General features: G+C 61.2%; 53 protein-coding genes (2 of these 53 only partly in view). 31 read left to right on the top strand and 22 right to left on the bottom strand.

The features are described from left to right. Window positions 1–1,426, top strand: partial view of a rhodanese-related sulfurtransferase gene (locus M5B97_RS06600; RefSeq protein ID WP_248731047.1) — the 3' portion only. Its footprint begins 158 nt before the window's first position; only the last 1,426 of its 1,584 coding nucleotides appear in the window; its start codon lies beyond the left edge, outside the window; its stop codon occupies window positions 1,424–1,426. An 8-nt stretch (window positions 1,427–1,434) separates the two neighbouring features. On the opposite strand, the gene M5B97_RS06595 is transcribed toward M5B97_RS06600, so the two are convergent. After that, window positions 1,435–1,812, bottom strand: coding sequence for a cytochrome c (locus M5B97_RS06595; RefSeq protein WP_248731046.1), 378 nt, complete (start codon window positions 1,810–1,812; stop codon window positions 1,435–1,437). A 274-nt stretch (window positions 1,813–2,086) separates the two neighbouring features. Between M5B97_RS06595 and M5B97_RS06590 the strand changes: the two genes are divergently transcribed. From M5B97_RS06590 to M5B97_RS06575, 4 genes are read left to right on the top strand one after another with little or no spacing between them, the layout of a single operon-like run. Then, the gene (locus M5B97_RS06590; RefSeq protein WP_248731045.1) at window positions 2,087–3,061 is read left to right on the top strand and encodes an ABC transporter substrate-binding protein; all 975 of its coding nucleotides are present in this window, start codon (window positions 2,087–2,089) and stop codon (window positions 3,059–3,061) included. Between the two features lie 14 nt (window positions 3,062–3,075). Next, on the top strand, window positions 3,076–4,431 hold the full coding sequence (locus M5B97_RS06585; RefSeq protein WP_123718086.1) for an LLM class flavin-dependent oxidoreductase: 1,356 nt from the start codon (window positions 3,076–3,078) through the stop codon (window positions 4,429–4,431). Window positions 4,432–4,485: 54 nt separating this feature from the next. Then, window positions 4,486–5,664, top strand: coding sequence for an acyl-CoA dehydrogenase family protein (locus M5B97_RS06580; protein ID WP_248731044.1), 1,179 nt, complete (start codon window positions 4,486–4,488; stop codon window positions 5,662–5,664). Then, the gene (locus M5B97_RS06575; protein ID WP_248731043.1) at window positions 5,661–6,605 is read left to right on the top strand and encodes a D-isomer specific 2-hydroxyacid dehydrogenase family protein; all 945 of its coding nucleotides are present in this window, start codon (window positions 5,661–5,663) and stop codon (window positions 6,603–6,605) included. Before M5B97_RS06580 ends, M5B97_RS06575 begins: the two co-directional genes overlap by 4 nt. On the opposite strand, the gene M5B97_RS06570 is transcribed toward M5B97_RS06575, so the two are convergent. From M5B97_RS06570 to M5B97_RS06555, 4 genes are all read right to left on the bottom strand, one after another. Further along, window positions 6,602–7,489, bottom strand: coding sequence for a LysR family transcriptional regulator (locus M5B97_RS06570; RefSeq protein WP_123718084.1), 888 nt, complete (start codon window positions 7,487–7,489; stop codon window positions 6,602–6,604). The genes M5B97_RS06575 and M5B97_RS06570 overlap by 4 nt on opposite strands. Before the next feature lie 738 nt (window positions 7,490–8,227). Next, window positions 8,228–8,845: an isochorismate family cysteine hydrolase YcaC gene (ycaC, locus tag M5B97_RS06565; protein ID WP_134659618.1), complete on the bottom strand. Its 618-nt coding sequence runs from the start codon at window positions 8,843–8,845 to the stop codon at window positions 8,228–8,230. Between the two features lie 29 nt (window positions 8,846–8,874). Further along, window positions 8,875–10,713, bottom strand: a complete 1,839-nt coding sequence (locus M5B97_RS06560) for an amidohydrolase (RefSeq protein WP_123718082.1) — start codon at window positions 10,711–10,713, stop codon at window positions 8,875–8,877. Continuing rightward, a complete protein-coding gene (locus tag M5B97_RS06555; RefSeq protein ID WP_123718081.1) occupies window positions 10,710–11,300 on the bottom strand; it encodes an antibiotic biosynthesis monooxygenase in 591 nt (196 codons plus the stop codon). Before M5B97_RS06555 ends, M5B97_RS06560 begins: the two co-directional genes overlap by 4 nt. Before the next feature lie 169 nt (window positions 11,301–11,469). Here M5B97_RS06555 and M5B97_RS06550 point away from each other — a divergent pair, with 169 nt between their 5' ends. The 3 genes from M5B97_RS06550 to M5B97_RS06540 all read left to right on the top strand — a co-directional run bounded on the left by M5B97_RS06550 (window position 11,470) and on the right by M5B97_RS06540 (window position 13,276). After that, entirely contained in the window at window positions 11,470–11,901 is a 432-nt protein-coding gene (locus M5B97_RS06550) for an AraC family transcriptional regulator (protein WP_248731042.1), read from the top strand. 82 nt (window positions 11,902–11,983) lie between these two features. Further along, window positions 11,984–12,706: a pirin family protein gene (locus M5B97_RS06545; protein WP_123718079.1), complete on the top strand. Its 723-nt coding sequence runs from the start codon at window positions 11,984–11,986 to the stop codon at window positions 12,704–12,706. Window positions 12,707–12,850: 144 nt separating this feature from the next. After that, complete coding sequence (locus M5B97_RS06540; protein WP_248731041.1) at window positions 12,851–13,276, top strand: hypothetical protein; 426 nt, start codon at window positions 12,851–12,853, stop codon at window positions 13,274–13,276. 61 nt (window positions 13,277–13,337) lie between these two features. Here M5B97_RS06540 and M5B97_RS06535 read toward each other — a convergent pair whose 3' ends face one another. Continuing rightward, window positions 13,338–14,336, bottom strand: coding sequence for a quinone oxidoreductase (locus M5B97_RS06535; RefSeq protein ID WP_248731040.1), 999 nt, complete (start codon window positions 14,334–14,336; stop codon window positions 13,338–13,340). A 101-nt stretch (window positions 14,337–14,437) separates the two neighbouring features. Here M5B97_RS06535 and M5B97_RS06530 point away from each other — a divergent pair, with 101 nt between their 5' ends. Then, on the top strand, window positions 14,438–15,301 hold the full coding sequence (locus M5B97_RS06530) for a LysR family transcriptional regulator (protein ID WP_248731039.1): 864 nt from the start codon (window positions 14,438–14,440) through the stop codon (window positions 15,299–15,301). A gap of 1 nt (window position 15,302) precedes the next feature. Here the strand turns inward: M5B97_RS06530 and M5B97_RS06525 are convergent, their stop codons facing one another. Then, window positions 15,303–16,262 (bottom strand): helix-turn-helix domain-containing protein, encoded by a 960-nt coding sequence (locus tag M5B97_RS06525; RefSeq protein ID WP_134659606.1) that lies wholly within the window; start codon window positions 16,260–16,262, stop codon window positions 15,303–15,305. Window positions 16,263–16,369: 107 nt separating this feature from the next. On the opposite strand from M5B97_RS06525, the gene M5B97_RS06520 reads away from it, so the two are divergent. Continuing rightward, window positions 16,370–16,912, top strand: coding sequence for a thioesterase family protein (locus M5B97_RS06520; protein ID WP_248731038.1), 543 nt, complete (start codon window positions 16,370–16,372; stop codon window positions 16,910–16,912). Window positions 16,913–16,929: 17 nt separating this feature from the next. Here M5B97_RS06520 and M5B97_RS06515 read toward each other — a convergent pair whose 3' ends face one another. Next, the gene (locus M5B97_RS06515) at window positions 16,930–18,558 is read right to left on the bottom strand and encodes a PvdJ/PvdD/PvdP-like protein (protein ID WP_248731037.1); all 1,629 of its coding nucleotides are present in this window, start codon (window positions 18,556–18,558) and stop codon (window positions 16,930–16,932) included. A gap of 142 nt (window positions 18,559–18,700) precedes the next feature. Between M5B97_RS06515 and pvdM the strand changes: the two genes are divergently transcribed. Genes pvdM through M5B97_RS06500 form a run of 3 tightly spaced genes read left to right on the top strand, consistent with a single transcriptional unit; the run spans window position 18,701 to window position 22,255 of the window. Next, the gene (gene pvdM / locus M5B97_RS06510) at window positions 18,701–20,050 is read left to right on the top strand and encodes a pyoverdine-tailoring dipeptidase-like protein PvdM (RefSeq protein ID WP_123718073.1); all 1,350 of its coding nucleotides are present in this window, start codon (window positions 18,701–18,703) and stop codon (window positions 20,048–20,050) included. Window positions 20,051–20,069: 19 nt separating this feature from the next. Then, the gene (locus M5B97_RS06505) at window positions 20,070–21,350 is read left to right on the top strand and encodes an aminotransferase class V-fold PLP-dependent enzyme (protein ID WP_248731036.1); all 1,281 of its coding nucleotides are present in this window, start codon (window positions 20,070–20,072) and stop codon (window positions 21,348–21,350) included. A gap of 32 nt (window positions 21,351–21,382) precedes the next feature. After that, complete coding sequence (locus tag M5B97_RS06500) at window positions 21,383–22,255, top strand: formylglycine-generating enzyme family protein (RefSeq protein ID WP_248731035.1); 873 nt, start codon at window positions 21,383–21,385, stop codon at window positions 22,253–22,255. Between the two features lie 131 nt (window positions 22,256–22,386). On the opposite strand, the gene M5B97_RS06495 is transcribed toward M5B97_RS06500, so the two are convergent. After that, complete coding sequence (locus M5B97_RS06495; RefSeq protein WP_248731034.1) at window positions 22,387–23,214, bottom strand: N(5)-hydroxyornithine transformylase PvdF; 828 nt, start codon at window positions 23,212–23,214, stop codon at window positions 22,387–22,389. A gap of 199 nt (window positions 23,215–23,413) precedes the next feature. Between M5B97_RS06495 and M5B97_RS06490 the strand changes: the two genes are divergently transcribed. Together M5B97_RS06490 and M5B97_RS06485 are read left to right on the top strand one after the other, a co-directional pair. Next, entirely contained in the window at window positions 23,414–25,066 is a 1,653-nt protein-coding gene (locus M5B97_RS06490; protein WP_248731033.1) for a cyclic peptide export ABC transporter, read from the top strand. 109 nt (window positions 25,067–25,175) lie between these two features. Continuing rightward, entirely contained in the window at window positions 25,176–27,617 is a 2,442-nt protein-coding gene (locus tag M5B97_RS06485; protein WP_248731032.1) for a TonB-dependent siderophore receptor, read from the top strand. Between the two features lie 335 nt (window positions 27,618–27,952). Here the strand turns inward: M5B97_RS06485 and M5B97_RS06480 are convergent, their stop codons facing one another. Beyond that, window positions 27,953–28,441, bottom strand: a complete 489-nt coding sequence (locus M5B97_RS06480; protein ID WP_003176896.1) for an Lrp/AsnC ligand binding domain-containing protein — start codon at window positions 28,439–28,441, stop codon at window positions 27,953–27,955. A gap of 155 nt (window positions 28,442–28,596) precedes the next feature. Here M5B97_RS06480 and dadA point away from each other — a divergent pair, with 155 nt between their 5' ends. From dadA to M5B97_RS06450, 6 genes are all read left to right on the top strand, one after another. Next, window positions 28,597–29,898, top strand: coding sequence for a D-amino acid dehydrogenase (gene dadA / locus M5B97_RS06475; RefSeq protein ID WP_123716534.1), 1,302 nt, complete (start codon window positions 28,597–28,599; stop codon window positions 29,896–29,898). Next, on the top strand, window positions 29,870–30,223 hold the full coding sequence (locus tag M5B97_RS06470; protein ID WP_123716533.1) for a RidA family protein: 354 nt from the start codon (window positions 29,870–29,872) through the stop codon (window positions 30,221–30,223). The genes dadA and M5B97_RS06470 overlap by 29 nt, the downstream gene beginning before the upstream one ends. 77 nt (window positions 30,224–30,300) lie before the next feature. Beyond that, on the top strand, window positions 30,301–31,374 hold the full coding sequence (gene alr, locus M5B97_RS06465) for an alanine racemase (RefSeq protein ID WP_248731031.1): 1,074 nt from the start codon (window positions 30,301–30,303) through the stop codon (window positions 31,372–31,374). Between the two features lie 115 nt (window positions 31,375–31,489). Continuing rightward, complete coding sequence (locus tag M5B97_RS06460) at window positions 31,490–32,038, top strand: cupin domain-containing protein (protein WP_003176893.1); 549 nt, start codon at window positions 31,490–31,492, stop codon at window positions 32,036–32,038. 169 nt (window positions 32,039–32,207) lie between these two features. Then, a complete protein-coding gene (locus M5B97_RS06455; protein ID WP_177421592.1) occupies window positions 32,208–32,672 on the top strand; it encodes a c-type cytochrome in 465 nt (154 codons plus the stop codon). 136 nt (window positions 32,673–32,808) lie between these two features. After that, the gene (locus M5B97_RS06450; RefSeq protein WP_248731030.1) at window positions 32,809–34,731 is read left to right on the top strand and encodes an acetyl-CoA hydrolase/transferase C-terminal domain-containing protein; all 1,923 of its coding nucleotides are present in this window, start codon (window positions 32,809–32,811) and stop codon (window positions 34,729–34,731) included. Window positions 34,732–34,813: 82 nt separating this feature from the next. On the opposite strand, the gene M5B97_RS06445 is transcribed toward M5B97_RS06450, so the two are convergent. Next, window positions 34,814–35,386, bottom strand: a complete 573-nt coding sequence (locus M5B97_RS06445; protein ID WP_123716530.1) for a xanthine phosphoribosyltransferase — start codon at window positions 35,384–35,386, stop codon at window positions 34,814–34,816. 58 nt (window positions 35,387–35,444) lie between these two features. Further along, window positions 35,445–37,454, bottom strand: coding sequence for a DNA helicase Rep (rep, locus tag M5B97_RS06440; RefSeq protein ID WP_248731029.1), 2,010 nt, complete (start codon window positions 37,452–37,454; stop codon window positions 35,445–35,447). A 257-nt stretch (window positions 37,455–37,711) separates the two neighbouring features. Here rep and M5B97_RS06435 point away from each other — a divergent pair, with 257 nt between their 5' ends. After that, window positions 37,712–39,376: a bifunctional diguanylate cyclase/phosphodiesterase gene (locus M5B97_RS06435; protein ID WP_248731028.1), complete on the top strand. Its 1,665-nt coding sequence runs from the start codon at window positions 37,712–37,714 to the stop codon at window positions 39,374–39,376. A 13-nt stretch (window positions 39,377–39,389) separates the two neighbouring features. Here M5B97_RS06435 and M5B97_RS06430 read toward each other — a convergent pair whose 3' ends face one another. After that, complete coding sequence (locus M5B97_RS06430; protein WP_248731027.1) at window positions 39,390–40,793, bottom strand: NorM family multidrug efflux MATE transporter; 1,404 nt, start codon at window positions 40,791–40,793, stop codon at window positions 39,390–39,392. Window positions 40,794–40,945: 152 nt separating this feature from the next. Here M5B97_RS06430 and M5B97_RS06425 point away from each other — a divergent pair, with 152 nt between their 5' ends. Together M5B97_RS06425 and M5B97_RS06420 are read left to right on the top strand one after the other, a co-directional pair. Beyond that, window positions 40,946–41,866: a LysR substrate-binding domain-containing protein gene (locus M5B97_RS06425; RefSeq protein ID WP_123716527.1), complete on the top strand. Its 921-nt coding sequence runs from the start codon at window positions 40,946–40,948 to the stop codon at window positions 41,864–41,866. Between the two features lie 167 nt (window positions 41,867–42,033). Then, window positions 42,034–44,010: a methyl-accepting chemotaxis protein gene (locus M5B97_RS06420; protein WP_248731026.1), complete on the top strand. Its 1,977-nt coding sequence runs from the start codon at window positions 42,034–42,036 to the stop codon at window positions 44,008–44,010. 148 nt (window positions 44,011–44,158) lie between these two features. On the opposite strand, the gene M5B97_RS06415 is transcribed toward M5B97_RS06420, so the two are convergent. Both M5B97_RS06415 and M5B97_RS06410 read right to left on the bottom strand, forming a co-directional pair. Beyond that, complete coding sequence (locus M5B97_RS06415) at window positions 44,159–45,670, bottom strand: YifB family Mg chelatase-like AAA ATPase (protein ID WP_134659399.1); 1,512 nt, start codon at window positions 45,668–45,670, stop codon at window positions 44,159–44,161. A 379-nt stretch (window positions 45,671–46,049) separates the two neighbouring features. Further along, complete coding sequence (locus M5B97_RS06410; protein WP_248731025.1) at window positions 46,050–46,310, bottom strand: accessory factor UbiK family protein; 261 nt, start codon at window positions 46,308–46,310, stop codon at window positions 46,050–46,052. A 422-nt stretch (window positions 46,311–46,732) separates the two neighbouring features. Here M5B97_RS06410 and glnK point away from each other — a divergent pair, with 422 nt between their 5' ends. From glnK to sutA, 4 genes are all read left to right on the top strand, one after another. Then, the gene (glnK, locus tag M5B97_RS06405) at window positions 46,733–47,071 is read left to right on the top strand and encodes a P-II family nitrogen regulator (RefSeq protein WP_002555808.1); all 339 of its coding nucleotides are present in this window, start codon (window positions 46,733–46,735) and stop codon (window positions 47,069–47,071) included. A 35-nt stretch (window positions 47,072–47,106) separates the two neighbouring features. Further along, window positions 47,107–48,447 (top strand): ammonium transporter, encoded by a 1,341-nt coding sequence (locus M5B97_RS06400; RefSeq protein WP_248731024.1) that lies wholly within the window; start codon window positions 47,107–47,109, stop codon window positions 48,445–48,447. Between the two features lie 211 nt (window positions 48,448–48,658). Next, window positions 48,659–49,084, top strand: coding sequence for a secondary thiamine-phosphate synthase enzyme YjbQ (locus tag M5B97_RS06395; RefSeq protein WP_123716521.1), 426 nt, complete (start codon window positions 48,659–48,661; stop codon window positions 49,082–49,084). Between the two features lie 103 nt (window positions 49,085–49,187). Beyond that, window positions 49,188–49,514, top strand: a complete 327-nt coding sequence (gene sutA, locus M5B97_RS06390; protein ID WP_123716520.1) for a transcriptional regulator SutA — start codon at window positions 49,188–49,190, stop codon at window positions 49,512–49,514. A 57-nt stretch (window positions 49,515–49,571) separates the two neighbouring features. Here sutA and M5B97_RS06385 read toward each other — a convergent pair whose 3' ends face one another. The 6 genes from M5B97_RS06385 to M5B97_RS06360 are packed head-to-tail and all read right to left on the bottom strand — an operon-like array spanning window position 49,572 to window position 54,148. Next, complete coding sequence (locus tag M5B97_RS06385; RefSeq protein ID WP_248731023.1) at window positions 49,572–50,267, bottom strand: HAD-IA family hydrolase; 696 nt, start codon at window positions 50,265–50,267, stop codon at window positions 49,572–49,574. Further along, on the bottom strand, window positions 50,264–51,163 hold the full coding sequence (xerC, locus tag M5B97_RS06380) for a tyrosine recombinase XerC (RefSeq protein ID WP_123716518.1): 900 nt from the start codon (window positions 51,161–51,163) through the stop codon (window positions 50,264–50,266). The genes M5B97_RS06385 and xerC overlap by 4 nt, the downstream gene beginning before the upstream one ends. Before the next feature lie 2 nt (window positions 51,164–51,165). Beyond that, entirely contained in the window at window positions 51,166–51,882 is a 717-nt protein-coding gene (locus tag M5B97_RS06375) for a DUF484 family protein (protein ID WP_134659394.1), read from the bottom strand. 13 nt (window positions 51,883–51,895) lie between these two features. After that, window positions 51,896–52,726: a diaminopimelate epimerase gene (gene dapF / locus M5B97_RS06370; RefSeq protein WP_134659392.1), complete on the bottom strand. Its 831-nt coding sequence runs from the start codon at window positions 52,724–52,726 to the stop codon at window positions 51,896–51,898. Window positions 52,727–52,729: 3 nt separating this feature from the next. Then, window positions 52,730–53,977 (bottom strand): diaminopimelate decarboxylase, encoded by a 1,248-nt coding sequence (lysA, locus tag M5B97_RS06365; RefSeq protein ID WP_123716514.1) that lies wholly within the window; start codon window positions 53,975–53,977, stop codon window positions 52,730–52,732. 9 nt (window positions 53,978–53,986) lie between these two features. Beyond that, window positions 53,987–54,148, bottom strand: a complete 162-nt coding sequence (locus tag M5B97_RS06360) for a lipoprotein (RefSeq protein WP_123716513.1) — start codon at window positions 54,146–54,148, stop codon at window positions 53,987–53,989. 238 nt (window positions 54,149–54,386) lie between these two features. Here M5B97_RS06360 and cyaY point away from each other — a divergent pair, with 238 nt between their 5' ends. The 3 genes from cyaY (at window position 54,387) to rnk (ending at window position 55,484) form a co-directional block, all read left to right on the top strand. Beyond that, window positions 54,387–54,719 carry an iron donor protein CyaY gene (cyaY, locus tag M5B97_RS06355; RefSeq protein ID WP_123716512.1) on the top strand — a complete coding sequence of 111 codons (333 nt, stop codon included), beginning with the start codon at window positions 54,387–54,389 and terminating at the stop codon, window positions 54,717–54,719. A gap of 2 nt (window positions 54,720–54,721) precedes the next feature. Beyond that, window positions 54,722–54,940: a DUF1289 domain-containing protein gene (locus tag M5B97_RS06350; RefSeq protein ID WP_123716511.1), complete on the top strand. Its 219-nt coding sequence runs from the start codon at window positions 54,722–54,724 to the stop codon at window positions 54,938–54,940. A gap of 130 nt (window positions 54,941–55,070) precedes the next feature. Beyond that, on the top strand, window positions 55,071–55,484 hold the full coding sequence (gene rnk, locus M5B97_RS06345; protein ID WP_123716510.1) for a nucleoside diphosphate kinase regulator: 414 nt from the start codon (window positions 55,071–55,073) through the stop codon (window positions 55,482–55,484). Here the strand turns inward: rnk and M5B97_RS06340 are convergent. After that, a protein-coding gene (locus M5B97_RS06340; protein WP_248731022.1) for a class I adenylate cyclase crosses the window boundary here: on the bottom strand, window positions 55,481–56,052 show its 3' portion. It continues 2,269 nt past the right edge of the window; 572 of the gene's 2,841 nt are visible here — the last part of the coding sequence; its start codon lies off the right edge, out of view — the gene reads right to left on this strand; the stop codon is at window positions 55,481–55,483. The genes rnk and M5B97_RS06340 overlap by 4 nt on opposite strands.

Raw genomic sequence — 56,052 nt, 5'->3', positions numbered from 1 at the left:
GTACGCGCGTATTCCACGGCGCGACACCCCGGTCACCGTCTACGACAACGGCGAAGGCCTGGCTGCCCGCGCCGCCGAGCGCCTGGTCGCGCTGGGCTACACCCGGGTCAGCCTGCTCGACGGCGGCCTCGACGGTTGGCGCCGTGCCGGTGGCGAGCTGTTTATCGATGTGAACGTGCCGAGCAAAGCCTTCGGCGAGCTGGTGGAAAGCCAGCGCCACACGCCGTCCCTGGCCGCCGAAGACGTGCAGGCCCTGCTCGACAGCCAGGCCGATGTGGTGGTGCTCGACGCCCGCCGCTTCGATGAATACCAGACCATGAGCATCCCCACCGGTATCAGCGTGCCCGGCGCCGAGCTGGTGCTGCGTGTCCGTGAATTGGCCCCCGATCCCGCCACCCGCATCATCGTCAACTGTGCCGGGCGCACCCGCAGCATCATCGGCACCCAGTCACTGATCAATGCCGGCGTGGCCAACCCCGTGTCAGCCCTGCGCAATGGCACCATCGGCTGGACCTTGGCCGGGCAGAAGCTTGCCCATGGCCAGTCGCGCCGCTTTGCACCGACCTCGGAAGCACATCGCCACGCAGCGGCCCAGGATGCGCGTCGCGTTGCCGACAAAGCCCGCGTCGGCCGTGCCGGCAAGGCTGACCTGCAGCATTGGCAGCAGGAGCGCACGCGCACCACCTACCTGTTCGATGTGCGTACCCCGGAGGAATTTGAAGTCGGCCATTTGCCGGGCGCGCGCTCTACGCCAGGCGGCCAATTGGTGCAGGAAACCGACCATGTCGCCAGCGTACGCGGGGCTCGGCTGGTGCTGGTGGATGACGATGGGGTGCGCGCCAACATGTCTGCATCCTGGCTCGCTCAACTGGGCTGGGAAGTGCATGTACTGGATGATGCGCAACCTGCAGATTTCAGCGAAAAAGGCGCTTGGGTCGCGCCGGTCCCGGCACCGCCGCAGGCCGAGTTGATCAGCCCCCACACCCTCGCCGACTGGCTGGACCACGGCGACACGGTGGTGCTGGATTTCACCGCCAGCGCCAACTACGTCAAACGCCATATACCCGGTGCATGGTGGGCCCTGCGCGCGCAATTGCCCCAGGCCCTGGCCAAGGTACCGAGTGCCCAACGCTACGTATTGACCTGCGGCAGCAGCCAATTGGCGCGCCTGGCCGTCGCCGAAGTCGAAGCCATCACCGGCAAGCAGGTGTTCCTGTTGCAGGGCGGCACGGCGGGCTGGATCAATGCACAACTGCCGCTGGAAGACGGTGAAACCCGCCTGGCCTCACCGCGCATCGACCGCTACCGCCGACCGTATGAAGGCACCGACAACCCCAGGGAAGCCATGCAGGCGTACCTGGATTGGGAATTCGGCCTGGTGGCGCAGTTGGCTCGCGACGGTACCCATGGGTTCTATGTGATCTGACCCCGATATCACCGAGCTTTTGCAATCACCTCCGTCATGTATTGGTTCAAATCGCGAAAATCCTTCACGCCCCAAGCGAACGGCGCAATCTTTACGCCGTTCTCTCGCAATGTCCTGGGAATCAGGTCGCCATTGGGGCGAAGGATGACCGATGACACGATCACGCCTGGGTAATCACTGAGGCGTTTTTTGAACGCGGCGGTGGTGAGATCGGGCGCGGGCGGGCTGCTTTTGTGGGCCAATGGTCCCGTGCCCTTGATATCGGCTCCATGGCACATGGCGCATCTCTGGAAATAGAGCTGCTTGCCGTTGGCATTCTCCGCAAAGGAGAGTGATGTGTGCACCAGCGCCAAAACGCCCAGCGAAGCGATGAATATCCTGTTCAAGCTTGTCGATGTCCTTGTCGTTGAAGTCCCTGCGGGCCTCGGATTCTCCTTTGCGGCACCTTCGCGTGCAAGGTTTGCCCTCAACCTGCCCACCCTCAATAAATGCATTTATTGAATATTTAAAAACACAATAATCATTTTTTTTAATAATTAACTTATAACCAAAAAGAACTTCACAGCAGGTTTTTATGGGAATAACGTTAAGTCATCACCGACCCCTTCTCCAGGCGGAGGTAGCCAACCCTTATTCTGATTTGCCTGGAGCCTGCATCCCATGGTCCTGACCATTGCCTTCAAACGCCTGCTGCTGGGTGCCGCCTTGACGCTTGGCCTGGCTGGCACCGCTCACGCCGCCGACCTGCAACCGCTGCGCGTCGCCAACCAGAAATCCACGATCAAGGCACTGCTGGAAGCCTCCGGCGAAACGCGCAATGTGCCCTACGCCATCCAATGGTCGGAGTTCCCCTCCGCCTCGCCTTTGGGTGAAGCGCTGAATGCCGGTGCGGTCGATGTCGGCGCCCTCGGCGATGCGCCGTATGTGTTCGCCCTGGGTGCCGGCGCGTCGCTCAAGGTGGTCAGCATCATCCACGCCGAAGGACGTAACACCACCGCCCTGCTGGTACCCAAGGATTCGCCGATCAAGACGGTGGCCGACCTCAAGGGCAAGAAGATCGTCACCGGGCGTGGTTCCATCGGCCATTACCTGGCAATCAAGGCCCTGGCCGGTGCCGGCCTGAGCACCCAGGACGTGCAGTTCATTTTCCTGCTGCCCAGTGAGTCGCGCCTGGTGCTGGATAACGGTACGGTCGATGCCTGGGCCACCTGGGACCCCTACACCACGGTGGTCACCTCCCAAAGCCAGGCACGTGTGCTGGTCAGTGGCAATCAGCTGCTGAGCAACCACCTCTACTTCGCGGCCACCAGCCAGGCCATCGCCGACAAACGCGTGCAACTGGATGACTTTGTCGCTCGCGTCGACCGTGCCTATGCCTGGGCCAACGCGCACCCCAATGAATATGCCGCCGCCCAGGCCAGGATCACCGGCCTGCCGTTGGCCGTGCATGTGGAAGTGGCCAAAGACACGCACCTGAGCCCGGTCGCCATCGACGACTCGGTGGTCAGTGGCCTGCAAGCCACAGCCGACACCTATCAAAAAGAAGGCCTGCTACCCAAACGCATCGACGTGTCCCAGGGTTTCGACAGAAGTTTCAACGCCACGCGTTTCCCCTCATCCCAAGCATCGCGATAAGCCAGGAGCAGCACATGAGCAAGCCAGGTCAATTGAAGCCACGCCATTTGAAGCTGGGCGCCATGGTCCATGGTGTCGGCCACGGCTGGGGTGAATGGCGCCACCCGCAGGCGCAACCCGATGCCAGCACCAATTTCGGCTTCTACAAGCAGCAGACCGCTTTAGCTGAAGGCGCCAAGTTCGACTTTGTGTTCATCGCCGACAGCCTGCACATTCATGCCAAGTCCAGCCCGCATTACCTCAACCGTTTCGAGCCGCTGACCATCCTCTCTGCGCTCGCGGCAGTGACCACCCATATCGGTTTGGTGGCGACGGTGACCGTCAGCTACACCGAGCCCTACCAGGTGGCGCGCCAGTTTGCCTCCCTGGACCACATCAGCGGCGGCCGCGCCGGCTGGAACGTGGTCACTTCGTGGCTCAGCGGCACCGCCGATAACTTCGGCAAAGCCGAGCATCCACCCCATGCCGTGCGCTACCGCATTGCCAAGGAACACCTCAATGTGGTCAAGGGCCTGTGGGACTCCTGGGAAGATGACGCCTTTGCCTATGACAAACAGAGCGGCGAGTTTTTCACCCCAGGCAAGTTGCACGCGCTGAACCACAAGGGCGAGTTTTTCTCGGTCAAAGGTCCGCTGAACATCGCCCGCTCGGATCAGGGCCAACCGGTGATTTTCCAGGCGGGCACGTCGGAAGACGGGCGCAACTTTGCCGCACAGAATGCCGACGCGATTTTTGTGCATGTGGAGAGCATCGAAGAGGGCCTGGCCTACACCCAGGACCTGAAGCGTCGTGCCAAAGGCTTTGGCCGTGACCCGGACAGCCTGTCGATTTTGCCGGGCATCCGCCCGATCGTCGGCCGTGACGCTGCCGAAGTAGAGAGTCGCTATCAGCAGGCCGTCGACCTGGTCACCGTGGAAGACGCCATCGTTGCCCTCGGCCGCCCTTTCAACGACCACGACTTCAGCCAATACCCGCTGGACGCCCCCTTTCCGGAACTCGGCGACCTGGGGTCCAACAGCCAGAAAGGCGGCTCCGATCGGATCAAGCAATTGGCCAGGGACGAGGGCCTGACCCTGCGCGAAGTGGCGCTGCGCTTCTCGCGGCCCAAGCGCGATTTTGTCGGCACCCCGGAACAGGTCGCCGATGCGCTCCAGACCTGGTTCGAGGCCGGCGCCAGCGATGGTTTCATCATCAATTCGGTACTGCCGGACGGCTTGCAGTACTTCACCGAATGGGTCGTGCCGGTGCTGCAACAGCGCGGGTTGTTCCGCACCGAGTACAGCGGCCATACGTTGCGCGACAACCTGGGACTGGAAGTGCCGGCCAACCGTTACAGCGAGGTTGAAGCCCCGTTGAAGGCGCTGGCTTGAACATTCTCCCCTGTGGGAGCAAACCCCCTCCCACATTGACCGAGTACATTGATCATGACGTCATCTCCCCAACCGTCCTTGCGCTCCGTGGAAGTCGCGCAGTTCGGCGCCCAGCTCGAACGCCTCAGCGCCGAGCTGGCCGCCACCGCCCATCTGTTTGATGAAAGCGGCGCCTTCCCCCACGCCAATTTCAAGCGGTTGCATGAGCACGGCCTGATCGCCCTCACCGTGCCCAAAATACTCGGGGGCGGCGGCGCCAGCCTGCCTCAGGCGCGCAAGGCGATCAGCGCGATTGCCAAGGGCGAGCCCTCCACCGCGCTGATTCTGGTGATGCAATACCTGCAACACACCCGCCTGCAAGACAGCAAAACCTGGCCCCAGCACCTGCGCGTGCAAGTGGCCGAAGACGCTGTGCAGAACGGCGCGCTGATCAACGCCCTGCGTGTCGAGCCCGACCTGGGCACGCCGGCCCGTGGCGGCCTGCCGGCCACCACCGCGGTGCGCACCGCTGAAGGCTGGCGCATCAGCGGGCGCAAGATCTATTCCACCGGCAGCCATGGCTTGAGCTGGTTCAGCGTATGGGCGCGCAGTGACGACGCCGACCCGTTGGTAGGCACCTGGCTGGTGTCGAGAAACAGCCCCGGCGTGAGCATCATCGACACATGGGACCATCTGGGCATGCGCGCCACCTGCAGCCATGAAGTGGTGTTCGACAACGTGTTGGTGCCGCTGGACCACGCGGTCAGCGTCAGTCCCTGGAGCGCGCCACAGCCGGAGCTGGATGCCGAAGGCTTCCTGTGGATGGCCGTGCTGCTCTCCTCGGTGTATGACGCCGTAGCCCAAGCCGCACGGGACTGGCTGGTGAGCTGGCTGGAAGAACGCCAGCCGTCCAACCTCGGCGCCGCGTTGGCCACCCTGCCGCGCTTCCAGGAAACCGTCGGGCATATCGACACCCTACTCTTCGCCAACCGCAGCCTGCTGGACGCCGCCGCCGAAGGCCACACCCCGGCCGCCAACGCTGCGCAACTGAAATACCTGGTGACGCACAACGCGATCCGTGCGGTGGAACTGGCCATCGAAGCGTCGGGCAATCCCGGCCTGTCGCGTCACAGCCCGCTGCAGCGGCACTATCGGGACGTACTGTGCAGCCGCGTCCATACCCCGCAGAACGACGCCGTATTGCAAGGTGTCGGTAAAGCCGTCTTCGCCCAACGCCAGAAGGAACGCACATGAGTCAAGTGACTATCGCCAGCCAGCTGGATGAAGACTTCAACGCCGTGATCCGCGAACGCCTGGCGTCTTTGCACCTCGAAGCCGAGGTCATCGGCGTCCCCGTCGGCGTGCCCAGCGACCTGCCGCCCCAGGCCACTGTCCTGCTCCTGCGTCCGATCAACGTACGCGGCTACACTGCGCCGGACACCCCACCGCCCGGCTGGCCTTACGGTGCCCAGTGGGTGCATCTGGTGTCGTCGGGTATCGACTTCTACCCACAGTGGCTGTTCAACGGCCCGCCGGTGACCACCTCACGGGGCAGCGCCGCCGATAACCTCGCCGAGTTCGCCCTGGCGGCGATCTTTGCTGCGGCCAAACAGTTGCCGGACATCTGGGTGAAGGACGCTCAATGGCAGTTCACCGCACTGCGCCCACTCAAGGGCTCCACCCTGGGCATTCTCGGCTTTGGTGCCATTGGCAAAAGCCTAGCGCACAAGGCCCGGGCACTGGGCATCAACGTGGTAGCACTGCGCCAAAGCGCGGCGCCGTTTGAAATTGAAGGCGTGACAGCGGCGAAGGATATCCACGACCTGTTTGCGCGGGCCGACCACCTGGTGCTGGCGGCGCCACTTACCGAGGCGACGCGGCATATCGTCAACGCCGAGGTGCTGGACAGTGCCAAGCCGGGGTTGCACCTGATCAACATCGCACGCGGCGGCTTGCTCGATCAGGAGGCATTACTGCAGGCCCTGGATAACGGCCGGCTCAGCCTGGCGTCCCTCGACGTAACGGAGCCCGAACCGTTGCCGGATGGGCATCCGCTGTACAGCCATCCGCGCGTACGTTTGTCGCCGCATACCTCAGCGATTTCCACCCGCAGCCAACATGAGATTGCCGATGCATTCCTGGCCAATCTGGAGCGTTACCTGGGCAAGCAAACGCTGCACAACCGCGCCAACTAACAACCGCCGGCGAGGCGCTCCCGTAGAAACTCCACCAGCGCCTGCACCGGCCGCGAACTTTGCCGGTGCTGCGGATACACCGCCGACAGGGTCAGGGCATCGGGGGCGTACTCGTCCAGCAACGTCACCAGGCGCCCGTCTTTCAAGGCATCGGCGACGATAAAGGTCGGCAGGTAGGTGACGCCCATGCCGGCGATCGCCGTGTCGCGCAGCAGCTCGCCGTTATTGACGCGCATGCGTCCGCTGACATTCAGCGAGTGCAACTTGCCCTTGGTCTGGAAACGCCATTGCACCTGACGCCCATGGCCGTAGGGCAGGCAGTCGTGGGTGGCCAGGTCTTCGGGCTTGAGCGGCGTACCGCGCAGGGCCAGATAATCGGGACTGGCGCAGTACACGCGCTGGATGCTGGCGATGCGCCGAGCGATCAAGGTGGAGTCTTCCAGCGTGCCGATGCGCAATACGAGGTCATAGCCCTCGCCGATCAGGTCCACGGGACGGTCGCTCAGGTCGACTTCCACCGAGACGTGAGGGTACCGTTTCAGGAACAACGGCAGCAGGCACCCCAGATGCGCCATCGCAAATGACAATGGCGCGCTGAGACGGATGGTGCCGCGCGGTTCGCTGTTCTGGCCGGCAATGCCCTGCTCCACCTGCTCGACTTCGCCCAGTAGGCGCAAGGCCGATTCATAGTAACTCTGGCCCAGTGGCGTAACGTCGAGGCGGCGGGTGGAGCGGTTGAGCAGACGCACGCCCAGGCGGTCTTCGAGCTGGATCAGGCGGCGACTGACAAATTGCTTGGACAGGCCCAATTGCTCGGCGGCAGCGGTGAAACTGCCGGACTCCATGACCTGACAGAACAGGCGCATGTCTTCGAAGGGGTTCATTGTCGCTTCTCGGTGGACGTTTAAACGGTTTTATAACGAGTCTGTCGCAGCACCACAAATAAAATGTGGGAGCAAGGCTAATACCAGTCAGTTAAGGGTGAACGCTGTATGTGTGGCGAGGGAGCTTGCTCCCGTTGCGCCGCGAAGCGGCCCCGCTCTTTGTTTACAAAGCATGGGACTGCTGCGCAGTCCAACGGGAGCAAGCTCCCTCGCCACAGATTACTTTTTAGACTTTCTCCTTCTTGACTGACTGGCATTAGGATCAGTGATCCGGTTTCCTTTCGGCAACCGTCAACTTCGACAACAAGTCCTACTACACCAACGTGGGCTTCTACAACTCGGCCGCCTACGGTGAGCCGCGCAACGTGATGGTCAGCACCCGCAGGGGCTTCTGATGTGAAGTCTTGATCGCCCTGAGTGATCGAACAAACGCCCGATGAGCGCGATGCGTTCATCGGGCGTTTTTTTATGCGCACACAAACACGGCGCAAAAAAACCGGACCAGTGACTAATACCAGTCAGTTAAGGGTGAACGCCGCATCTGTGGCGAGGGAGCTTGCTCCCGTTGGGCCGCGAAGCGGCCCCGCTCTTTGTTTACACAGCATGGGACTGCTGCGCAGTTCAACGGGAGCAAGCTCCCTCGCCACAGGTTACTTTTTAGCCTTTCTCCTTCTTGACTGACTGGCATTAGGGAGCAAGCTCCCTCTCACAGGGTTTATCTATAACGTTCAGAGCAGGTTACTTGGCAGTGAAGGCCGAGTAGCTGTTCATCAGGTTGCGGTAGTTAGGGATGCGCGGCGACAGCAGGTTGGCCAGGCCCTCCATGTCGTTGCGCCAGTCACGCTGCAGCTCGCAGGCCACGGCGAACCAGTTCACCAGTTGGGCACCGGCGGCGGTCATGCGTGCCCAGGCGGCTTGCTGCACGGTTTCGTTGAAGGTGCCGGAGGCGTCGGTGACCACGAACACTTCAAAGCCTTCTTCCAGCGCGCACAGGGTCGGGAACGCTACGCACACGTCCGTCACTACGCCGGCGATGATGATCTGCTTGCGGCCGGTCGCCTTCACTGCCTTGACGAAATCTTCGTTATCCCACGCGTTGATCTGGCCAGGACGGGCGATGTACGGCGCCTCCGGGAACAGCTCTTTCAGTTCAGGAACCAGCGGGCCGTTGGGGCCGCTTTCGAAGCTGGTGGTGAGGATGGTCGGCAGCTTGAAGAACTTCGCCACATCGGCCAGGGCCAATACGTTGTTCTTGAATTCGTTGGGGGAGAAATCCTGCACCAGGGAGATCAGGCCAGTCTGGTGATCGACCAACAGTACAACCGCGTCATCTTTGTTCAAGCGAGGGCTAGCCATGGTTCAACTCCTTACGGGGGTATGGGTAATCAGAATGCAAAGCACGAGCAGCCGAACGCACCCCAGAAACCCTGGAAGTCGCTGACCGGTACGCTGGAAAGCCGTGCTTTTTCGTGGCTGTGGGAATGCACGCCGCAGGGGCCGCTGCATTGGTGTACCTGGGCCTGCAACGGTGAGCTCGGGCGCCAGTGGCCCGGCACCTTGACCACCGGTGACCAGTCCGGCAGCACCGGCACGCGCGGCGGTGCGTAATCTTCGAAATCGCCGGCGCCGTACACCACCTTGCCGCCGACTACGGTGAGCACCGATTCAATCCACTTGATGGCTTCTTCATCGACACTGAAAAAATCTGCAGACAACGCAGCCACGTCCGCCAATTGGCCAACCTTGATCTGCCCCTTCTTGCCTTGCTCGGACGAGAACCAGGCACTGCCATGGGTGAACAGTTCCAACGCGGTAAGACGCGGCAAACCCTCGGCGTGCAGCGCCAGACCACCGACGGTGCGGCCGCTGACCATCCAGTACAACGAGGTCCACGGGTTATAGCTCGACACCCGCGTGGCATCGGTGCCCGCGCCTACCGGTACGCCTTCGGCGAGCATGCGCTGGATCGGCGGCGTGGCTTCGGCAGCCTTGGCGCCGTAGCGCTCGACAAAATATTCGCCCTGGAACGCCATGCGGTCCTGGATCGCAATACCGCCCCCCAAAGCACGCACACGCTCGATGTTCTGCGGCGTGATGGTTTCGGCATGGTCGAAGAACCACGGCAGGCCATTGAACGGAATGTCGCGGTTGACCTTCTCGAAGACGTCGAGCATGCGCGAGATGGACTCGTTATAGGTCGCGTGCAGGCGGAACGGCCAGCGCTGTTCAACCAAGTGGCGCACCACCGGTTCCAGTTCCTGCTCCATGGTCTGGGGCAGGTCCGGGCGCGGCTCGAGGAAGTCTTCGAAATCGGCGGCCGAGAACACCAGCATCTCGCCGGCGCCGTTGTGGCGCAGGTAATCGTCGCCCTGGTGCAGCTTGACGCTGCCGGTCCAGTTCTTGAAGTCGCTGAGTTCTTCCTTGGGCTTCTGGGTGAACAGGTTGTAGGCAATACGCACCGTCAACTGTTCGTCCTTGGCCAACTGCTCGATCACCGCGTAGTCATCGGGGTAGTTCTGGAAACCGCCACCCGCGTCAATGGCACTGGTGAGGCCCAAGCGATTGAGTTCACGCATGAACTGGCGAGTGGAGTTGACCTGGTACTCCAACGGCAGTTTCGGGCCCTTGGCCAGGGTCGAATACAGAATCATCGCGTTGGGCCGGGCCACCAGCATCCCGGTGGGGTTGCCGTTGCTGTCGCGCACAATCTCGCCACCCGGCGGGTTGGGCGTGTCTTTGGTGTAGCCGGCCACGCGCAACGCAGCGCGGTTGAGCAAGGCGCGGTCGTACAGGTGCAGCACGAACACCGGCGTATCCGGCGCGGCCTGGTTGAGTTCGTCCAGGGTGGGCATGCGTTTTTCGGCGAACTGGAATTCGTTCCAGCCACCGACCACACGTACCCATTGCGGCGTGGGGGTGCGGTCGGCCTGGTCCTTGAGCATGCGCAAGGCATCGGCCAGGGACGGCACGCCTTCCCAGCGCAGCTCGAGGTTGTAATTGAGCCCGCCACGGATCAGGTGCAGGTGCGAGTCGTTGAGACCCGGGATCACCGTGCGGCCCTTGAGGTCGATGACCTGGGTGCCGCTGCCGCGCAGGGCCATGGCTTCTCCATCGGTGCCCACGGCGACGAAGCGCCCCTGGCTGATGGCAACGGCGGTAGCCCGCGGGTTTTCACGATCCACGGTGTGGAACTGGCCATTGAACAAAATCAGATCGGCGTTCATAGGGTTTCCTTTACAGAGGCTTCAAGCCAGGGAGCGAACAGGCGGGTGGCCGCCGGCATCAGCAGGTAGACCACCAGCAAAACGATGGTCAAGGTGATTAGAAACGTGGCGACGACGTAATTGGAGAGCAACGGATGCAGGCGCAGCACCGGCCCCCAGATGATCGGCACCAGCAGGGTCAGCGGCAGGATCACGCACAACGTGACGACCGCCTGTTTCCAGCGCGGTGGCTTGGCCGCTGTATCGGCCAGGGGCGAAAACCAGAACTCGTTGACCGCGCCGACTTCGGTCCGGTCGCCATCGGCGAGCATCGGTGCAGCCTGGTTGATGAGGTCCTGACGTTCGGGGGAGTCCAGCCAATGCTTGAGGTCATCGGCCGAGCGATAGCGCAGCACGCAGGTGAACAGCGCCAATCCGTCCTGCTTGCTGCGCACCACATCCACGCCGAGGTGGCCCGGCCGCCCACCGGCAATACGCACGATGCGTCGCAGCCAGGCTTCGTAATCGGCTTCAAGGCCCTTTTTCACGCGGTGTTTGACCACCAGGGTCACGACCTCATCCGGCCCGCCTTGCGCTGTTGAGTCCATCGTGCTTTTCCTCCGGATGCTTGAACGTGGCAACAGTGTGCAATGCGCCGACCCGCAAAAATTGGATGTATGTGCTCTGCGCCAGAGATGCTTGCAGCGCTCTACACGGGGCGGGCATTCACCGGTAAGGTAGGTGACGACCTGCGCTCATCGACCACGGATATCGATCATGGCTCAACCCGCTGCTGCCCCCGGAATGCTGTGTCCACAGCGGGAAAAAAGGGTCAGGCAATTGATCCTCGCCAACCTTTCCGGGCCTCTGGAGGTGACGGAACTGGCCCGCGCCTGTGACCTGTCGCGCAGCCACTTCTCCCGGGCCTTCAAGCGCACTATAGGTGTAGCGCCCCAGGAATGGATTCGCCAGCAACGCATCAAGCAGGCCAAGGTGTTGATCAGCATTACGGCCCTGAGCCTGACGCAGATCAGCCAGGAATGCGGGTTCTGCGACCAGGCGCACTTCTGCCACCTGTTCAGCCGCAGCGAAGGGATAAACCCGATGACCTGGCGCAGGTTGCAACTGCGCTACCGCGATCATCTGCGGGCTGCTCAACGGGCCATCGTCAACTGTAATGGGACAGTCATTCAAAATTCAGCTTCTTAATCAACCTGAAGCTAACCAGTAACCTTCTTCTCACACCGAAGCCCTGCATCGTGCAGCCAGCTTCTTTTGAGGAGAACACCCCATGCTGACCCTTCGCAAAGCCTCGGAACGCGGCGCCGCCAATCACGGTTGGTTGAAGTCGTTCCACACCTTCTCATTCGCCAATTACTGGAACCCCCAGGAGCAAGGTTTTTCCGACCTGCTGGTGATCAACGATGACCGCGTCGCCGCCGGTAAAGGCTTCGGCCAGCACCCGCACCGCGACATGGAGATTTTCTCCTACGTGCTCGAAGGCGCCTTGGAACACAAGGACACCCTGGGCACCGGTTCGGTGATCCGCCCTGGCGACGTGCAACTGATGAGCGCCGGCAGCGGCGTGGCCCACAGCGAGTTCAACCATAGCCAGACCCGTGGTGTGCACTTCCTGCAAATCTGGATCGTGCCGGATGTGGTCGGTGCCAAGCCGCGCTATCAGCAAGAGCACTTCAGCGAGGCGCAGAAACGTGGGCGCCTGCAGTTGATCATCTCGCCGGATGGCGCCAATGGCTCGCTCAACGTGCGCCAGGATGCACGGGTCTATGCCGGCCTGTTCAACGGCGATGAAAGCGCGACTCTGGATCTGGCACCGGACCGCTACGTGTATATCCATGTGGCACGTGGCAGCGTCGAGATCAACGGGCAGCGCTTGCAGGAAGGTGACGGCGCACGCATTCGCGATGAGCGCCAGATTCGCCTGAGCCAGGGCAATGAAGCCGAGGTGCTGGTGTTTGACCTGCGCCCTCAGGAACTGCCGCAGATGCCATGACCGGCCCTGCGATGGCCCGTTGGAACGGGCCATCGTTGGCATCGATAGTCACCATCAGCTCAATGAAGTTCTCTTAAAAAAACCAACGCGTAACATCAAACCCATACCAGGCAACACCCAAACTCACTATCGGAGCACACACTCATGAAACGCCAAATCTTGCTTAGCCTCGCTTTCTCGGTACTCGCTGCCAATGCTTTCGCTCACCCTGTTGTCGCTGAAGGCGGTGCAGATCGCCTGATGGACAGCCGTGTAGCTGAAAGCGGTTCTGATCGCCTGCTGGAACGCCGTGTAGCCGAAGGCGGCGCGGATCGCCTGCAACAACGTGGCCTGGCCGAAGGTGGTGCAGATCGTCTGCAACAACGTGGCCTGGCCGAAGGTGGCGCGGATCGTCTGCAACAACGTGGCTTGGCTGAAGGTGGCGCGGATCGTCTGCAGGAACGTGGCCTTGCTGAAGGTGGCGCGGATCGTCTGCAGGAACGTGGCCTGGCCGAAGGCGGTGCGGATCGTCTGCAGGAACGTGGCCTGGCAGAAGGTGGTGCCGACCGTCTGCATAGCAACAATGCATAACCCCGCACTGTTGGCGGGAACCCCAAACCGGCCTGATCAGCCGGTTTTTTTTCGCCCTCGATTAATGCAGGTTGCGCTCCAGCCACAGCACTGCCTTTCCGATCTGCTGCCGTGCTTCGATGCGTTCATGCACATGCTTGACCGTTTCCAACGTGTAATGCCCTTCGATCTCCACCGTCAGCGAGCCCTCCAGCATCGCCGCAAACACCGCGTTCGCCCGTCGTTGCACGGTGGGACCATCGGCCATATGGTCGGCCAGCCGCGGTCGTGTCAAAAATAATGAACCGGCTTCCCCTAGCTCAATCGGATCAAGATCCGTCAGCGAGCCCGAGACATTGCCGTAGTTGACGATCAACCCGCGCGTCCGGCATGCCCTGAAACTGTCACGCAAGGTGGTTTTACCCAGCGAATCAAACACCACGTCCACCCCTCGCCCATCGGTGGCCTCCAGGACACGCTCGGCAAACCCGTCATAGGTAAAGGCGTGGTGGGCCCCCCGCTGCAGGGCAATCGCAGATTTTTCAGCGGTGCTACCGGTCGTGAACACGGTCGCGCCGAGTCGACGCGCCATCTGCACCAGCAACTGACCGATGCTGCCTGATGCCGCGTGGATCAGGCAGGTATCACCGGCTTTCAGCCGCGCCACATCCTCAATCAGATAATGGGCGGTGCAGCCCTGAAACATCGCCGCAGCCGCCTGATCGAAAGGGATCGCGGTGGGAATCTGCGCGACTTTTTCGGCAGGCACACAGGCGTACTCGGCATAGGCCCCCCAGGCAATACACCACGCCACGCGGTCGCCCACGTGCAAATGTCTGACGTCGGCCCCCACTTCCACCACCACACCCGCCCCTTCCATGCCCAGTGTGCATGGCAGGCGCACCGGGTAGGTCACTGACCGGGCGTATTTGCCCTGTCGGGTATGGATATCCATGAAATTGATGCCCGCGCAGGCGACCTGCACCAACACATGCCCCGCCGTGACCTGAGGTTTGGGTACGTCATCGCGCAGTTGGGCCACTTCAGGGCCACCGTAGGTGTGCAGGGTGATGGCTTTCATGGGGTACAACTCCATTTGCAGTAGGAAGTGCCCATGGTAAAAGGACGCTATCAGCCTGAAAATTCCCCATCCATTCACAACCTCCGCGCGGAAATAACCCGATGTTTGACTGGCAGGATCTGTATTACTTCACCGTATTGGCACGCACCCAGTCGCTATCGGCCGCCGCGCGGGAGTTGCAGGTGGAACATGCCACCGTCGGGCGTCGCGTCGATGCGCTGGAAAAAGCCCTGGGCGTCAAGCTGGTAGACCGCTTGCCGCGCAGCCGGCCGCTGACTGCGCAGGGCTTGGCCTTGGCGAACCTGGCGGCCGGCATGGGCGAAATGGCCACTGACGTCATGCGCCTGTCGCGGGTCGCCTCCATCGAAATGGCCGGCACGGTACGGGTCAGTTGCCCGCCGTCCATCGCCAACCACTGCATCGCTCCGCACATAGCCCGTTTGCGTGCCCAGTACCCCCAGTTGAATCTGGTGCTGATGCCGTCTACCCAGGTGGCGGCACTGGACAAGGGCGAGGCCGATATCGCCCTGCGCACCGTGCGTCCCGACGAGAACGCGCTGGTGCGGCGCACGGTCGGCGTGGTGCGCTTCGGGCTGTATGGCTCGCCCGAACTCCAACAATTGCCGGCCGCGCAGTGGGGCTTCGTCGCCTATGACAGTAGCCGCGACCACCTGCCCCAACAGGCGTGGATGCATCAAATACGCGGCCAACGCCCGGTAGTGTTTGCCGCCAGTGAGCTGATTACCCAGCAAATGGCAGCCCGCGCCCAGGTCGGCGCGGTGGTATTGCCGACCCTGGTGGGCGACCACGACCCGTTACTGGTCAGGCTGCCCACTGCCAGCGAAGGCCCGGTGCGCGATATCTGGCTCACGGTGTACCCGGATATCCGCCGCTCACCGTTGGTGAAAGTGGTGATGGAGTTTCTGGTGACGTGTATCGAAGACGAGCCGCAATTGCGCCGTTGAATCAGCTCGTAACGCCGAGGAATTTCTTGCGATACGCCGCCGGCAACATTCCGACCCGTTGCTGGAACAGGCGGCGAAATGAATTGCTGTCTTCATACCCCACCGCGTAGGTGATGCTTTCCAGGGTCATGCGCGTCGATTCGAGCATCTGCTTGGCCCGCTCCAGGCGCAGGGCCTGCACATAGGCAATCGGTGTATGAGCGGTAGCCTCCTTGAAGCGCCGCTTGAAATTACGCACGCCAAAACCAAAGCGTCGCGCCACCTCGTCGATCACCAGCGGTTGGGCAAAGTGCTGTTCCAACCAGTGCTGTACCCGCAGAATCTCACCGTCGCCATGGTTCTTGGGCAGCGACCACATGGCATACACCGATTGTTCGGTGCGCACCGTGTCGATCAGCAGGTATCGGCTGCACGTATGGGCCAGCTCCGGCGAACCGAAACGGCGGATCAGGTGCAGCACCAGGTCCATGGCCGCACTGGCGCCGCCACAGGTGATGATGCGGTTTTCTTCGCACAGGATCTGCGCATCATCCAGGCGCACCGTGGCGTAGCGGCGCCGGAACAGCTCGGCGAACGCCCAGTGGGTGGTGGCGCGCACGTCGTGCAACAGGCCGGTTTCGGCCAGCAGAAAGGCGGCCGTGCACATCGAAGCGAGCACCGCACCACGGGCATGCTGTTCACGTAGCCAGGGGCTGTAGCTGGGAAACGCCGGCAAGGCGTCTTTCAAGGTAAAGAGAAACCCCGGGATCAATACCAGGTCGGTCTGGGCCACTTGCGCCAGCGACCGGTCCACCTGCAAACGCTGCCCGCCCCAGGCATCCACAGGCTGGCCGTCGAGCGACGCGACCACGATCTCAAAGGGTGGCGCCTCAGCAAACAGGTTGGCGGCATTGAGCATTTCCAGGACCAGGGTGGCGCTGGCGGCGGAGCACTGCTCGGCCAGGAGCAAGGTGATGTGCATTTAGGAGTCTTCTTGCGCTTTTCGCATGTAAAAAGTCATTTGCGCACCTACCTTAGCCGATTCGACGCCTTTACAGTGCGCGCTCCGATCAACTGTCTGGCGTTTTTATGAATCTCTGGTTTCGCTTGTTCCGCATGTTGTGCCGCCGCCCATGGCGCAAGCCCGCCCACGGCCTGGACACCACGGTGGTGCGCATGCGGGTGTGGCCACTGGACCTGGACATCAACCGCCATGTCACCAACGGCCGGTATTTTTCCCTGGCAGACGTGGCGCGCATGGATTTTGTACTGCGCACCGGCGCCTTTCGCGTGGCCCTGCGCAAAAAAGCCTTGCCGATCGTGGGCGATACCTGGGGCAAGTTCCGCCGCGAGTTGAAGCTGTTCGAAGTGTTCGAGGTGCACACCCGCATGCTCGGCTGGGACCACAAGTGGAGCCTGATGGAGCACCGCTTCGTGAGCAAGGGCCGGGTAATCGGCGTGGTGGTGATGCGCGGGCTGTTCCGCAGCGCCAAAGGCACCCTGCCCCCGGCGGATTTCCTGCGCGAACTGGGCCTGGACGAGACCTCACCACCGATGCCGCAGTGGCTGAGCGACTGGGCAGCCAGTTGTGACGCCATGAGTGTGCAGTTGCGGGGGGAAGAGCAGGTTTGAGTTATCGGCCCACCGAGTCACGCCCCCTTTTTGACCTTCAAATGCCGCGCATACCATGGCCGCTGCGGCACACGCTTGAACAAGCCCTTGAGCAGCTCTTCATCGGCACCGAAGGTGATGCGCAGGGCCAGTTTCATGGTTTCCGGGTCCATCTCCATTGAGCGGCCCATCTGCAGGCCCGGCGTGGTGCTGCACCCATGGGTATCGGGGCCCAGCCATGGGTCGTCGACTTCGACCCAGCGACCCGCTGCAAACCAGGCCACACCGTTGACTTGCAGGCGGCTGACCTCGCCTGGGTGGAAGCGCTCGTGGGCGCGGAACCAGTCTTCGATGCGGTCGTCGATCCAGCCGTGAAAATGCCAGAACACTGGGTTGACGTGGGAGGAGAACGGGTCGCCGAGGAAGTCGTTTTCGGGCGCATACCAGCGGGCGGCAAAGTCCGAGGGATCACGGGCGAATGGCACCGGGGCGCCGTTGGACGGGTCACGCGGCACCGAGGCCCAGCGCATGTGCAGCCAGTCGTGCAGGCCCAGTTCCATTTCCGAGCCCAACTGGCCCAGGGTCAACTTAGCCAGGTAGCGTGGGTCGCGGTATTGGGATTCCCACACCTGGAAGTTGCTGTGGTAAGTCTCGGTCGCCTTGATGTCGCCGACCCACTGGGTGTAGTCGGCATCGTCCGGGGCCGACCAGGCCGGTGGCAGCGCGAAGCCGTCATGGTTGTCGAAGTAACGCACGAAGCCCAGGCGATCACGCTCCAGCGCCGGTTGCGGTTCGGGGAATTGCGGCCAGGACGGCAGGTCCTGCATGGAGCGTGCAGTGCCGAGCATATGGCGGTGCATGAAGAAGAAGTCGATGCCCGAGCCGTTGCGGTCCTTGCGCTTGCCTCGAGCGTCGCGTTCCTGGCCACGCGGGCCGGGTTGCCAGCCGATGCCGCGCAGGGCGTCGCGTTTTTCCTCGGAGAGCTTGTGCCATTGGTCACGGGTGGCGTGCCACAGCTGGTGAAACAGGCGGTGCTCGGGCGAGATCAGCCAGGCCAGCAGAGTGGGGTTGAGGCCGATGCGCTGGCGGGCTTCGGGGAACAGCTGTTTGTGGGCGACAAAACGGTTGTCGCGTTCGGTCAACGCCAACGGGCGATTGAGGTCGAGGATCTGCCCGGACAAGGTGCCGCTGCCGGCGTTGCCGAAGTCGGCCCAGACTTCATCGAGGGTCATCTTGAATTCATAGGCGGGCACGCCCGAGGGTGAGTCACGGTCGATCAGGCGCCAGTAGAGCAAGGCGCCCTCGCCCGTCACTAAATCACCCAGCACGCGGTAGCGCGGCTCGCCCTCGGCGCGCAGGTTATCAAGGGTGTCGAGGTAACCGCGCAGGCCACGGCCACGGGGGGCGATGTCCAGCAGCAACGCCAAACCTTGCACAGGCAGGCCCTTGAGGCCGGCGTCCTGCCCTTCCAGGCGCAGGTTCCATACGCCGCGCAACGTGTTCGCCAGGTGCTGGCCCTGGGTGTCGGCCAGGTCGACCGTGGCTTCGCCGGGGGTGATGGGGAACTCTTCTTCCCGCGTCAACTCACGATGGGCATAAAAGGCCGCCGGCACGGCCGCGCCGGTCAGCGCCAGGCCTGCGATGAACCCACGTCGAGAGATCGTCATTGTCTACCTTAGGAAACGGCTTAATCAGAGCTAGAACGTTTGCAGCCCGGGTAAATTTACCGCCGCGTCGCCGCCACCTAAATTTCTCTCGCCATCGCTCGTTCCTCCCTGATAGCAAAGGCCTCAACTGACTGAGATGGCAATGACAAAACCACGTTCGAAAAAGGCGCTGTACATCGGCCTGCCGTTGGCACTGGCCATCGGTGCCGGGGCCGGTTTCCTGGCCTGGGATCACTGGTTCAAGGGCAATGCCGGTTACCCGCTGGAAGTGATCAAGCAGGCCAATGAGATGCAGGACCGCCTGTTGTCATTCGACAGCCACATCACCCTGCCCCTGGATTTCGGCACCGCCGGCAACGAGGCCGACAAGGACGGCGCGGGCCAGTTCGACCTGGCCAAGGCGGCACGCGGGCGTTTGTCCGGGGCGGCACTGACGGTCTTCGGCTGGCCGGAGATCTGGAACGGCCCGAACGCGCCGCATAAACCGACTGAAGGCTTTGTCGAAGAAGCCCGCCACGAGCAGGAGGTACGCTACAAGATCATCTCCGGCATGGTGCGCGATTTCCCCAACCAGGTCGGCATCGCCTATACCCCGGACGATTTCCGTCGCCTGCATGGCGAAGGCAAGTTCGCGATTTTCATCAGCATGCTCAACGCCTACCCACTGGGTAACGACCTGAACCAGCTGGACCTGTGGGCCGCACGCGGCATGCGCATGTTTGGCTTCAGTTACGTGGGCAACAACGACTGGTCCGACTCGTCGCGCCCATTGCCGTTCTTCAATGACTCGGTGGACGCACTCGATGGGCTGTCGACAATCGGCCAGCAAGCCGTGCATCGCCTGAATGACCTCGGCGTGATCATTGATGTGTCGCAGATGTCGACCAAGGCCCTGGAGCAAGTAGCGCAGTTGAGCCGTACGCCGCTGGTGGCCTCCCACTCGGCACCGCGCGCGTTCGTGGATATCCCGCGCAACCTCAGCGACAAAGAGCTGCAACTGATCAAGAACAGCGGCGGCGTGGTGCAGATCGTAGGGTTTTCCGCCTATCTGCGCCCGCTGAGCCAGCCGACCCAGGACAAGCTCAACGCCCTGCGCGCACGCTTCGACCTGCCCCCCCTGCCCAACCTGGCCATGGCCTTGATGCCCGGCGACGCGATCATTGCCGCCTGGCCGGAGCAGCGCTTCGGCCAATACGCCAGCGCGCTGTACGCCATCCTCGACGAAGAACCCAAGGCCACCCTCAAGGACCTGGGCGATGCCATCGATTACACCGTGCGCAAGATCGGTATCGACCACGTCGGTATCGCTTCGGACTTCAACGACGGCGGCGGCATCCAGGGTTGGGAGAACGTCGGCGAAGTGCGCAATGTCACCGCCGAACTGATCCAGCGCGGCTACTCCGAAGCCGATATCGCCAAGCTGTGGGGAGGTAACTTCCTGCGGGTGTGGGACCAGGTACAAAAAGCCGCCAAGCCCTTGGCCAACCGCTAAACAGCCATGAAGTAAGTCCATGACCGACCGCCGTACTTTTCTCAAACAGGCCGGGGTACTCGCCGCCGGCCTGCCGTTGGGCGCAGCCATTCTGCCGCACGCCATGGCAGCCAACCCGACACCCCCTGCGAACGACCCATGGACGGGGCTCAAACAACTGTTCACCCAGGACCCGGATTACCTGCATTTTTCCAACTTCCTGGTGACTTCGCACCCCAGGCCCGTGCGCGAAGCGATTGACCGCTATCGCCAGCAAATCGACCGTAACCCGGGCCTGGCAATGGACTGGGGGCTTGAGGAAACCTGGAGACGTGAAGGCCAGGTGCGCGAATGGGCCGGCCGCTATTTGAAGGCGCAGCCGTCGCAGATCGCGCTCACCGGCAGCACTTCCGAAGGGCTGGCGATGATCTACGGCGGAATCAAACTGCGCCCCGACCAGGAAATCCTCACGACCGAACATGAGCATTACGCCACACAGAACGTGCTGGATTTTCGCGTCGCCCGCCAGGGCACGCAGGTACGCCGGATTCGGCTATTCGATGATGCCAACCGAGTGTCCGTCGACGAAGTGCTCACTAATATCAAGCGCGCCATCCGCCCCTCTACCCGTGTACTCGGCATGACCTGGGTGCAATCGGGCAGCGGCGTGAAGCTGCCCATCGGGCAGATCGGCACGCTGGTGGAAGAACTCAACCGCAACCGCGACGAAAACGACCGCATCCTGTATGTGGTGGATGGCGTGCACGGCTTTGGCGTAGAAGACCTCGACTTCCCTGACATGCACTGCGACTTCTTCATCGCCGGCACCCACAAATGGATGTTCGGCCCGCGGGGCACCGGCCTTGTCTGCGCCCGCGATGCCGAGAACAAATACGTCACGCCGATGGTGCCGACCTTCTCCGAAGACACTAACTTCGCCACCACCATGACGCCCGGCGGCTATCACGCCTTCGAGCATCGCTGGGCGGCCGACGAAGCGTTCAAGCTGCACCTGCAACTGGGCAAGGCAGCGGTGCAGGCACGCATCCACGCCCTCAATACCGAACTGAAAAACCAGTTGCTGGCGCACCCGCAGATCGAGTTGGTCACGCCACGCAACCCCGAGCTGTCGGCGGGTTTTACGTTCTTCCGGGTCAAGGGCCAGGACAGCGACGCGGTAGCCGCGCACATGATGAAGAACCGCGTCGTGATCGACGCGGTAGACCGCGACGTCGGCCCGGTGATCCGCACCTCCCCCGGCCTGCTGAACAGCGTGGATGAGATCCAACGTTTCATGACCGTGCTGAGCCAGCGGTTGTGACCCCTATTCTTCCCTTGAACGAGGCGCCCCCGATGATTGCATTCCGACTCAAACCCTTGACCGCGCTGGCGCTGACCGCCCTGTGCGGCGCCCTGCTGCCGAGCCTGGCCCAGGCGGCCGCACCGCAACCCGGCAAAGTGTTCAAGGACTGCAAGGACTGCCCGGAAATGGTGGTACTGCCGGCCGGCACTTTCAACATGGGCACGCAGGAAGACGAAGTCGGCCGCGAGCCCGACGAAGGCCCCATGCATGAAGTCACCTTCGCCAAGCCGTTCGCCATGAGCCGCTTCCAGATCACCGCCGGGGAATGGGACAGCTACATCCGCCAGACCGGGGTCAAGATCGCCAATGGCGACGACCGCCCAGGCCGCGAATGCATCGCCAGCAAACCGCGCTACCCCCAAGGGCCGCGCCAGCCGGCGGTGTGCATGGACATGGACGACATCAAGGCCTACGTGGCCTGGCTGTCAAAAAAGACTGGCCAGCAGTACCACATGGTCAGCGAAGCCCAACGTGAATACGCTGCCCGCGCCGGTTCCACCGGGCCATTCCCGTTTCCGTTCGATGAGGGCAAGGGCTACAGCATCGCCCAGCACGCCAACACCTATGGCCCGGCGGACGGCTACAGCTATTCCTCACCGGTGGGCAGCTACCCGCCGAATGCGTTCGGCATGTATGACATGCACGGCAACGTCTACGAACGGGTCGCCGACTGTGAACACCCCAACTACATCGGTGCTCCAACCGACGGCAGCGCCTGGGTGGAGCCGAACTGCGAGTCCTACCAGATCCGCGGCAATGACTGGGGCGAGGCGCCGGTGTTCTCGCGCTCGGGCAACCGCAACAATATCTACCCGCAGACGCGGGGGGACTGGATCGGGTTTCGCGTAGTGCGTGATCTCTGACCCCGCACGCCGCCTGTAGGAGCGAGCTTGCTCGCGAGAAACGCCAACGATAACGCGTGTTTCTTGGATGAACACGGCGCCGATGAGTTTTTCGCAAGCAAGCTCGCTCCTACACATTTACCGTGCTCGCATCAGCCCTGCTGCGCCAACCGCTCCAGCCCTTCATGCAACGCCGGGAACAGGCTGTTGTTGAAGTTGTTCCAGCGCAGTTCGAGGATGGTGTCCTCCGGTGAGATCTCGGTCTTGAGCACATCGTGGAAGACTTCACCGGAGTCGATGCCGTTGTCCACGTAATGGAACGACGCGCCGGTGAGGTACAGCGGTTCGCAAGGCGTGGTTTCTTTGGTCGCCCAGTCCACCACCGCCTGCCCACGCGCACCGTACAACGCATTCCACGTGGCATAGGCGCCCCGGCGCTCATAAGGCGACTCGATGCGGGTAATGCCGGGGTGGATATTCATGATGCGCCGCGCAAACGGCGCGCCCGGGCGTACCAGCTCATCGAGGATCACCAGCAATCCGTCCAGCACGACGATATCGGCCTTCAATTCCACGAGGGTGTCGTGCAGGCGCCGCTCGAAGTCCTGCTTGCCGGCGATATGTTCCGCGCTGCCACGCGGCAAGCGACGGTAGGTGGACGGCACGCTCAGCAGCAGGTCGTTGACCAGTTTGCCCTGCACGCGCAAGTCCGCCGGGTACAACCACTGGCGGCCTGGCTGGTAGGCAAAACCATAGTCGCTGACCAGTTGTTGGTCCCGTGGGTTCTGCTCGTCATCGTCGTACACAACACCCACCAGGTTGTAGACCTGGCCCAGCGGCGTGTCATTGAGCGAGCCCACCAGAAATTCCAGCACCGACTTCATGTAGCGCTCGTGGCCCTTGTAGGCCACCGGCTGCCCGGCCTTGTCGGCGGCGGCGTTTCTCAGGGACCACACATACACCAGGTTCTTTTTCGTCATTGTTTCGCTCTCGCTGAGGGGACTGCGCAGCGCGTCGATACACGTGCGCCTACAGCACAAGAACGAACCAGCCCCGCGGCAATTTATCCGGCATGGCGGCCATCCGGCGCGCCGCGCTAAATCCTCGCGCCGGCGCTTCGTTTGTCATGGGTAAGGGTCTGTGTGCCCAGCCCCTCTTTTCACTCTCCGGGATGTATTTATGACCGACCCCAAACGCGGCGCCTTCAATGGCCTGCTCGCCCTGCTCAGGCCCTTTCGTGTGATCGTGACGGTCTCCGTCGCCCTCGGCATGGCGGGCGGCCTGGCTATCACCCTGTTGCTGGCCACCATCAACAATGCCCTGCACTCGGCCAACGGCATGACCCAGGGTGTGGTGCTGACCTTTGCAGCGCTGTGTGTGGTGGCGCTGGTCAGTTCGATCATCTCGGACATCGGCACCAACTACGTCGGGCAGCGCATCATTGCGGCCCTGCGCAAAGACCTCGGCGAGAAGGTGCTGTCGGCGCCCATCGGCCAGATCGAACGTTACCGCTCCCACCGGCTGATCCCGGTGCTGACCCATGACGTCGACACCATCAGCGACTTTTCCTTTGCGTTCACCCCGCTGGCCATCGCCGCGACGGTCACTCTGGGTTGCTTGGGCTACCTGGCCTACTTGTCGGTGCCGATGTTCCTGATGATGGTGGTGGCGATCATCATCGGCAGCGCCGTGCAGTTCATTGCCGGCGGCAAGGGCATCCAGGGCTTCGACCTGGCACGCAGCCATGAGGATGAGTTGCAGCGCTACTACAACGCGATTGCCTCCGGCGCCAAGGAACTGCGCATGCACCGCCCACGGCGCTTTCGCATGAACACCCACCGCATCCAGGAAACCGCCGACCGCATCAGCGACATCCAGGTGCGTTCAGTCAACATCTACATCCTGGCCAAGTCCTTCGGCTCGATGCTGTTCTTCGTGGTCATCGGCCTGGCCCTGGCGATGCAGGCGTACAACCCCAACCCAGACCCGACGGTGATCACCGGTTTCGTGCTGGTATTGCTGTACATGAAAGGCCCCCTGGAACATTTGCTGGGTTACCTGCCGGTGGTGGGCAAGGCAAAGATCGCTTTTGGCCGTATCAGCGAATTGTCCGAGCGCTTTTCCTCGCCTGAGCCGCACCTGCTGATGGATGACAGCGAAGCGCCCAAACCGGTGGTCGACAGCCTGGAACTGCGCGATGTGAGCTACAGCCCGCCCGCGGTCGAGGGCAGCGCGCCCTTCCACCTGGGGCCGATCAACCTGAGCATCAAGCAAGGCGATATCGTGTTCATCGTGGGTGAAAACGGCAGCGGCAAGACCACGCTGATCAAACTGCTGCTGGGTTTGTACCCCCCTCATTCGGGCGAAATCCGCCTCAATGGCGAGGCCGTTACCGCCCCCGAGCGCGACGATTATCGCCAACTGTTCACCACGATCTTCTCTGACTATTACCTGTTCGATGACCTGGTGCAGGGCAGCGCCACGCAATCGTTGGACAGTGCCGCCAAGTACCTGGAGCGCCTGGAAATCGCGCACAAGGTCAGCGTAAAGGATGGCGTGTTCAGCACCACCGACCTGTCCACCGGCCAGCGCAAGCGCCTGGCCCTGGTCAACGCCTGGCTGGAGGAACGCCCGGTGCTGGTATTCGATGAGTGGGCCGCCGACCAGGACCCGGCATTCCGCCGGATCTTCTACACCGAGCTGCTGCCGGACCTCAAGCGCCTGGGCAAGACCATCATCGTGATCAGCCACGACGACCGTTATTTCGATATCGCCGACCAGCTGGTACGCCTGCGTGCCGGCCAGGTGGTGCATGCACTGGAGCCGGCGTGAATTTTGTTTTCCGGTTTTCTGAGGTAGGAACGTCTCACTAGTGGTAATGAGAACCAGCCTCAATTAACACCCAGAACTGCCCACTTAAAACCTAGAAGAGAAAGCATCCATGCCAGCACGACTCGGTCTCAGCCCACTGAGCAAAGCGCTATCCATGCGCCGGGCCCTGAACATCAACCTTCTTCCGAGCGCTTTGGCCCTGGCGGTATCGTTGCCGATCGCAGGCTATGTACAGGCTCAGGAGATCGAGTTGAATATTCCCGCACAGTCGCTGGGGAGCGCGCTGCAGGAATTCGGGCGCCAGACCAACGTGCAGGTGCTGTACAGCCCCGGCGATGTCGAGGGCAAGAACAGCCGCGCAATCAACGGCAAGATGGAGCCACAACGGGCCATCGAAACCCTGCTGGACGGAACCCAGACCACCCATAGCCTCAACGGCAACACCCTGACGGTGAGCGCTGTCGGCGCGACGGCCGGGCTGGAACTGAGCCCCACCCAGGTCACCGGCAACATGCTGGGCAACGTCACCGAAGACTCAGGCTCCTACACGCCGGGAACCATTGCTACCGCGACCCGCTTGACCCTGACCCCGCGCCAGACCCCGCAGTCGATTACGGTCATTACCCGTCAGCACATGGAAGACTTCGGCCTGAACAACGTCGATGACGTGATGCGCCACACCCCGGGCATCACCGTATCGGCCTATGACACCGAGCGTACCAACTACTATTCCCGGGGTTTCTCGGTCGACAGCTTCCAGTACGATGGCATTCCGTCTGCGGTGCGCAACGTGGGCTACTCGGCGGGCAACACCCTGAGCGACATGGCCATCTATGACCGCGTCGAAATACTCAAGGGCGCTACGGGCCTGCTCAATGGTGCGGGCTCGCTGGGTGCGACCATCAACCTGATCCGCAAGAAACCGACCTCGCAGTTCAAGGGCCATGTGGATCTGGGCGCCGGTTCCTGGGACAACTACCGCAGCGAAGTCGATGTCAGCGGCCCGCTGACCGACAGCGGCAATGTCCGCGGGCGCGCCGTGGCGGCGTACCAAGACAAAAAGTCCTTCATGGATCATTACTCGCGCAAGACCGAGACCTATTACGGCATCACCGAATTCGACCTCTCCCCCGACACGATGCTGACCCTGGGCTTCGATTACCAGGACAACACCCCGAAAGGTTCGAGCTGGTCCGGCTCCTTCCCGCTGGTCAACTCCAACGGCAGCATCAACAAGATGTCGCGTTCCTACAACAACGGTACCGACTGGAGTTCCTGGCAGCAAAACACTCGTACCGCCTTTGCCATGCTCGAACATGACATGGGTGACGGCTGGGTCACCAAGTTCCAGCTCGACCACAAGATCAACAGCTACCATGCCGACCTCGCGTCCATCCAGTTCGTGCAACCAGCGGCCGATGGCACTGCAGATATCAATGCACAGAAGTACACCGGCGAAACCAAGAGCACCACAGCCGACCTGTACGCCACCGGGCCTTTCAGCCTGTTCGGCCGCGACCATGAACTGGTGGTGGGCGGCTCGATCGGTACCTCGCGCTGGCAGGGCAAAGGCTACTGGTCGCCGGAATGGCCAGGCGGCAACAAAGTCGACTTCTACAACTGGAACGGCAATATCGGCAAACCTATCTACGGCCCGCCCCAGCAGTACACGGACGACACCATTCGCCAGACCGGCTACTACGTGACCACTCGCCTGAACGTGATCGATGACCTGAACGTGATTCTGGGTGGCCGCGTGGCCAATTATCACGTCACCGGCCTCAACCCTTCCTACAAGGAAACCGGTCGTTTCATCCCTTACGCGGGTGTGATCTACGACCTTAATGACAACTTCTCGGCCTACGCCAGCTACACCGACATTTTCAAACCGCAGGAAAGCTACATCAAGGATCGCGACCAGAAACTGCTGGATCCGGATGAAGGCCAGAACTACGAGGTGGGTCTCAAGGGCGAATTCTTCGACGGACGTCTGAACACCAGCATTGCCTACTTCGAGGTTCACGAGAGCAATCGCGCCATTTCGGATGACGCCTGGAACAATCAGGCCTCTGCCCCCCCCAACTACGCGTACAAGGGTTCCAAGGCCATCACCAAGGGCTACGAGGCAGAGATTTCCGGCGAGCTGAGCCCGGGCTGGCAAGTCCAGGGCGGGTACACCCACAAGGTGGTGCGCGACGACGACGACAAGAAAATCTCCACCTTCGAGCCCGAGAACCAGGTCAACCTGAACACGACCTACAAGCTCAAGGGCGATCTGGACAAATTCACCATCGGGGGCGGCGTACGCTGGCAGAGCAAGGCCTGGAACGAAATCTATAACCAGCCGCTTGACAGGAACCAAGACATCACCCAGAAATCCTACTGGCTGGTTGACCTGATGACCCGCTACCAGGTCACCAAAAACTTGTCGGCAACCGTCAACTTCAACAACATCTTCGACAAGTCCTACTACACCAACGTGGGCTTCTACAACTCGGCCATCTACGGTGAGCCGCGCAACGTGATGGTCAGCACCCGCTGGGACTTCTGATGTGAAGTCTTGATCGCCCTGAGTGATCGAACAAACGCCCGATGAGCGCCACGCGTTCATCGGGCGTTTTTTTATGCGCGCACAAACACGGCGCAAAAAAAACCGGATCAGTGATCCTAATGCCGGTCAGTTAAGGGTGAACGCCGTATGTGTGGCGAGGGAGCTTGCTCCCGTTGGGCCGCGAAGCGGCCCCGCTCTTTGTTTACACAGCATGGGACTGCTGCGCAGTCCAACGGGAGCAAGCTCCCTCGCCACAGGTTACTTTTTAGCCTTTCTCCTTTTTAACTGACTGGCATTAGGGAAGCTTGCCCCCCTATTTGATCCGGATGCGCCAGTCAGTCCGGGATTGGCAGGTTCAGGCTCTCTTTCACCTCTTCCATCACGATATAGCTCTTGGATTCGCGCACGTGGGGGAGTTTGAGCAGGATATCGCCGAGCAATTTACGGTACGACGCCATCTCCGAAATCCGCGCTTTCACCAAGTAGTCAAAGTCCCCCGACACCAGGTGGCATTCCAGTACATGGGGCAGTTTCAGTACGGCGCGGCGGAATTCTTCAAAGGTGTCGCCGGACTTGTAATCGAGGCTGATCTCGACAAATACCAGCAAACTACCCTTCAAGTGCTGCGGGTTTAGCCGTGCGTTATACCCCATGATGATCCCTTCGCGCTCCAGCCGACGCACGCGCTCGGTGCATGGCGTGGTCGACAGCCCCACCTTCTCTCCAAGCTCCGTGAACGAAATGCGCCCGTCGGTTTGCAGGATGCGCAGGATATTGCGATCGATCTTGTCCAGCTCCCGCTTGGTTTGAGTGTTGGTACGCATAGGGGATACGCCTCTGTGAAAAGGGTTACTGCCGAGAATTGTCGCCAAATATAGGCAGTTATATAGTGAAATGCACTGGTGATTGCTTTTTATACTGCGCGCATCATTGCTCGAACAACACACGTCAGCGGTCAAGCCGCGATGAGGATATAAAAATGCGCGTTCTGGTCTTGGGTAGCGGCGTCATTGGGGTGACCAGTGCCTACTATTTGGCTCGGGCCGGCTTTGAAGTGGTTGTGGTCGACCGTCAGCCTGCCGCTGCCATGGAAACCAGTTTCGCCAACGCAGGCCAGGTCTCCCCTGGTTATGCTTCGCCCTGGGCCGCGCCTGGTGTACCGCTCAAGGCTATCAAGTGGTTGTTGCAGCGCCATGCACCGCTGGCGATCAAAGCCACCGCCGATATCGACCAATACCTGTGGATGGCGCAGATGCTGCGCAACTGCACCGCCAGCCGTTACGCGGTGAACAAGGAGCGCATGGTGCGCCTGTCCGAGTACAGCCGCGACTGCCTTGATGAGCTGCGCGCCGAGACTGGCATTGCCTACGAAGGCCGAAGCCTTGGTACGACCCAACTGTTCCGCACCCAGGCCCAGCTCGATGGCGCCGCCAAGGACATCGCCGTGCTGAAAGAGTCCGGTGTGCCGTTCGAGCTGCTTGATCGTGCTGGAATCGCTCGCGTTGAGCCGGCCTTGGCAAGCGTTACGGATATCTTAGCCGGTGCCCTGCGCCTGCCGAACGACCAGACCGGCGATTGCCAGATGTTCACCACGCGCCTGGCCGAAATGTGCAGGCAGTTGGGCGTGGAGTTTCGTTTCGAACAAGATATCCAGCGCCTGGACCATGCGGGCGACCGCATCAACGGCGTTTGGATCGACGGCAAGCTGGAAACCGCCGACCGCTACGTGCTGGCCCTGGGCAGTTACTCGCCGAAGTTACTCAAGCCGCTGGGGATCAAGGCTCCGGTGTACCCGCTCAAGGGCTACTCGCTGACCGTGCCGATCACCAACCCGGCGATGGCGCCGACGTCGACTATTCTCGACGAGACCTACAAGGTCGCCATTACCCGCTTCGACAACCGCATCCGTGTAGGCGGCATGGCTGAAATAGCCGGTTTTGACCTGTCGCTTAACCCGCGTCGGCGTGAAACCCTGGAGATGATCGTCAACGACCTTTATCCTCAGGGCGGTGATCTGGCCGAAGCCACGTTCTGGACAGGCCTGCGCCCGACTACCCCTGACGGCACACCGATTGTCGGTGCCACCCCGCTCAAGAACCTGTTCCTGAATACAGGCCACGGCACCCTCGGCTGGACCATGGCCTGTGGCTCTGGTCGTTTGTTGGCCGACCTGATGGCGAAGAAAACCCCGCAGATCAGCGCCGAAGGCCTCGATATTTCCCGTTATGGCAACCACCAGGAGTCTGCAAGACATGTCAATCCAGCGCCAGCTCACCAATGAGCGCATGAGCCAGATCGTCGTTCACAACGGTACCGTGTATCTGGCAGGCCAGGTCGGCGACGACATGAGCGCCGGGATTGAACAACAGACCCGCGAGACCTTGACCAATATCGAGCGTTTGCTCGACCTGGCCGGTACCGACAAAACCAGACTGCTGTCGGTGACGATTTACTTGAAAGATATCGACGCCGATTTCGCCGGTATGAACGCGGTATGGGACAAGTGGCTGCCCAAGGGTGTCGCTCCGGCCCGTGCCACGGTTGAAGCCAAACTGTGCGAACCGGAAATTCTGGTAGAGCTGTCCGTCGTGGCCGCGTTGCCTTAACCCAGATTCCTCCCCGGTACCGATGTTATTGGTCGGTGCCGGTTTTTCTTCACTTTGCCGCCTAGAAGCCTGCCGCCATGCGTCCTGCCCGTGCCCTGATCGACCTCCAAGCCCTGCGCCACAATTACCAACTGGCCCGCGAAGTCACGGGGGCCAAGGCTCTCGCGGTGATTAAGGCTGATGCCTACGGCCATGGCGCCGTGCGTGTGGCCCAGGCGCTGGAAGCCGAGGCGGACGGGTTTGCCGTGGCGTGCATCGAAGAGGCACTGGAATTGCGCGCCGCCGGTATTCGGGCGCCGGTGCTATTGCTGGAAGGCTTTTTCGAAGCCGATGAACTGCCGCTGATCATCGAACATGATTTCTGGTGCGTGGTGCATTCGCTATGGCAACTGGACGCGATCGAGCAGACCCGCTTGAGCAAACCGCTGACGGTCTGGCTCAAGCTGGATTCGGGCATGCACCGCGTGGGCCTGCACCCCAAGGACTACCACGAGGCCTACCAGCGGCTGCTGGCCAGCGGCAACGTGGCCAAGATCGTGCTGATGAGCCATTTCGCCCGCGCCGATGAGCTTGATTGCGTCAGCAGTAATGAGCAGGTTGCGGTGTTTGATGCCGCGCGCCAAGGCTTGTCGGCCGAGGTGAGCCTGCGTAATTCGCCCTCGGTGATGGGCTGGCCGGGGGTATCCAGCGACTGGGTACGCCCGGGCATCATGTTGTATGGGGCCACGCCGTTTGGCGAAGACCAGGCCATTGCCGCACGTTTACAGCCGGTGATGACCCTGGAGTCCAAAGTCATCTGTGTGCGCGAATTGCCGGCCGGCGAGCCGGTGGGCTATGGCGCAAAATTCATCACGCCCAAGCCGATGCGCATCGGAGTGGTTGCCATGGGTTATGCCGACGGTTACCCACGTCACGCGCCCACCGGCACGCCGGTGCTGGTGGCCGGTCAGCGCAGCCAATTGCTGGGCCGTGTTTCCATGGACATGCTGTGCGTTGACCTGACGGGCGTCCCACAGGCCGGCCTTGGTTCGACGGTGGAGTTGTGGGGTAAAAACATACTGGCCAGCGACGTCGCAACCGCCGCGCAGACCATTCCCTACCAGATCTTCTGCAACCTGCGCCGCGTGCCAAGGCTCTATTGCGGCGCTTGACCGGCAGGTACGAACACAGCTGCCCGGGATTTAGGCTCAAGTGTTGTAAATACTGAACGCTGTCGCCATGATAACGCTCAATATAACAACGCCTGAATCCTAGGAGGCTCCTGCATTGGACGTCGGCGAACGACTGCAATCCATCCGTAAGCTCAAAGGTCTTTCCCAGCGTGAGCTCGCCAAGCGCGCGGGCGTCACCAACAGCACCATTTCGATGATCGAAAAAAACAGCGTCAGCCCCTCGATCAGTTCCTTGCGCAAGGTGCTGGGCGGCATCCCCATGTCCATGGTCGAGTTTTTTTCCGAGGAGATCCTCCAGGAAATACCGACCCAGATCGTCTATAAAGCCAATGAGCTGATCGACATCTCGGACGGTGCCGTCACCATGAAGCTGGTGGGTCGTGCGCACCCCAGCCGGGCGATTGCGTTTCTCAACGAAATCTACCCGCCGGGTGCCGACACCGGAGAAGAGATGCTCACCCACGAAGGCGAGGAAACCGGGATTCTGGTGGAAGGTCGCCTGGAGTTGGTGGTCGGCCTTGAAACTTTTGTGCTCGAAGCCGGCGATAGCTACTACTTTGAAAGCACCAAGCCCCATCGTTTTCGCAACCCGTTCGATGTGCCGGCGCGACTAATCAGCGCAGCCACGCCCGCGAACTTTTAAAGAAGAGGCGTCCTGCCAGCGTTGTAGAGGCGCCCGTAGCTGCATTCCGCGAGGTCGAATCTCCCTTTATTTAATAGGGTTGTTTCGGCCCGGCGGGCTAACCGTTATACTTTCGCCGCCTGCGAAACCGTGGCCGTAGGCGTGAATAGCCACCATTGAGGGTGAACGCGTGAACCTAATTATGAAAATGCTGGCTGCACCAGCAACCGTACTGGCCCTATGGGCTGTCAGCGCTCAAGCTGCGACCAATGATGAGATTGCCAAGCGCCTGGAGCCTGTCGGCCAAGTCTGTGTTCAAGGCCAGGAATGCAAGGGGATGGAGGTTGCAGTGGCTGCGGGCGGCGGTGGCGCGGCGAAAACGCCGGATGATGTCATTGCCAAGCACTGCAATGCGTGCCACGGCACCGGATTGCTGAACGCGCCGAAAATTGGCGACACGGCCGCCTGGAAAGAGCGGCTTGGCCATGTGGATGCGGTACTCGCAGAGCTCAAGATCGAGTCGCCCGAGAAAGGCACCAAAGGCTTGGCACAGGTTGCCAAGCACGGTTTGAATGCCATGCCGCCGATGGGTACCTGCGCTGATTGCAGCCTTGAAGACCTTGAAGGCGCAATCAAGAAGATGTCTGGCCTGTAATCCGCCGATCTTCGCCAAAAAGCCGCTCACCAGCGGCTTTTTTGTGCCTGCTCTTTATGATTAGGAGCTGTTCATTGCAGCAAAGACCCGGCAAGCTCGGTCCAACCCCTAATCATGGAATGTTCAGGAGGGTCGGATGGTGCAGTTGTGTTCAATCGAGCAAGCAGTTGACGAAGTACTGGCACGCTTGCCGGCGCATATCCACATGGGCATGCCCCTGGGGTTGGGCAAACCCAATCTGTTCGTCAACGCACTCTATCGGCGCATCGCCAAGCTGCCGGAGCGGTCGCTGACGATCTACACCGCCCTGAGCCTGGGCCGTCCCACGATGGGTGACGGCTTGCAGAAACGCTTTCTTGAGCCTTTTATCGGGCGCGTATTCGGCGATTACCCGGAGCTGGATTTTCTCGCTGACCTGCACAAGGACAGCTTGCCGAGCAATATTCGAGTACAGCAGTTCTTCATGCAGCCTGGCAGCCTGCTCCACAGCGCACCGGCCCAGCAGGATTACGTCAGCAGCAACTACAGCCACGCCGCGCGGGACATCAACGCCGCGGGCCTGAACTTGGTGGCACAGTTGGTGGCCAGCAGCGCTGAACATCCTGATCGCCTGAGCCTGAGCTGCAACCCCGATATCACCCTTGACCTGTTGCCGATGATCGCCAAGCGCCGCGAAGCCGGGGAGACCATCCTGATCGTGGGCCAGGTCCACACTGATTTGCCCTATATGCCCGGCGATGCCGAATTGGGCATGGACGCGTTCGATTACCTGCTTGATGAAAAGGACAGCACCACGCTGTTCTCCACACCGAATATGCCGGTGGGTTTCCAGGATCATTTTATCGGCCTGCATGCCAGCACGTTGGTGCGCGATGGCGGCACCTTGCAGATCGGCATCGGCTCCATGGGGGATGCGCTGACCGCCGCCCTGCTGGCACGCCAGGCCGATAACGAAGCCTACCGGCTACTCTTGACGGACCTGGACGTGTATCAGTGGGCACCGCTGATCAGCCGTGAGGGCGGTGTCGCGCCCTTTGCGCGGGGCCTTTATGGTTGCAGCGAAATGTTCGTCAACGGCCTGTTGGTGCTGGCCGATGCCGGGATCGTGCGGCGCAAGGTGTACCCGGATGTGGCCACCCAGGCGCAAGCCAATGCTGGCACCCTGGACGACGCCGCGCAGCCCGACGGCGTGTCGATCCACGGCGGTTTCTTCCTTGGGCCGCGCAGCTTTTACCAGCGCTTGCAGGAAATGACTCACACCAAGCGCCTTGAATTCAACATGACCCGCATCAGCTACATCAACGAACTCTATGGCCAGGAAGAGCTCAAGCGATTGCAACGGCTGGATGCTCGGTTTATCAACAGCGCGATCATGGTGACGCTGCTCGGTGCGGGCGTAGCTGACCAGTTGGAAGACGGCCGCGTGCTCAGCGGCGTGGGTGGCCAGTACAACTTTGTCGCCCAAGGCCATGCGCTCGAAGGCGCGCGTTCGATTCTGCTCCTGCGCAGCTGGCGCGAGTCGGCGGGTGAGGTCAGTTCCAATCTCGTCTGGGACTACGGCCATTGCACCATTCCGCGGCACCTGCGCGACATTGTCATCACTGAATACGGCATTGCCGACCTGCGTGGGCAGACGGACGCCAAGGTGATCGAGGCGCTGCTCAATATCAGCGATTCACGCTTTCAGGGTGACTTGATTGAGCAGGCGAAAAAGGCGGGCAAGTTGCCTCAGGATTTCCAGCTGGACCCACGTTTTACCGACAATACCCCGCAGCGGCTCAAGGACATCCAGGCGCGGCATCGGCGGTTGTTTCCCGAGTATCCACTGGGCACTGATTTCACTGACGAAGAAAGAGACCTGTTGCGCGCGTTGAACTGGCTCAAGAGCAAATTCAAGCTGACGGAGATTCTGGAGTTGGGCAGGGCTGCGCTGGATGCACCGGAGCCGGAGGCATTTCCAGAGCATCTGAAGCGCATGCGGTTGAATAAGCCGGAAGGCCTGAAAGAGGACCTGTATCAGCGCCTGCTGCTCGCCGGCCTGCAGGCCACGGCGCACTAAACAACACCACAAAACGCATGTGGGAGCGCGCTTGCTCCCACATGTTTAACCGTGCCCACACAGGATAGACACGGGGCTGCGATTACTCGATGAAGGTGACCACGCCACCGGCCAGGGATTTGACCCTTGCCAGGGACTCCACTCGGTATCCCTGCGCATCCAGCTCCGCACGGCCACCCTGGAATGACTTCTCGATCACGATCCCCAGGCCAGCCACGGTCGCGCCGGCTTGCTTGATGATCGAAATCAGCGCCTGGGACGCCTTGCCATTGGCCAGGAAATCATCGATGACCAGCACGCGGTCACTGCTGGTCAGGTGGCGCGGGGAAATGGCCACCGTGCTTTCCGTTTTCTTGGTGAAGGAGTACACCGTTGCCGAAAGCAGGTTTTCAGTCAGGGTCAGGGACTGTTGTTTGCGGGCGAAGATCACCGGCACGCCCAGGTTCAGGCCGGTCATGATCGCCGGCGCGATGCCCGAAGCTTCGATGGTGACGATCTTGGTGATGCCCGAATCCTTGAACAGCGCGGCGAATTCGTCGCCGATCAGTTTCATCAGCTGCGGGTCGATCTGGTGGTTCAGAAAGGCGTCGACCTTGAGTACCTGATCGGAAAGCACGATGCCTTCTTCGCGAATTTTCTTGTGCAGTGCTTCCACGGAAAGCTTCCTCTGTTGACGCAACACGCGTCGAAAGTAGATTAAAAAGTAGTCGATTCTAGCGCTTTAACATCGCGCGTATATCCGCCAAGGCGGTATTGCCGCGAACGGCCTTCACCTCGGTCGGGGTGTCGTCATTGCCTTCCCAGGCCAGATCATCCGGCGGTAGCTCGTCGAGGAACCGGCTGGGGGCACAATCGATGATTTCGCCGTATTGCTTGCGCTTGGCGGCAAAGGTGAAGGCCAGGGTCTGACGCGCACGGGTAATACCCACGTAGGCCAGGCGCCGTTCTTCTTCGATGGTGTCGGCTTCGATGCTGGAGCGGTGCGGGAGAATTTCCTCTTCCATGCCCATGATGAACACGTAGGGAAATTCCAGACCCTTGGAGGCATGCAAGGTCATCATTTGCACGCCTTCGGCGCCGTCTTCCTCTTCCTGTTGGCGTTCGAGCATGTCGCGCAGCACCAGCTTGCCGATGGCATCCTCGACGGTCATTTCTCCGTCTTCGTCTTTTTCCAGGGTGTTCTTCAGCGCTTCGATCAGGAACCAGACGTTGCTCATGCGGTAATCCGCGGCCTTGTCGCTGGAGCTGTTGGTGCGCAGCCAGTTCTCATAGTCGATGTCCATGACCATGCTGCGCAGGGCGCTGATCGGGTCTTCGCCGGCGCACTGCTCGCGCACCTTGTCCATGAAGCGCTTGAAGCGCGACAGGCGGTCGGTGAAGCGGGTGTCCAGATGTTCGCAGAGGCCGATTTCATCGGTGGCGGCGTACATCGAGATCTTGCGTTCGGTGGCGTAGTTGCCGAGCTTTTCAAGGGTGGTTGAGCCGATTTCGCGGCGCGGCACGTTGATCACGCGCAGGAAGGCGTTGTCGTCGTCCGGGTTCACGATCAGCCGGAAGTAGGCCATCAGGTCCTTTACTTCCTGGCGTCCGAAAAAGCTGTTGCCGCCCGACAGGCGATACGGCACCTGGTGGTGCTGCAATTTCAGTTCGATCAGTTTGGCCTGGTAGTTGCCGCGGTACAGAATCGCGAAGTCGCTGTACGGCCGGTCGGTACGCAGATGCAGGCTGAGGATTTCCACGGCCACGCGCTCGGCTTCCGCGTCTTCGTTGCGGCAACGGATCACGCGGATCTCATCGCCGTGGCCCATCTCGCTCCACAGTTGTTTTTCGAACTCGTGGGGGTTGTTGGAGATAAGCACGTTGGCGCAGCGCAGGATGCGGCTGGTGGAGCGGTAGTTCTGCTCCAGCATCACCACTTTCAAGGACGGATAGTCATCCTTGAGCAGCATCAGGTTTTCCGGACGGGCGCCGCGCCAGGCGTAGATCGACTGGTCGTCGTCGCCTACCACGGTGAACTGGTTGCGCTTGCCGATCAGCATTTTCACCAGCAGGTACTGGCTGGCGTTGGTGTCCTGGTATTCGTCTACCAGCAGGTAGCGCACCTTGTTCTGCCATTTTTCGAGGATGTCGGCATGCTCCTCGAACAATTTCACCGGCAACAGGATCAGGTCGTCGAAGTCCACCGCATTGAACGCTTTGAGCGTGCGTTGATAGTGGGTGTAGACGATGGCGGCGGTCTGTTCCTTGGGGTTGCGCGCGTTTTCCAGGGCCTGGGCCGGCAGGATCAGGTCATTTTTCCAGGCGCCGATCATGTTCTTGATCTCATCCACGCCGTCGTCGCCTGCGTACTCCTTCTGCATGATGTCGGTCATCAGCGACTTCACATCGGTTTCGTCGAAGATCGAGAAACCTGGCTTGTAGCCCAGGCGCACGTGCTCCTTGCGGATGATATTCAGGCCCAGGTTGTGGAAGGTGCATACGGTGAGGCCGCGGCCTTCGCCGCTCTTGAGCAGCGTGCCGACACGCTCTTTCATTTCCCGCGCCGCTTTATTGGTAAACGTCATGGCGACGATGTACTGCGCACGGATGCCGCAGTTCTGGATCAAGTGCGCGATCTTGCGGGTAATCACGCTGGTCTTGCCGGAGCCAGCACCGGCGAGCACCAATAGAGGGCCGCCGACGTAGTTCACGGCTTCTTGCTGCCGGGGGTTGAGTCGGGACATACGGAATTCAGGGAGTCGTTGTTCAAAAGGGCGGGCATTTTAACAGGCTCGCAGGATTCTGCTCTCACAGAACGACAGTGTGACGTACCGCTCGATCTAAATTTGCCGCTTTTGATACTTTGCCGCAGGATGTGGAAGCTTTTGCAGCTGATGTATGCAGCCTGCGCATTTGATAAGTCTTATCATGGGTGATTGTGAGGGGCAGCACGCCGTACTGCCCGCCGCCAATGAAATCTTGCAGAGTCTAGGGAGCTAGCTTGTCCACGCCTGTCGAACCCTTGCGTTTGCTGCTTCTGGCCGATGCGCCTGAGTGGGCAGCCTTGCTGCGCGAGTGCCTGGCGCCGATGGGCGATGGGGCTGTGCTGATCAGTGCTCCCAATTGGGACTCGGTGAGTCGTCTGTTCGATGACGACCACGGCGCTGTGCTATTGACCACGCCTGGCCTGCAACCCGGCCCTGGCCGTTGCAGCTTGCCCTGCGTATTGCTGCTGGAGCAGGAGCCGCTGATTTCTCCGCTGGGTGCCAGCGACTGGCTGGTGCGGGACGTATTGAATACCGATACATTGCGCCGCTGCCTGCGCCATGTCCGTGAGCGTGGTGTGCTGGAGAACACTTTGCAGCGCCTGGCCGAACAGGATCCGCTCACCGGTATCGCCAACCGCCAGGGTTTCCAGACCCTGCTGGCGGCGCGGCTGGCGGAAAACGAAGGTCGCGGCCTGGCCCTCGGCCATCTGGACCTCGATAACTTCCGTCACGCCAACGACGCTTTGGGCCATCAGGCCGGTGACCGCTTGATCCTGCAAGTGGTGTCGCGGCTCAAAAGCCAGCTCGAAGCCGGTGACCAGTTGGCACGCCTGGGCAGCGATGAGTTCGCCCTGCTGATCGACACCCGACGGGCGCCGCAACGCGCCGAGTGGATGGCCGAGCGCATCACCGAAGTGATGGCCGAGCCGTATTGGGTCGACGGCGAAAGCCTGTTGATCGGTTGCAGCCTGGGTGTGGCGCATGCCCGTGCACGCGCCGGTGCCGACCCATTGATGTGGCACGCCCACATTGCCATGCAGCAGGCCAAGAGCACCCAGGGCTGTACCTTTCATATCTTCAACGAACGCATCAACCGCAACGCCCGCAGCCTGGCGGACCTTGAAAGTGAGCTGCGCCGTGCATTGCGTCGTGACGAACTGGAGCTGCATTACCAGCCGCGACTGGATCTGGACGACGGGCATATCGTTGGCCTGGAAGCCCTGGTGCGTTGGCGCCATGGTGAGCGTGGCCTGTTGCCGCCGAGTGAATTCGTACCCTTGGCCGAACAGAGCGGTTTGATCGTGCCGCTGGGTTATTGGGTCATTTCCCGGGCCTTGCGCGACATGCAAGACCTGCGTGAACGTGGCCTGGCTGCGCTGCACATGGCGGTCAACCTGTCATTTCGCCAGTTCCAGGACAGTCAGTTGCTCTCCACACTCAGTCGGCTGATTGCCGAGCGCGGCGTGGAGGCGAAGTGGCTGGAGTTCGAACTGACCGAAACCGCTGTGATGCGTCGCAGCGATCTGGTCAAGCAGACCATGGATGCCCTGGGGCGCCTCGGCGTGCGGTTTTCCCTGGATGACTTCGGCACCGGTTTCTCATCGTTCGTACACCTCAACAGCCTGCCGATTGCCTTGTTGAAGATCGACAAGAGTTTCGTCGGTGGCATGGAAGAGCGCGAGGAGAACCGCAAGTTGGTGCACGCGATGATCAACCTGGCCCACAACCTCAATCTGGAAGTCGTGGCCGAAGGCGTGGAGACCCCTGAGCAACTGGCCTTGTTGCGCCTGTTTGGCTGCGACCAGGCCCAGGGGTACCTGATCAGCAAGCCGTTGCCGTTGCCGCAGTTGGTGGAGTACCTGACTTTCGGCAAGAGCCAGGACGCGCTGTTGGGTTAGCGTCCTCCAGCCTCTAGTCCGGCTGCATGGCCTGGAATTCGGTATGGATTTCAGGCTCCCGGCGAATCATCCGCTGCATCTTCGCTTCAAACGCCCAGGTCAGGGTGATTGCCGCGCAGGCCAGCCCCAGCGCCAGGCCCCACCACACACCGGTCGGCCCCCAGCCCAGCGTGAAGGCCATCACCCACGCCGAGGGGGCACCGATCAGCCAATAGCAGCCCAAGCCTACGAGGAAGGTGGTCTTGGCGTCCTTCAGTCCGCGGATGCAGCCCATGGCAATGGTCTGTACGCCGTCGAACAGTTCAAACCAGGCGGCGACGGCCAGCAGGCTGACGGCCAGGACGATCACGTCATGGAAAGCCGGGTCGTTGTGATCGAGGAAAAGCCCGATCAACGGGTCGGAAAACAGCCACAGTACCGCGGCAAATCCCAGCATCACCATGGCGCCAAAGCCGATACCGACGCGCCCGGCCAGGCGCGCCTGCAACAACTGCCCGGCACCGTAATGTTGGCCGATGCGCATGGTCACCGCGTATGACATTCCCGCCGGCACCATGAACGCCACCGAAACAATTTGCAGCGCGATCTGGTGCGCCGCCAACTGCGTGCTGCCCATGGTGCCCATGCACAGCGCGGCGAAGGCGAACAGCCCGACTTCCACTGCATAGGTGCCGCCAATCGGCAGGCCCAGGCGCCACAGCTCGCGCAAGTATTGAGTGTTGAGGCGTAGCAGGCCCGTACCCAAAGGGTAGGCCGCGTAAGCCCGGTTGCTGCGGATGTACCACATCAGCGCCAAGGCCATGCTGGTGGCAACGATTGCCGTGACCAGACCGATGCCCATCAAGCCCAGTTTCGGCAGGCCGAACATACCTTCGATCAATGCATGGTTGAGCAGGTAGTTGAGCACAGTGCCGCACAGGCTGATCACCATGACCGGCGTTGCTTTGCCGATGGCGCTGGTGAAGCCGCGCAGGGCCATGAAGCTCAGGTAGCCGGGCAGGGCGAACGGCAGGATAGTCAGGAACTGCCCCGCCGCATGTACGTTGGATTCGGTTTGGCCGAACAGCAACAGCACTGGCTTGAGGTTCCACAGCAGCAATGCCGCCGCCAGGGCCATCAGCCAGGCGAGCCAGAGCCCGGCCTGGGTCAGGCGGGTGGCGCCTTCGATGTCGCCCGCGCCGTGACGAATCGCAACCAGGGTGCCCACGGCGGCAATTACGCCGATGCAGAAAATCGCCACGAATGAATAACTTGCCGCACCGAGACCGCCACCGGCCAGGGCTTCGGGGCTCAGGCGGGCCATCATCAGGGTGTCGGTCAGCACCATCAGCATGTGGGCCAACTGTGAGGCAATCAGCGGCCCTGACAGCCGCAGAATGGCCCAGAGTTCGGTACGTGCCGGATGTTGCATGATCATCACGCTCGAAAAGTCAGAGAGTTGGGGAAGGGTTGATTCTCGTCGCTCTCAGCCGATTGCACAAAACGATAAATGCGATCATCTGCATGATTAAAACTCATGCCTGAAGGATTCTGGTAGGGTTTCGAGCTTGCAACGTCGGAGCTTTCCCAATGTCTCGTCGCCTACCTCCGCTTTATGCCCTGCGGGCCTTTGAGGCCGCTTCCCGGCATAACTCCTTTACCCGCGCGGCGCAGGAGCTGTCGATTACCCAGAGTGCGGTGAGCCGACACATCCGCACCCTGGAGGAGCATTTCGCCTGCCGCCTGTTCCAGCGCAGCGGTCGTACCTTGCAGCTCACCGAAGCCGCGCGCCTGTTGTTGCCCGGCGTGCGCGAAGGTTTCGCCGCCCTGGAGCGGGCGTGCGATACCTTGAACGCCGAAGATGGCATCCTGCGCATGAAGGCACCGTCCACGTTGACCATGCGCTGGCTGCTGGCGCGGCTCAGTCGTTTCCGGGCCTTGCAGCCGGGCAATGAAGTGCAACTGACCAGCGCGTGGATGAGCGTGGATGAAGTGGACTTCAATCAGGAGCCTTTCGACTGCGCGGTGTTGCTCAGCTACGGGCATTTTCCGACGGATTGGGAAGCCAGTTACTTGTTCCCCGAATTGCTGATCCCGGTGGGTGCGCCGAACTTGCTGGAGGATGGGCCTTGGGACGTCGCACGCCTGGCCGGCGCCGAACTGTTGCACCCCACCCCCGACCGCCGCGATTGGCGCAACTGGCTGGAGCGCATGGGGCTGTCATCCCAGGTGTCGCTCAAGGGCGGGCAGGTGTTCGACACTCTTGAGCTGGGCATGATCGCTGCCGCGCGGGGTTACGGTGTATCCATGGGCGACCTGTTGATGGTGGCCGAGGATGTAGCCCAGGGGCGCTTGAGCCTGCCGTGGCCAACGGCGGTGGCCAGTGGGGAAAATTACTACCTGGTGTGGCCGAAAACCCGCCCAGGTGGTGAACGCTTGCGGCGGCTGGCGGAGTTTCTTCAAGGGGAAGTCCGCGCGATGGAATTGCCACAGGTTGAGCGCCTGGATTGATTGGGGGGTGCAATCGTTTGCGCAATACCTTTGCACAGCGCTCAAGTATTGCCCGCACCCGCCGAAGAAAGGATGTTGGGACCATCGTGCTCCAACGTTACCCACTAGATAATTTGCCGAGCAGCGCTAAGAGATCAGGATGATCCTGGCCTCGGCCAGGAGCTGTCATGTCTCAACCTCGCGCTCGGATCGCCTCCCAATTAGGTCTCGCCTTGGCCGTCATTCTGGCTGTCGTCATCAGCGGCAGTACGGTCTTCGCCCTGCGTTCCCTCGACTCCGCCAACCTCGACACCCGCGAGGAACACCTGGCCAGCGAGGCGCGCCTGCTCGCCGACCAACTCAACACCTTCCACGGCACCTTGCGCGAAAGTACCCAGCGTTTGAGCGGGCTGTTTGAAAAGCGCTTCGGCGCCGGTTTGAGCGTGCGGGCGGACCAGCCGGTGACGGTGGCCGGCGTGCAAACGCCGAGCCTGTACCTGGGCGACGTTGTGTTGAACAACAACTTCGGGGAAGTGGATGAGTTCAAGCAAATGTCCGGCGGTGTGGCTACCGTATTCGTACGCAGTGGTGAGGACTTTATCCGCGTCAGTACCTCCCTGACCAAGCAGGACGGCAACCGCGCCATCGGCACCGTGCTCGATCACCAACATCCGGCGTACCAGCGCCTGCTGGCTGGGCAAGGTTATGTGGGACGTGCCGTGCTGTTCGACCGCGCCTACATGACCCAGTACACCCCGGTGCGGGACGCTGGCGGCAAAGTGATCGCCGTGTTGTTCATCGGTTTTGATTACACCGACGAACAGAAAACCCAGTTCGACAATCTCAAGCGTTTCCGGATCGGCCAGAACGGTTCCCTGGCCCTGCTCGATGAACAAAAACACTGGCTGGTACCACCGGCCGGCGTGCAGGCGCCCGATCAGGCCATTCCGGTGATGCTCGAGTTGGCGAAGGAGCCCGGCGCAGGGCAATTCTGGAGTGACAAGAACGAAGATTTCTATAGCGTCGCGGTGCCATTTGAAGGCGGCCCATGGTCGGTTGTGGCGAGCATGCCAAAATCCGAGATTCGCGCGGTAACGTGGGCGGTGGGGGTTCGCCTGATAATCGGCAGCCTGTTGGCGATGCTGCTGGCGGTGGGCGCAGTGGTGTGGTTGTTGCGCCGGAAACTGCAGCCTCTGAGTGACTTGGTGCGTCAGGCCGAAGCGCTCGGCGCTGGCGACTTGAGCGCACGCTTGAACGTGTCCAGCCACGATGAAATCGGGCAATTGGCGCGCAGCTTCAACCAGATGGGCGAAGCGCTGTCGACCATGGTTTCGCATATCCGTAAGGCGGCCGAAGAGGTCAATAGCCGTGCGCAGGCACTGTCCGGCTTGTCCGGCGGGGCGTATGACGGCATGGAGCAGCAGTCCGGCGAGATCACCAGCATGGCCGGAGCGGTGGAAGAATTCAGCGCCACTTCGTTGAACATTGCCGACAACATGGGCAATACCGAACGGCTGGCCCAGGAAAACGCCCAGCAAACCCGCATTGGCCGTGCCTCGATGCAAGAGGCTTCGTCGTCCCTTGAGCACATCGCCTCGGCGCTTAACAGCACGGCCACGGTGATCAACACCTTGGGCCAGCGCTCCCAGGAAATTGGCGGGATTGTGGGGGTAATCACCTCGATCGCCGAGCAGACCAACCTGTTGGCGCTCAATGCCGCCATCGAGGCCGCCCGGGCCGGTGAGCAGGGGCGTGGCTTTGCCGTAGTTGCCGACGAAGTGCGCAACCTGGCGTCGCGTACCCGTCAGGCCACGGACGAAATATCCGGGATGATCCAGAGCATCCAGCAGGAAACCGGCAATGCCATCAGCACGATGGAACACGGCAATGTGCTGATGCAGGAGGGCTTGGCGCGTAACGCCGATGTGGCCTCGGCCCTGGCACGTATCGACGAACAAAGCCGCTCGGCCGGGCAGCAGTTTGCGGCGATCACCACGGCGACCCAGGAGCAGAGCAGCACGGCCAACGTGCTCAGCAGCAACCTGCAGAGCATTGCGTTGGCCAACAGCGAGCAGCGCGAAGTGGTGTCGAACCTGGCAATTACCGCGAAGGAACTGGAAACCCTGGCAGCGGATTTGCGCCATGAAGTGGACCGGTTCCGTTGATTGTCCTGCCCTGGGCATCTGGCCCAGGGTGTCGCCTGGCATGTTCTAGGCGCATCAGCCCAGCGCAGTAGGGCTTAATAAGCGGTCCTAAAGGTTCATGCGCCACGCACATGAGCAGAGTGGTTGCGCTTTGCTGGCTTCACGCCGTTTATCGTTGATCGGCCGGGCTGGACGCTGCAGGCCGGTATTGCAGCGCTTCGGCAATGTGGTCGCGGCCTATTTTGCCTGAGCCTTCCAGGTCTGCCAGCGTTCGCGCAACTTTCAGCAGCCGGTGGGCTGCTCGAAGGGACAGGGTAAGCCGCTCGCAGGCACTCTCCAGCCAGGCCTCATCCGGTTTGGACAGTGCGCAATGCTGGCGTAACCTCGGCAGATCGAGAAATGCATTGGCGCAGCCCTGACGCTGCTGCTGGAGTTCCCGCGCGTCGGCTACCCGTGCTGAAGCCTTCTGCGTGGTATCGCCGGGCTGTGGCGTCGGATTAAGTGCTGTCGTTTCCCGTGCGACGGTCAGGTGCAGGTCGATGCGATCCAGCAACGGCCCTGAGAGTTTATTGCGATAGCGTTGGACCTGCTCCGATGTGCAACGGCAGCGCCCACTGGGTTCGCCCATATAGCCGCAGGGGCAAGGGTTCATGGCTGCGACCAGTTGGAAGCGGGCCGGGAAACTCACCCGGTCACGGGCGCGGGCAATCACGATATGCCCCGATTCCAGGGGTTCGCGCAGCACCTCCAGCACCTTGCGATCAAACTCCGGTAACTCATCCAGAAACAACACGCCATGATGGGCCAGGGTAATTTCGCCCGGTTGCGGTTTTGAGCCGCCGCCTACCAGCGCCGGCCCGGAAGCCGAGTGATGCGGCTGGCGAAAGGGCCGGTGCGGCCAATGGCTCAGCGGCGTCAGGCTGACCACCGACTGAATCGCTGCGACTTCCAAGGCTTCCTGTTCGTTCAACGGTGGCAATAACCCGGGCAGTCGGCTGGCGAGCAGGGTCTTGCCGGTGCCGGGCGGCCCGCTGAACAGCAGGTTATGCGCGCCCGCAGCGGCAATCAGCAGCGCGCGTTTGGCCGCAAGCTGTCCCTGTACCTCGCTCAAGTCCGGATAGGGTTTGTTCAAGCACAGCAAGCCATCCGACTTGTAGGGCTCAATCGGCACATGCCCGTTCAAATGCGCCACCACCTGCAGCAGGTGGTCCACCGCAATCACCTTCAGTCCCGAGGCCAGGCAGGCTTCTTCGGCATTCGCCCGGGGCACTATTACAGTGCGCCCGGCCTTGCGCGCTGCCAATGCCGCCGGCAGCACACCTTTGACGGCCCGCACCTCGCCGGACAGCGCCAGTTCCCCGAGGCATTCCACGTCGTCGAGCATCAATGCCGGTACTTGCATGCTGGCCGCCAGAATCCCCAAGGCAATCGCTAGATCAAAACGCCCGCCGTCCTTGGGCAGGTCGGCGGGCGCTAGGTTGAGGGTGATGCGGCGGGAGGGGTATTGCAGTGCGCAGTTGAGAATGGCGCTACGCACGCGGTCCTTGCTTTCCTTGACGGCGGTTTCCGGCAGACCCACCAGCGTCAGGGACGGCAGGCCGTTGGCCATATGCACTTCGACGGTCACGGCGGGGGCTTCGACGCCAATCTGGGCGCGGCTATGGACGATGGCGAGGGACATGCTCGTTCCTTGAGATAGGGCCACTTCTTGCGGTTTTTCAAGGGTAGACGAGGTGGGTAAGAGCGAAGCGGAGGAGGTTTTACAGAACGTATCCGGGAAGTTTCAGCGAACGATTGCAGGAGCGAACCCGGCTCGCGAAGAGCTCAAGGACGGCGCGTTTGTATTGGTTGCCCGCGTGATCCTGGACGATTTGCGCGAGCAAGGTTTGGCGTTTGTGGCGAGCGAGCTTGCTCGCGCTGGTACGCGAAGCGGCCCCAAAACCAGGCAACGCGCTCCATCTGAAGAAACATGTAGGCTGTATCGGGGCTGCTTCGCAGCCCAGCGCGAGCATGCTCGCTCGCCACAGGTTGATAGCCCCTCGCTCCTGCAGGTGCGCGCGTTACTCTTGGTTCGGCGTCAACCGCGCTTCCAGTTCTGCGACCTTCGCCTCCAAGCTTTCCAGCCGCGCCCGCGTGCGCGCAAGCACCACCATCTGGCTGTCGAACTCTTCCCGGCTGACCAGGTCGAGCTTGCTGAAGCCGCTTTGCAACAGCGCCTTGAATTGGCTTTCGATTTCATTGTGGGGCAGCGGGGTGTCGCCGCTGAGCAGGCGAGAGGCGTGGCCGCTGAGTGCGTCGAGGAGGTCTTTGGGCGCGAGCATGGGAAATATTCCGGAAAACTGTTGGGCGCCAGTGTATCACGCAGCGTCTATAGTCTTTTTCACGTCGCGAGGCGCACGCTTTTCGCGCAAGGGGGCTGGCGGCGGCGCACTGTTTTTGTGCGCATTGCTGTCGGCAAAAAGCCCCGAAGGTGGGCATAAGTGAGCAAAGGATTGATTTCGTTGTTTTTTACGGAGCTGGCAAGGTTTCTGCTTAGACGATCATGACCCATGCACTGATGCAGTCGCTGTGACGAATGCAGTGCGCCGACGGATCAGGGGTACAGGTTTCGTCACCAGTGGTTCGCTGGCGTCGCCACGGTAATTGCCGAGGCGACGATGCGTTACAAAGCCAGGCACTGCGCTTAGACTTGAGACGGGTTTGTTTTCCTGGGGCAAGTCCACCAATTCGGGAGAGAGTTTTCATGAAGCTAGTCACTGCCATCATCAAGCCGTTCAAGTTGGACGATGTACGCGAGTCACTGTCCGAGATCGGCGTGCAGGGCATTACCGTTACTGAGGTCAAAGGCTTCGGTCGGCAGAAGGGTCATACCGAGCTGTATCGCGGCGCGGAATATGTGGTTGATTTCCTGCCCAAGGTGAAGATTGATGTCGCCATTGACGACAAGGATCTTGACCGGGTTATCGAGGCGATAACCAAGGCGGCCAACACCGGCAAGATCGGTGACGGCAAGATCTTCGTGGTCAATCTGGAACAGGCTATTCGCATCCGTACCGGCGAAACCGATACCGACGCAATCTAAGCCGCCAAACCCCCAACGCCCCAGGAGAAAACAATATGACTCTGCGTAAATTCGCAGGGCTAGGAGCCCTGTTGTCCCTCGTAATGCCAGCCCTGGCATTGGCGGCGGACCCAGTACCTGCCCCAGTCCTCAATTCCGGCGACACGGCGTGGATGCTCACATCCACCGCGCTGGTGCTGTTCATGACCATTCCGGGCCTGGCGCTGTTTTACGGCGGCATGGTTCGCTCCAAAAACATTCTTTCCGTGATGATGCAGTGCTTCGCCATCACCGGGCTTGTCACCATCCTGTGGTTTGTCTACGGCTACAGCATGGCGTTCGATACCACCGGTATGGAAGCGGGCGTCGTCAACTTCAACTCCTTCGTGGGTGGCCTGTCCAAGTTGTTCCTGTCGGGCGTGACCCCTGCGAGCATCACTGGCCCAGCGGCGCTGTTCCCTGAGGCGGTGTTCGTTACCTTCCAGATGACTTTCGCCATCATTACCCCTGCGCTGATCGTCGGTGCTTTCGCCGAGCGTATGAAGTTCTCCGCGATGCTGATCTTCATGGGCGTCTGGTTCACCCTGGTCTACGCACCGATTGCCCACATGGTGTGGGGCGGTCCGGGTTCGTTGCTGGGCGATTGGGGCGTGCTGGACTTTGCCGGTGGCACCGTGGTGCACATCAACGCGGGTGTGGCCGGCCTGGTGGCGTGCCTGGTGCTCGGCAAACGTAAAGGCTTCCCGACCACCCCAATGGCACCGCACAACCTGGGTTACACCCTCGTAGGTGCGGCCATGCTGTGGGTGGGTTGGTTCGGCTTCAACGCCGGCTCCGCTGCGGCGGCCAACGGCACTGCCGGTATGGCGATGCTGGTGACCCAGATCGCTACCGCTGCTGCGGCGCTGGGCTGGATGTTCGCCGAGTGGGTCACCCACGGTAAGCCAAGCGCACTGGGCATCGCCTCGGGCGTGGTGGCTGGCCTGGTGGCAATCACCCCAGCCGCCGGTACCGTTGGCCCGATGGGCGCCCTGGTAATCGGCCTGGCTGCCGGCGTGGTGTGTTTCTTCTGCGCCACCACCCTGAAACGCAAGCTGGGTTACGACGACTCCCTGGATGCCTTCGGCGTGCACGGTATCGGCGGTATCCTGGGGGCGATCCTGACCGGTGTGTTCGCGGCACCTTCCCTGGGCGGCTTCAACGCAGCCACCACTGATATCGCGGCGCAAGTCTGGATTCAGTGCAAAGGCGTCGGCTTTACCGTGATCTACACGGCTATCGTGACCTTCATCATCCTCAAGGTGCTGGATGCGGTTATGGGCCTGCGGGTTTCCGAGGAAGAAGAGGCGGTCGGCCTCGACCTGGCGCAGCACAACGAGCGCGGCTACAACTTGTAAGTACACGAAAAAAAAATGCCCGGCTTGCCGGGCATTTTTTTGTCTGGCGTTTGTCAGTCCCAAGATGCTGTAACGGTTTTTGTGCGGACTTTGTGATGAGACGCACACGGCGCTTTTTACTGTGCGAATGTCTTACAGGCATGTAGGCGTATTCGGCACTTTGTTTTTTTCCAGAGCACGCTAGAATGCGCGCCGATGGGCGGAGAACTGTATGTGGCAACAGACCCTGATTACTTTGCGGGCCAAGCCCCGGGGCTTTCACCTGGTAACCGACGAGTTGCTGGCCGGCTTGCCTGAGTTGAAGGCATGCCGTGTGGGCCTGTTGCATCTGTGGCTGCAGCACACCTCGGCCTCGTTGACTGTCAACGAGAACGCCGATCCGGCGGTTCGCCGTGACTTCGAACGTTATTTCAACTTGCTGGTGCCGCAGGGCCAGGCAGGGTTTGAACACAACGACGAAGGTCCGGATGATCTGCCGGCGCACTTCAAGGCCAGTCTCCTGGGCTGCCAGCTGAGTTTGCCGGTCAAGGCCGGCCGCTTGGCAATGGGGACCTGGCAAGGTGTTTATCTGGGCGAGCACCGTGATCATGGCGGTGCTCGTAAAGTCCTCGCCACCTTGCACGGTGATGAGGCATAAGCCACTGGTTATCCAGTGGACGTTGATTTTTTTCCGGCAACCTTCGACAGAGGGTGAAGCTGGGCTATAACTAATCTGCTTTTCGCAAGTCATGAGGTAGAACATGAGCGACGATGATCTGGAAAACGACGACCTCGAAGTCGGTGATGACGACGAGACCGAAGAAGGTCTTGAAGCAGCGGCGGAAGACGTTGCTGACGACGACAGTGGCGATGACGTACCTGTTCCTGCGGCCAAAGGCAAAGCCAAGGCAGCTGTTTCGGTAGACGAGCTGCCGAGTGTCGAAGCCAAGAACAAAGAGCGCGATGCGCTGGCCCGTGCGATGGAAGAGTTCCTCGCTAAAGGCGGCAAAGTGCAGGAAGTCGAGGCCAATGTGGTGGCAGATCCACCCAAGAAGCCGGATAACAAGTACGGCAGCCGACCTATCTGAGGTCAGCCACCTGCTTGTAAGAAAAGCCCGCCGTCGCTGCGGGCTTTTTCATATCGGTTAGTTCCAGCTTGCCAGCAATTGCGGCAGCTTGGTCAGGTTGCGAATCTCCGCATCCGGACGCTTGTCCGCCTCCCATGCCTTGCCCGCAGGGTTGAACCACACCGCTCGAAGTCCCGCCTGCTGCGCTCCGGCAATGTCATCCCCCGGGTGATCGCCAATATGCACCGCCTGGGTTGCATCCACGCCACCCCGCTGCAACGCCTCTTGAAACAGCCGCGCATCCGGCTTGGCAATGCCGATATCTTCAGCACGCAGGGCAAAGTGGAAGTAGTCTGCCAGCCCCACACGTTGCACATCGGCGTTGCCATTAGTGATCACTCCCAGCAGGAAGTGCTGGCGCAAGGCTTGAAGCATGGGCTCGGCTTCGGGAAAAGGCGTGAGCTGATGACGCGCATGGATGAACGCTTCGAAGCATATGTCCGCCATCTGCTCGGCTTCAGGCTGCGGATAACCGGCTTCTTCAAATGCACGCAGCAACACCCGGTGGCGCAGGATGCTGATGCGGTGCTTCAACTCGGGATGCCGCTCCAGCACTTGCCGGCGCAGGTCGGCGAAATGTTCCAGCGGCAGGTCGCCGACCTTGGCCGCATGGGTCGCCAGCCATTCACGCATCGACGCTTCGGCGCTGATAATGACGGGCACGTTGTCCCACAGGGTGTCGTCCAGGTCGAAAGTAATCAGCTTGATACTCATGAGTCGCCGCCCTTGATGCGTTTGGCCCGTGGATGGGCGCTGTCGTACACCGTTGCCAGGTGTTGGAAGTCGAGGTGGGTGTAGATCTGCGTGGTCTTGATATCGGCATGGCCGAGCAGCTCCTGCACCGCCCGCAGATCCTGGGACGATTCGAGCAGATGGCTGGCAAAGGAGTGTCGCAGCATGTGTGGGTGCAGGTTCTGCCCCAACTCTCGTTCACCGGCCGCCTTGACTCGCATCTGGATCGCCCGAGGTCCGAGGCGTCGGCCCTGCTGGCTGATAAACACGGCATCGTCAGCCGGGTTGGCCAGGGCGCGCAGAGGCAGCCACAGTTGCAAGGCTTCCCGGGCTTTCCTGCCCACCGGCAGTACGCGGGTCTTGCTGCCCTTGCCGAGCACTTGCACTAGGCCGTCGGCCAGGTCCAGTTGGTCAAGGTTCAGGCCGGTCAGTTCCGACAGGCGCAGGCCCGAGGAGTAGAACAATTCAAGGATCGCCTGATCGCGATGGGCGAGGAAGTCGTCTTCAACGGCGCCATCGAGCAATTGCAGGGCGCGATCGGTGTCCAGGGTCTTGGGCAGGCGCCGTTCGCCCTTCGGCGGAGAGAGGCCGTTGGCCGGGTCGTGGTCGCACAGGCCCTCGCGATTCAGATAGTGATACAGCCCACGCACTGCTGATAGCAGGCGCGACAGGCTCCGCGAAGATTGGCCGGCCTGGTGCAGGCGGGCGATCAAGCTGCGCAGGCTCTGGATGTCCAAGGCCTTCCAGCTGGTGATCTGCTGTTTTTCGCAATGTGCCAGGACTTTGTTCAAGTCCCGTCGGTAGGCTTCCAGGGTATGGGGCGACACTTGGCGCTCGTTGCGCAGGTGAGCGCAATAAGCGTCCAGTTGCCGCTCCATGGCTAGCGTACCGCGCGCAAGGTGCTGGTGAAGCGTGGTAATACGCGGCCAAGCACTTCGGCGATGTAGGTGAGGAACAACGTGCCCACCGAACTCTTGTAGTGGGCAGGATCCCGGCTGGCGATGGCCAATACACCATGCAGGCCCTGGTGGCTGAGGGCGACCACGGCGGTGGAGCCGATCTGCTTGCGTTGTTCGGCACCAAACAGGAAATCCAGCTCGTGTTCGCGCAGGGTGCCGCTGATGGTCTTGCCTTCGGAGAGCAGGCCACCGATAGCCGTCTGTGCCTCGCTGCCGCTGACCCAGCGACCCACCGGCATCGGGTTGTCGCTGAACAGGATCAGGCTCACAAAAGGCACCTGGAAGTCCTGGCGCAGGCTGTCTTCCACGGCGATCACCGTTTCTTCCAAGCTGTTGGCGTCCATCAGGGTCAGAATCAGGCGGCGTGTCTTGTCGAACAGGCGATCATTGTCGCGGGCCACGTCCATCAGATGGGAGAGCCGATGGCGCATTTCGATGTTGCGCTCGCGCAGGATATTCATCTGGCGCTCTACCAGCGAGACGGTATCGCCGCGCTGGTGAGGGATGCGCAGGGCCGGCAGCAGTTCTTCATGGGTTACGAAGAAGTCCGGATGAGCCTCAAGGTACGCCGCGACGGCAGCGGCCTCCAGACTGTCGATCGGGGATGCTTGTGCGGGTACTTGAGGCTTATCGGTCATTGGTTTGGCTCACTCATAGACGGACCTGTCCTTCGTATACGCGCGAGGCCGGCCCGGTCATCATCACCGGGTGGCCAGGGCCTGCCCATTCGATGGACAAACGTCCGCCGGGCAGGTCGATCAGCAGCGGCGAATCCATCCACCCCTGGCTGATCGCGGCCACGGCAGCGGCGCAAGCACCGGTACCACAGGCCTGGGTTTCGCCGGCGCCGCGTTCCCACACACGCAATTGCGCGCGGGAACGGTCGATCACCTGCAGGAAGCCCACATTGACCCGCGCCGGAAAGCGCGGGTGGTGTTCGATCTTCGGCCCCAATTCATGCACGGGGGCGTTATTGATGTCATTGACCCGCAGCACTGCATGCGGGTTGCCCATGGAGACGGCAGCGATGTCGACGTTCTTGCCGTCAACGTCCAGCGCATAGCTGGCGGCCTGCTCGGTGGCCTGGAACGGAATGTCCGCCGGCACCAGGCGTGGCGCGCCCATGTTGACGCTGATCTGGCCGTCGCTGCGGACATCCAGTTCAATCACACCGCTCTTGGTCTCGACGCGAATCTGGCGCTTGGCGGTCAGGCGCTTGTCCAGCACAAAGCGCGCAAAGCAACGTGCACCGTTGCCGCACTGCTCCACTTCGGAACCGTCGGAGTTGAAGATCCGATAACGGAAATCCACCTCCGGGTTGCTCGGCGCCTCGACGATCAGCAACTGGTCGAAACCGATGCCGGTGTGACGGTCGCCCCACTGTTTGGCGTGTTTGGGCTGGATGTGCGCGTGCTGGCTGACGAGGTCGAGGACCATGAAGTCATTGCCCAGCCCGTGCATCTTGGTAAAACGCAGCAGCATGGCTTACTCCGGCAGCAGGCTTTCGCCAGCATACAACTCGGCTACCGTCTCGCGGCGACGCACTTCAAACGCTTGATCACCGTCCACCAGCACCTCGGCGGCACGGCCGCGGGTGTTGTAGTTGGAGCTCATGACAAACCCATAGGCACCCGCCGAGTGCACGACGAGCAGATCGCCTTCTTCCAGGGCCAGCTGACGATCCTTGGCCAGGAAGTCGCCGGTCTCGCAGATCGGGCCGACGATGTCGTAGGCACGGGCAACGCCCGCACGAGGCGTCACGGCGGTGACGTTCATCCAGGCCTGGTACAGCGCCGGGCGGATCAGGTCGTTCATCGCCGCGTCGACGATGGCGAAATCCTTGTGCTCGGTGTGCTTGAGGTACTCGACCTGGGTCAGCAGCACGCCGGCATTGGCGACGATGTAGCGCCCCGGCTCGAACATCAGCGTCAGGCCGCGGCCCTCGATACGCTCGATTGCTGCCTTGATGTAGTCAGATACCAGCGGCGGCTCTTCGTCGCGATAACGCACGCCCACACCACCACCGAGGTCGATGTGGCGCAGGTAGATGCCGCATTCGCTGAGACGATCGGTCAGTGCCAGCAGGCGGTCGAGGGCGTCCAGGAACGGTGGCAGCGTGGTCAGTTGCGAGCCGATGTGGCAGTCAACGCCCAGCACTTCCAGGTTTGGCAGTTGGGCGGCGCGGATGTACACGTCTTCGGCGTCGGCAATGGCGATGCCGAACTTGTTTTCTTTGAGGCCGGTGGAAATGTATGGATGGGTGCCGGCATCGACGTCCGGGTTGACGCGCAGGGAGATCGGCGCGCGAACGCCCATCTCGGCGGCGACCACTTGCAGGCGTTCAAGCTCGTCGGTGGATTCGACATTGAAACAATGCACGCCGACTTCCAGCGCACGGCGCATGTCTTCGCGGGTTTTACCAACGCCGGAAAACACGATCTTGTCAGCCTTGCCACCGGCTGCCAGTACGCGTTCCAGCTCGCCACGGGAGACGATGTCGAAACCGGCGCCCAGGCGCGCCAGGACATTCAGTACACCCAGGTTGGAGTTGGCCTTGACCGCGTAGCAAACCAGGCTCGGAGTACCTTCCAGTGCGTCGGCAAAGCTGCGGTATTGGGCCTCGATGTGCGCACGGGAGTACACATAGGTCGGGGTGCCAAAGCGCTCGGCAATCGCGGACAGCGCCATGCCTTCCGCGAACAGCTCGCCGTCCCGGTAGTTAAAAGCGTCCATGAGTTTCCCTTAGTAGGTGTCGTGCTTGTGCGCTTTGGACTGCGACGATTGCGCCTGATCATTTGGGTCTTTGCTGTCATCGGGCAGGTACAGCGGGCCTTTTTGACCACAGGCACTAACGAGGCAGGCGACCGCGACGAGCGCAGCAAGGGAAGAGATCAGGCGCTTCATGGCGAAATCCTTGAATATGCATTAATTGCGCCCGAGTATACCGACCACCCGCCAGCTTGCCTATGTGCCGGAATACCCGTCCGGCGGGGGGTTGACGTGATAGCTGGGAAGCGGGCTACGGTGGCTGAGGATTTTTCATGCAGCCATCGTGGATGAAATCGGTATTCTTTGCATTCGGAGAGGCTCGCCCGTATGGTGCGGCGCTTGAGCAGAACCAGACATTTTTGAGGTTGCCACTATGAGTTTGACCGAAGCCCGTTTTCACGACTTGGTGGATTCTACCCAGCAGGCGCTGGAAGATATTTTCGATGACAGCGGCCTGGACGTGGACCTGGAAAATTCGGCCGGCGTGCTGACCGTCAAGTTCGAGAGCGGCCAGCAGTTGATCTTCAGTCGTCAGGAGCCGCTGCGTCAGCTCTGGCTGGCGGCGCGTTCTGGTGGCGTTCACTTCGACTATGACGAAGAAAGCGGCAAATGGCAGTGCGACAAGAGTGAAGAGCTGTTGGGCGAGATGCTCACGCGCCTGGTCGACGACTATACCGGCGTCGAGCTGGACTTCGACGAGATCTGACTGTGACCCAGCCTGCACCTGTACGTCCGCCCAAGCCGCTGTTCAGTAATGTCAGCCCGGCGGTGCCGTCACCTTGTATCAGTTTGTGTCGCCTGGATGAGCAGAAGGTCTGCCTCGGCTGCTTCCGTCACGTGGAAGACATCCGCGAATGGCGCTCTGCCGACGACTCCCGGCGCCGGGTGATCTGTGCCGAAGCCGAGCAGCGTAGGGCGCGCACCTGAGGCCGTCTTGTTTATTTATGACGCTGTGGTAGTGTCCGGATACACCTCAACTCATCGAGGTCCGTGAGAACCCCGCCTTTTTTGGCGGGGTTTTGCTTTTTTGTGCAGAAAAAAGGAGTCTGCCTGAATCATGACCACCGCACCTTCCATCATCCTCACCCGTCTTGACGTGCAGCGTCTGGAGCAATTGATCGACCGTTTGGGCGACGAGTCTCCCGGCGTCGAAGCGTTGCAAGCCGAACTCGACCGCGCTGAAGACGTGGTTGGCCACGATGAAGTGCCTGCGGGTGTCGTGACCATGAACTCCAGTGTGCATTGCCGCGAACAAGGCAGCGGCAAGGACTACCACCTGACCCTGGTCTATCCGAAACATGCGAATGCCGATGAAGGCAAGATCTCAATCCTGGCGCCGGTGGGCAGTGCGTTGCTCGGCCTGCAGATAGGCCAGCACATCGACTGGCCGGCACCGGGCGGCAAGACCCTCAAGCTGGAACTGCTCAGCGTTGAAGACCAGCCCAAGGATGGCGGCGCCTTTCCTCTCTAAATCTGGTTCAGCGCCTTATTGAGCGACAGTTCAAGCTCGGCCTTGTAGCGCAGATACAGGTTGCTCGGGCTTTGCACATCACCGAGCAGGCCCGAGAGATCCAGGTCGGTGATGTAGCAGCGGTAGCGCTCGGCCTCGCGGCGTTGCCCGACGATCTCCTGGGCGACCACGGCAAACAGTTGGTCGCCAAATTCCAGTTCGGAAAACTCCCGCTGATTACAGTACAGCGTGATGCCCACCTGGCCGGGAGCAGCCTTGCCGATAATCGCCTGCACGTCATAAAACGGTTTGTTGGCCGGGGTCGAAGGTGCTGGCCGAGGCTCAATGCCGCGTGCGCGGCCGCTCCCAGACGGCAATAGTTGGTAATACAGGGTTTGCACCTCGCCCAACGGTTGCTGTGTGTCCAGGGACGAAAGGGCCTCCCGGCGATAGATGATCGATTGAAGGAAGCGTTGCAGCGGCGCCAACAGGCTCTGTTCATCATGAAAGGGCAAGCGTTGCTGCCAGAGCGCGTTGAACTCATCCAGTACATACAACTCGGCCTGGCCTTCATTGACTCGGTAGAACA

It is taken from the genome of Pseudomonas sp. MWU13-2517 (genome assembly GCF_023242545.1).
Classification (GTDB): Bacteria; Pseudomonadota; Gammaproteobacteria; order Pseudomonadales; family Pseudomonadaceae; genus Aquipseudomonas.
The sequence above is the reverse complement of the archived record's forward strand: the minus strand, read 5'-3'. Positions and strand labels throughout refer to the sequence as shown.

What these genes read in the sequence shown, in the direction of transcription:
- M5B97_RS06590 (WP_248731045.1), top strand. Translation starts at nt 2,087, where the DNA reads ATGGTCCTGACCATTGCCTTCAAACGCCTGCTGCTGGGTGCCGCCTTG.
- M5B97_RS06585 (WP_123718086.1), top strand. Translation starts at nt 3,076, where the DNA reads ATGAGCAAGCCAGGTCAATTGAAGCCACGCCATTTGAAGCTGGGCGCC.
- M5B97_RS06580 (WP_248731044.1), top strand. Translation starts at nt 4,486, where the DNA reads ATGACGTCATCTCCCCAACCGTCCTTGCGCTCCGTGGAAGTCGCGCAG.
- M5B97_RS06575 (WP_248731043.1), top strand. Translation starts at nt 5,661, where the DNA reads ATGAGTCAAGTGACTATCGCCAGCCAGCTGGATGAAGACTTCAACGCC.
- M5B97_RS06570 (WP_123718084.1), bottom strand. Translation starts at nt 7,489, where the DNA reads ATGAACCCCTTCGAAGACATGCGCCTGTTCTGTCAGGTCATGGAGTCC.
- ycaC (WP_134659618.1), bottom strand. Translation starts at nt 8,845, where the DNA reads ATGGCTAGCCCTCGCTTGAACAAAGATGACGCGGTTGTACTGTTGGTC.
- M5B97_RS06560 (WP_123718082.1), bottom strand. Translation starts at nt 10,713, where the DNA reads ATGAACGCCGATCTGATTTTGTTCAATGGCCAGTTCCACACCGTGGAT.
- M5B97_RS06555 (WP_123718081.1), bottom strand. Translation starts at nt 11,300, where the DNA reads ATGGACTCAACAGCGCAAGGCGGGCCGGATGAGGTCGTGACCCTGGTG.
- M5B97_RS06550 (WP_248731042.1), top strand. Translation starts at nt 11,470, where the DNA reads ATGGCTCAACCCGCTGCTGCCCCCGGAATGCTGTGTCCACAGCGGGAA.
- M5B97_RS06545 (WP_123718079.1), top strand. Translation starts at nt 11,984, where the DNA reads ATGCTGACCCTTCGCAAAGCCTCGGAACGCGGCGCCGCCAATCACGGT.
- M5B97_RS06540 (WP_248731041.1), top strand. Translation starts at nt 12,851, where the DNA reads ATGAAACGCCAAATCTTGCTTAGCCTCGCTTTCTCGGTACTCGCTGCC.
- M5B97_RS06535 (WP_248731040.1), bottom strand. Translation starts at nt 14,336, where the DNA reads ATGAAAGCCATCACCCTGCACACCTACGGTGGCCCTGAAGTGGCCCAA.
- M5B97_RS06530 (WP_248731039.1), top strand. Translation starts at nt 14,438, where the DNA reads ATGTTTGACTGGCAGGATCTGTATTACTTCACCGTATTGGCACGCACC.
- M5B97_RS06525 (WP_134659606.1), bottom strand. Translation starts at nt 16,262, where the DNA reads ATGCACATCACCTTGCTCCTGGCCGAGCAGTGCTCCGCCGCCAGCGCC.
- M5B97_RS06520 (WP_248731038.1), top strand. Translation starts at nt 16,370, where the DNA reads ATGAATCTCTGGTTTCGCTTGTTCCGCATGTTGTGCCGCCGCCCATGG.
- M5B97_RS06515 (WP_248731037.1), bottom strand. Translation starts at nt 18,558, where the DNA reads ATGACGATCTCTCGACGTGGGTTCATCGCAGGCCTGGCGCTGACCGGC.
- pvdM (WP_123718073.1), top strand. Translation starts at nt 18,701, where the DNA reads ATGACAAAACCACGTTCGAAAAAGGCGCTGTACATCGGCCTGCCGTTG.
- M5B97_RS06505 (WP_248731036.1), top strand. Translation starts at nt 20,070, where the DNA reads ATGACCGACCGCCGTACTTTTCTCAAACAGGCCGGGGTACTCGCCGCC.
- M5B97_RS06500 (WP_248731035.1), top strand. Translation starts at nt 21,383, where the DNA reads ATGATTGCATTCCGACTCAAACCCTTGACCGCGCTGGCGCTGACCGCC.
- M5B97_RS06495 (WP_248731034.1), bottom strand. Translation starts at nt 23,214, where the DNA reads ATGACGAAAAAGAACCTGGTGTATGTGTGGTCCCTGAGAAACGCCGCC.
- M5B97_RS06490 (WP_248731033.1), top strand. Translation starts at nt 23,414, where the DNA reads ATGACCGACCCCAAACGCGGCGCCTTCAATGGCCTGCTCGCCCTGCTC.
- M5B97_RS06485 (WP_248731032.1), top strand. Translation starts at nt 25,176, where the DNA reads ATGCCAGCACGACTCGGTCTCAGCCCACTGAGCAAAGCGCTATCCATG.
- M5B97_RS06480 (WP_003176896.1), bottom strand. Translation starts at nt 28,441, where the DNA reads ATGCGTACCAACACTCAAACCAAGCGGGAGCTGGACAAGATCGATCGC.
- dadA (WP_123716534.1), top strand. Translation starts at nt 28,597, where the DNA reads ATGCGCGTTCTGGTCTTGGGTAGCGGCGTCATTGGGGTGACCAGTGCC.
- M5B97_RS06470 (WP_123716533.1), top strand. Translation starts at nt 29,870, where the DNA reads ATGTCAATCCAGCGCCAGCTCACCAATGAGCGCATGAGCCAGATCGTC.
- alr (WP_248731031.1), top strand. Translation starts at nt 30,301, where the DNA reads ATGCGTCCTGCCCGTGCCCTGATCGACCTCCAAGCCCTGCGCCACAAT.
- M5B97_RS06450 (WP_248731030.1), top strand. Translation starts at nt 32,809, where the DNA reads ATGGTGCAGTTGTGTTCAATCGAGCAAGCAGTTGACGAAGTACTGGCA.
- rep (WP_248731029.1), bottom strand. Translation starts at nt 37,454, where the DNA reads ATGTCCCGACTCAACCCCCGGCAGCAAGAAGCCGTGAACTACGTCGGC.
- M5B97_RS06430 (WP_248731027.1), bottom strand. Translation starts at nt 40,793, where the DNA reads ATGATCATGCAACATCCGGCACGTACCGAACTCTGGGCCATTCTGCGG.
- M5B97_RS06425 (WP_123716527.1), top strand. Translation starts at nt 40,946, where the DNA reads ATGTCTCGTCGCCTACCTCCGCTTTATGCCCTGCGGGCCTTTGAGGCC.
- M5B97_RS06420 (WP_248731026.1), top strand. Translation starts at nt 42,034, where the DNA reads ATGTCTCAACCTCGCGCTCGGATCGCCTCCCAATTAGGTCTCGCCTTG.
- M5B97_RS06415 (WP_134659399.1), bottom strand. Translation starts at nt 45,670, where the DNA reads ATGTCCCTCGCCATCGTCCATAGCCGCGCCCAGATTGGCGTCGAAGCC.
- M5B97_RS06410 (WP_248731025.1), bottom strand. Translation starts at nt 46,310, where the DNA reads ATGCTCGCGCCCAAAGACCTCCTCGACGCACTCAGCGGCCACGCCTCT.
- glnK (WP_002555808.1), top strand. Translation starts at nt 46,733, where the DNA reads ATGAAGCTAGTCACTGCCATCATCAAGCCGTTCAAGTTGGACGATGTA.
- M5B97_RS06400 (WP_248731024.1), top strand. Translation starts at nt 47,107, where the DNA reads ATGACTCTGCGTAAATTCGCAGGGCTAGGAGCCCTGTTGTCCCTCGTA.
- M5B97_RS06395 (WP_123716521.1), top strand. Translation starts at nt 48,659, where the DNA reads ATGTGGCAACAGACCCTGATTACTTTGCGGGCCAAGCCCCGGGGCTTT.
- sutA (WP_123716520.1), top strand. Translation starts at nt 49,188, where the DNA reads ATGAGCGACGATGATCTGGAAAACGACGACCTCGAAGTCGGTGATGAC.
- M5B97_RS06385 (WP_248731023.1), bottom strand. Translation starts at nt 50,267, where the DNA reads ATGAGTATCAAGCTGATTACTTTCGACCTGGACGACACCCTGTGGGAC.
- xerC (WP_123716518.1), bottom strand. Translation starts at nt 51,163, where the DNA reads ATGGAGCGGCAACTGGACGCTTATTGCGCTCACCTGCGCAACGAGCGC.
- M5B97_RS06375 (WP_134659394.1), bottom strand. Translation starts at nt 51,882, where the DNA reads ATGACCGATAAGCCTCAAGTACCCGCACAAGCATCCCCGATCGACAGT.
- dapF (WP_134659392.1), bottom strand. Translation starts at nt 52,726, where the DNA reads ATGCTGCTGCGTTTTACCAAGATGCACGGGCTGGGCAATGACTTCATG.
- lysA (WP_123716514.1), bottom strand. Translation starts at nt 53,977, where the DNA reads ATGGACGCTTTTAACTACCGGGACGGCGAGCTGTTCGCGGAAGGCATG.
- M5B97_RS06360 (WP_123716513.1), bottom strand. Translation starts at nt 54,148, where the DNA reads ATGAAGCGCCTGATCTCTTCCCTTGCTGCGCTCGTCGCGGTCGCCTGC.
- cyaY (WP_123716512.1), top strand. Translation starts at nt 54,387, where the DNA reads ATGAGTTTGACCGAAGCCCGTTTTCACGACTTGGTGGATTCTACCCAG.
- rnk (WP_123716510.1), top strand. Translation starts at nt 55,071, where the DNA reads ATGACCACCGCACCTTCCATCATCCTCACCCGTCTTGACGTGCAGCGT.